Genomic DNA, 57,671 nt, shown 5'->3' with positions numbered 1-57,671 from the left:
TTTACTGGTTGAATAAGACCTTATCTGTCATCATCGAACCACACTTCCATGAATACGTAGAGAGTGTCAACGCCTTCCGCGAAGGCTGTCAGTCATACGCCCGTTCACGGGTCGCAGCGACTGATGCCGCCGTTGGTAGTGACGTCACGGCATTCTTGACCCGGAGTAATGCGGAGACCGCCGGTGAAATTTCCAAGCGGACCCACGCGTTGTTTGATGAACTGGTCAAGCATGGGTTGAACTTATCGAAGACGGCTTGGGAAAAGGGCCAGAACCTCTAAGCTATCGTCAGAATTAGAAAAAGTCGTTTGCGTTTCGGAGGAGGAGACTATGCAGAGATGGTTAAAGTTAACGGTAGCCGCTGTCCTGGGGCTGACCGTGGGAACCAGTGTCACGGTGGCTCAGGCCGCTAGTCGGGTGAAATTACCCGCGTATCCCGTGCAACGAATCTTAACGTTTAAGACCAAGGACACCCCGGTTTACCGGACGTCCAAGGCCGCGGCTCAGGGCCAACACGCCTTAGGTAAGGCCAAGAGTACCACGAAACGGTGGACGGCCACCAAGGTCGTGACGGTCAAGGGGAAACGCTACGTGCGTTTAGCCCTGGTGAGTGCCAAACCGCTGTCCCACGGGACGATTGTGATCGGCGCAAAGTCAGCTTCAACCAAATTAGTCGGGGGTTACGTCGCCCTGAACAAACTGAAGGCGCACGAAAAGATCAGTCAACTCAAGTCTCTTCAGAAGACGGCCTACTGGGCGCCAACCGCGACGCATGACTTCTGGAACATGCCAGCCAATACGCTGGGAACTACGGTTGCTTTGCACTACGGGAGCACCTATGGTTACCAGACGTTGTACGCGATTCAGTCGTTGACCACGACCAGTAAGAAGCAATACCTGTACCTGGAAACAGCGGCGGGTAAGGCAGCTGGCTGGTTACCAACAACGGCGCTCAACAAAGGCACCTATCCCAACTTGCTCAACCGTGAGTTAACTCGCGATCTGACAGGAACGACCACGACCACTACGACCATTGATAAGAAGGGTCACGTGAAGGTGGGCGTTGCCGTCAAGGACGGTGTCGTCCAACGCGTCGTTCTGTTAAAGCAGAACAGCCAGACGATCATCTATGATTTCAAGGCTGGTCGCGTGACCACGCGGACGACTCGAACCGCCACTGGTGCGGTCAAAGAGGTCGCCTCGTTGACGCCAACAGATGACACAAATCTGACCTTTAAGGCCCGCGCTAACTTTGATATTCAAGGGATTGTCTATCAAGTTACGGTTACGCCGGCCGGTAAGGTGAGCTTCGTTGACGTCGGCGGGTGGATGGCATAGAAGAGTGTGAAAAAGGGCGCTTAGTCGTCGAGCATTAACGTCGCTAAGAGAATCATCCCGGTCTTGGATGATTTTCTTAGCGGGGTTAAGCGGAGTCGACTGCCCTTCTTCACACGTTTCGACAATGTAAATTCAAAGCAACTCAGGGAGGCATGCCAATCGGCAAGGCCTCTCTTTTAGTCTACACATTTTCAAAAAAGTGTTGCCCGCCTCATAACCGTCACCTCTCAGATCCGAGTGATTGAACGTAATCATTCGAATAGTAGTATAATAAAATTATAATTAATACAATGAATCGATAGTCCCCATCAAGAGTTAGCTTGAGGATCATCCAGGAGAGGGCGCGTCAGAGATGCGAGTCATGAAGTTAGGATTGATTGTGGCGATGGGATTAGTTATCGGAGGGGGTGGCGTGACCACGGCTCAGGCCGCCAAGCGCGTCAAGTTGGCGCCATATCCTATCGACCGGATTATGACCTTCAAGGCCAAAAATACCAAGGTCTACAGCTATCCTCGGGCCAGTCACCCGTATAGCAAGTATCTGGGGAAGAACAAGAGTATCAAGCGGACTTGGACGCTAACCAAAGTGGTGCGGATTAAGGGCAAGCGCTACGGTAAACTCAGACAAAGTGATCAGATACCGCTACAACATGGATCGGTGGGTCGCGGTGTGGTATGGAGCCATCTGAATAGTGGCTACGTTCTGCTCAGTAAGCTACGTTCGCATAAGAAAATTCAATCATATACGACCATGAAGAAGACAGCTTACTGGTTGCCAAACCAAGATCAAGACTTCTGGGATATGCCAGCGGGAACCGTGGGTAACACGAGTGCTGTCGAATACGGGAGAGACTTGGCCTACCAGACGATCTATGCGTTTCAAACACTGACGACGGTGACCCACCACCGCTACTTGAACTTTAAGACGGCTAAGGGACAGGAGATCGGCTGGTTGCCAGCAGATGCGGTGTACCGGGGTACCTATTCCGACCCGCTGAAGCGTGAGTTAGCCCGTGATTTGCCGGACACGACGACCAAGACCACGGTAGTCAATCGGAAGCGCAATCTCAGAGTTGGCGTGGCCAAACGGGATGGTGCGGTCCAACGCGTGGTTATCGTGGATGAGTGGAGTGAGACCACCACGATTGATTTCAAGGATGGTCTGGCGGTTAAGAAGCTCCATCGACTGGGGGATGGCACCAAGACCCAGGTCAAAGATTTTGCCACGCCGAAAAGCAAGGTAACTTTCAGCCGACTTGTATGGATGGACGGTTATGTTGATGACTATGTGATCACTGTCACGGCAACTGGCAAGGTTTCTTCGACCGTTTCGAGCGTAGCCTATGCATGATCAATTAGCCCTGAAGTTATGTTGGCCTTTAATTTATTCGCCAAGCAAACCGGGTGATAGCACGCGATCAGTCATTCGGTCATAGGGTAAAATAGGCGTCAGAGTTAGGGGAGGATTTGCCTCCTGACACTCATACTCAGCAGTTTATAAAACGGATATGTCGGGCGACTACCATCAATTGTTGCTGTGATCGTATTCGTGGCTGGGTTTGTGGGGCTTCCGGGTTATCGGAGGCCTTTTTGTTTTGGTTAGCGATGATAATTACTCTTGTAAATTATATTCTCATGAAGATTTGGCGGGAGCCCGTGGGTTTCCCCGCGAGGTTTGTTATAATGGATCTCGCATGTGAACTTTGAAAACGAGAGGAATATGAAAATGATTATGATCGGAATGGAAGTTGGGCGGTGGCGGACGTGGTAACCCAACAACATCATCTACGTGGCGTCCTGTTGGCTAGTGTGGCCTGCATGTTATGGGGCGTCTCCGGGGTTGCCGCGAGTACCCTGTTTATCTTAAATGCCCATGTGACCCCGCTGTGGTTGACTCAGGTTCGAATGATTACGGCCGGGTTGATCCTCCTGATCATGGGCCTCATCATTGGAACGCATCCGTTTGAGATTTTTAAGCAACGGTCGACCAGTATGCGCGTCATCAGCTACGGCCTGTTGGGATTGGTGCCGGTTCAATGGTGTTACTTTGAAGCCGTTAAATTCGGGAGTGCACCGATCGCCACGATCATTCAGTTCCTTGGACCCTTTATTATTAGCATTTATTACTTCTTATTCAAACATACCAAGCCATCCCGCGCCGAAGGGATTGGCATGGTGATTGCCTTTGTGGGGACATTTTTGATTGTGACCCATGGGCACTTAAATAGCCTGGCAATCTCACCCGTTGTCCTTTTCTGGGGTGGGTTGTCGGCGATTGGGGTCGCCACGAACACCCTATTGCCACGGCCATTATTACCGAAATTTGGAGCAATTAACGTGACCGGGTGGGGCCTATTTTTGGCCGGTATCTGCCTGAATGTGTTTGGTCCCCTGTGGTTGGTTCCCGTGACGCTGACGTGGCAAGAAGTGGGTCTGATTGCTTTTATCGTGCTGTTTGGGACGATCTTCCCATTCCTGATGTTTGCGCACGCCCTGGGATACATTCTCCCAACGACGGCCAGCTTGCTAGATGCCTTCGAACCCTTGTCGGCCACGGTGTTCTCCGTGATTTTCCTGAATGTCCAACTCACTGGTTTCGATCTGGTGGGGGGCTCCTTGATTATCATCGCCGTCATGATTCTTTCCATCAACGCGCAGAAGATTCTCAATCTTTTCCGTCGTTGGCGGACGGATTAAAACTTAAATTAAAAAAGAGTCGTAGCGCTAGCTGACAAGTCAGCAGGGGCTACGGCTCTTTGATTCTAATCCAAATTAATCATCATAAGGAACTTGTCCATAAGGGGTATAGAAGGTTTTTCCTCCAAGATGCATGACGCCATAATAATCTGATGGCACTATGTAGCTCTCGCCATCGGCTTCCATCTCATACGGTGGGGTTTCATAAGTGTCTTGGAGGTTAGTCAACGCTAGTCGGTATTGATGTTTACCCTTGTAACGAACTTTTGTGGTCTTAAAGCCCTTCAGCTTGTTAGCCAAGTAAAGATAACGGGTGTGGCCCTTGATGCGCGTCCGTTTGATTTTAACGGAGGTTGCCGGCTTAGAACTGTAGACAATCGCATCGTCTTTAGGATTGTTTTGACGGACTTCAACGTATCCATCAGTGGTGATTTGAACCGACTGCTTGGAGAGAAGCGAGCCCCTGTATTGCATGGCGGTCATACCACCAGAATAGAAGTCACCTTCGCTTTTGTTCTTAGGGAAGTAGGCTGGGCGCTTAACACGTTTAAAGTTTTTCTTTTTCGATCGGCTGGAAGTGCTGATGTTGCCGTCTCGTATCCATAATCCTTCGCGGTAACCTGGACTGAGAATTTTTTGATTCAGCAATTCACCATTGAAGGAGAGGCTATTGTAGAAAGGTCCTCCTTTGAGAACTGTTCCGGCAGGTAGGGTTATTGGAAGCTTAATGGTTCCGTTCCCCGTGTAGGCAGTGAAGTGGATATTGAAGGTCATTTTCTTTGTAGTCTTGTAGAAATGATAGTCACCGATCTGCTTAGCAGCTTTGGCAAACTCTTTTTTGGTAGTTGGATTAATCATCTGACGGTAAGGCTTTCGAGCTGGACTTGGCGCAATATAGGGTAAATCCTCATCGCCCTTTGGGTTGAATCCCTTTCTGAAGCCTTGTGTTGTGACATAACCAATCTCTCCGCCATATTCATTTCTAATGTGGAAGTAGTCAACATCTTTGCCGTTATGGTTGATCGTGAGTTTTTGAACAACATAAACAGATCTATCTGGAAAAATGTATTTTAACACCGTCATTTTCTTTGTGTGCGTCTTATCCCAGGCATACCGTGTCTTAGTATAGTTCGTTAAGTAATAAGGTGTTGGTGTGATATCCTCACTTGACGTAATCTTGTAGGCAGATGCCTGAGCGGTGGTCGTGGTGAGTATACCGCCACCAACGAATAGCGCCAGCGCGGCAACTACTTTGATTCCTAGTTTTAACATAAAATAGCCTCCTCTAATCCCCGAATGTATTGGACTCCTAATTAAATTGTAAGCCTTTGCATGACGGTAGACAAGTTGATTCTGTGTGAGACTGATAGCAAATTAAAAGAGACACAACCATGTCGAGTTTCATCGATGGTTGTGTCTCTTGAATTTGATTTTAATTAGGTTGCGGATATTGTTCACCCAACGACTACTGACTAGCATTGACCGTCAGTGTGAGCCGGAGGAGGCCAGGGATGGAGCCAGCCGTGGCGGTGATGTAAGACCGAGCGATTTTCTCGGCCTTACATCACGGGCGACTTTGAAGACTCGCGCTTTTGGTGAGGCTTCAAATCGAGCGAGAAGCCTGGTCCCCGGGCTGAAGCGTCCCCACAGCAGGCGTAATCCCTGGCAGCCGCAGGCGGCCTTCTACATCTTTAAATCAATTAACCCAATGCTAGTCTTGAGCAACGTCCTTAACAGTCTTAATCCGCAATGTCATGGCGTTAATCGCCACGATAATGGTACTCAAGGACATGATAACGGCACCGACCATTGGGTCCAACATGAAACCAACAGGTGCCAAGACCCCGGCGGCCAGTGGAATGGCGATTAAGTTGTAACCGGCACCCCACCAGAGGTTTTCGGTCATCTTACGCCGTGTTGCCCGGGCCAAGTCTAAGAACTGAATGACATCGGCTGGATCGCTGGAAACGAGAATGATGTCGGCGGATTCAATGGCCACATCGGTCCCAGATCCAATGGCAATCCCAATGTCAGCACGGGTCAGGCTAGGGGCATCGTTAACCCCATCCCCAATGAAGAGAACCTTCCCCTTTTGCTGGTATTCCTGAACCAAACGTTCCTTGTCTTCAGGCAACAGGCGGGCTTGAACATCATCAATCCCGATGTTGGAAGCCACCTTGTTGGCCGTTTCCTGGTTATCACCAGTCAACATAACTGGCGTGATCCCTTGGTGCTTGAGAGAGGCAATTAGCTGCTTTGCGGCAGGCTTGATTTGGTCACCCTGAGCAACGAGCCCGAGCACTCGGTCACCAGCGACGAGGTAACTGATCGAGTTCCCTTCGGCGGCAAATTCTGTGAATTGGTCGTGGTCGTAAGCTAACTGATGTTGTTCCAGGTAGTTAACGGCGACGACGCCATAAGTGGTGCCAGCGATAGTCCCAAATTGCCCCATCCCAGTTTCTTGGTGGGTGTCAGAGGCACCAGTGAACGTCACATTCTGCGTCTTAGCAGCGGTTAAAATCCCGGTAGCTAAGGGGTGACTTGATCCGTTTTCCAATCCAGCCATTAAGGCCAAGACGTCGTTGTCGCTGAGGTCATCACTGAGACTAACCAAGTGGTTAACCTTGAATTCACCCATCGTCAGCGTGCCAGTCTTGTCCATCAGGGCATACTTGATTTGGTTAACTTGTTCCATGGCGTTACGGTTCCGGATCAACAGTCCGTTTTGAGCGGCGATCGCGGTACTCCGTGAAACCACCAGAGGAACGGCTAGCCCTAAGGCGTGAGGACATGCGATAACGAAGACGGCGACGGCCACTGGTAAGGCCACGGCGAGGTTCGCCACGGTAAGCCATACGATGAAGGCCAGAATCCCCACGAAGAGGGCGGCGTAGAATAACCAGCCGGCAACCTTGTCGGCAAGGTTTTCTGACTTGGACTTGGAGTGCTTAGCGTCACTGATGAGCTTCATGACCTGGGCCAAGTAACCGGTCTCGCCAGTTCCTGTGACCTTAGCGGTAAAGGTGCCCGTTCCGTTGACAGAACCCCCGATAACGGTATCGCCAGTGGCTTTCTTGACGGCCTTGGATTCCCCGGTAACGAGGGATTCGTTGACGTCGGACTCACCTGAAATAATTGTCGCATCGGCTGGGATTTGTTCCCCAGCACGGACAGCAACCAGTTGACCAACTTGCAGATCACTGAGTTGAACATCGGTGGTCTTGCCATTTTCGTCGATCACGTGGGCTTCCTGTGGGAGGAGTTTACCCAATGCTTCAACGGCGGACCCGGCACTCATGACCGTGTTCATTTCAATCCAGTGACCCAACAGCATGATGACAATCAAGGTTGAGAGTTCCCAGAAGAAGTTGTTGACGGTCGGGGTGACGTGGAAGAGGTTGTTGGCGATCACGGCGTAGATACTGTAAACGTAGGCTACCCCGATCCCCATGGCGATCAACGTCATCATGGCCGGCCGCTTCATTTGAAGTTCGGCCTTAGCCCCACTGAAGAAGGGCATCCCGCCATAGAAGAAGAGGATGGTGCCGAGGATGGCAACGATCCAGTCACTCCCAGGAAAAACGAGTTGGAAGGGAAGCGTCACGCCCATCATCGGAGACATCAGAATGACGGGAATAGTCAGAATAAGTGAGACCCAGAACTTCCGTTTCAAGTTTCCCATGTGCATCATATGACCGTCACCCATGTCCATATCCATGTGGCTCATGTCCATGTTACTCATGTCGTGGTGTTCCATATCCTGGCTGTTCATGTCCATATGGTCCATCTGGCTGTGGTCCATGTCTTTCATATCGTGGTCCATATTCATGTGGGTCATGCCCAAGTGTCGTTCTGATTCGTTCATACTAACAGCTCCCTTCGTAATCGGCTGGCAAACAATCGCAGGAGACTGCGGTAGGTGCCGTCGTTAACTTCTTTTGTAAGTGGCTAATTAAGGTTTGGATGTCATCTTGGCTAAGCTCCGTCTCGTCAATCGCGTGGACGAAAGCCTTGCCGCGGCACATCGCACACATCTGATTGAGCTCGGTCGCAAGCGCCGTATCCATGGCGGCTTGTTCGGCAATCAGGGGATGATAGATGTACTGCCGGCCATCCTTGGTCGTTCCCAAGGCGCCCTTTTTGACCAGGCGGCCAATCAAGGTCTTAATCGTGGCGGGTTTCCAGTCGTGCTGGCGAACCAGTAGGTCAATGATGGTGTGGCTGTCGGCCTGACCCAGTGTCCAGACGATGCGCATCACGCGCCATTCGGCGTCGGTGATGGTGGCGGTTAATTCAGTGGTTGCCATTCTCGCTCTCTCCTTTGTTTACAAATGTAATCCTCAATCGATAAATTGAGTTTACAACTGTAAACGTGGAGTGTCAAGAAAAAGATGTCGAGCAGATTACAAATCGAATAATAAGTCTTTAAAATTTGGGCAAGATTCCCACGAAGCCCCCCATCCCTTGGTACAATTTGTATAATGGATAAAAAGTTTGCGTTACGAAAGGAGCGAATGTGCTGGTGAGTGGGTTGAAACGATGGTTGCGATTGGGTGTGATTAGCGGAATGATTGCGCTGATCTTAGCACCGGGTCTGCCGGTCAAAGCGGCCACAACAAAGGTCAGTAAGGTCCCGGCCAGAGCGGCTTACGTGATGGACGCCACGAGTGGCCAGGTTCTTTACCAACAGAATGCGGACAAACGCTACCCGATTGCTTCGCTATCAAAGTTACTAACGGTGTATCTCACCGTCCAGGCAATTAACGACGGTAAGATTGGTTGGGACGATCAGGTCCCGATGGCTAGTAACCTTATTAAGTTGAGCCACAGCTATGCCTATTCGTCCCTTCGCATGAAGTCGGGGGAACAGTTCACGGTACGTCAATTAGTGGCGGCCGCCATGATTGCCTCATCGAATAGTGCCGCGACTGCCTTGGGGGAATACGTTGCCGGGAGCAACGCCAAGTTTGTCGCGCAGATGAACCAACAGAGTGAAGATTGGGGACTAGAGGCCCACTTCATTAGCTCCTCCGGGTTAGACAACACCGACCTAAAGGACTACAACCTCGTGTTACCAGATACCGGCAAATCGGAAGAGAATCTGGTGTCCGCCAAAGCCATTTCGATCGTGGCCCAGCAACTCCTGAAGGCCGATCCGACGATCACACAGATTGCCAGCAAGACTCAGGATAGCATCAACGGCACCAAGATCTTTAACGAAAATAGCTGTCTGCCAGGGAAGAGCCAGTATAAGAAGGAAAGTCAGATCGATGGTTTGAAGACTGGTTTCACGGAGAATGCCAAGTTGTGCTTCACCGCGACCTATACGGTTGACGGTCAACGGATGGTCGCCACGATTCTCGGTGGGGACACCACGTTCTCCGCGATGAACAAACTCATCAAACAACTGAAGGCAAGCTACCAATTGGAGACGACACCGCTGTCCAGTCAAACGATCTCCCTATCTAATGGCTTAGCCACCAAAGTGACGGCCCAACCAACCGCGTCACAGGCCGGCGTCTGGTACCAGGACAAGACCGCGGCTCTGACAACGAAGGTCGAAACCAAGCTCACCCCGATCCAACTTAGTCGAGGAACGGTGGGGGCCGGTGATCCGGTGGCACAGGCCACGGTGACGGACACCCAGACTGGTGCCAAGCAACTGGTGACTTACAAGGCCCAGGAAGCGGCGACGGTCTTCGCAGAACGCGCCGTCTTCGCTGCCAAACACCAGGCGGATCAGTTAATCCAAGTGCTGGTCACCCCAATGCAGCGTGCAACAGCCAAATAGCAACCGTGCACAACATTTAGTGTAAACGAAAGCCCCGGAGGGTAAAGACTCCGGGGCTTTTTTCGGCTAGTTAGGACAATGTATAAAGAGTGTGCCGGAGGGCGCTTAGTCGTCGAGCATTAACGTCGCTAAGAGAATCATCCCGGGCTTGGATGATTTTCTTAGCGGGGTTAAGCGGAGCCAGCTGCCCTTGGGCACACGTTTCGACCACGTAAATGAAAAGGGACCATGATGGTTGTCATGGCCCCAAAAGTAAAATTGAATAGATTAATTGTAGGTTACGCATGCTAAGCAAAAGTCACCATGCTTCCAACAACGTTGCCAGAAAGCACCAACATAGCCGGAGGAGGCCAGGGATGGAGCCAGCCGTGGCGGTGATGTTAGACCGAGTGATTTTCTCGGCCTTACATCACGGGCGACTTTGAAAACTCGCGTTCTTGGCGAGGCTTCAAATCGAGCGAGAAGCCTGGTTCCCAGGCTGAAGCGTCCCCACAGCAGGCGTAATCCCTGGCAGCCGCAGGCGGCCTTCTTGTTCTTAATAACAAGACTAGTCTACCGACTGCAAAGCATCGAGCATGTTAATCCGTTTGAGTTTCCGGTGCATGAGCCACATGACCAGTAAACTAAAAGCCAGGGTCAGCAACGCCGAATAAACATAACTCAGGGGATGAATTCCCGGCGAGAACATTAGGCTATCGGTCTCGGCCGTGTTGAGAATATAGCTGTGAAGCCAGTCGCCCATGAAGCAGCCGACAATAATGCCGAGGACCGTTAGAATCAAGTTTTCCCGGAAGATATACATCGTGACTTCGTGGTCATAGAAGCCGAGAACTTTAATCGTCGAGAGTTCCCGAATTCGTTCGGAAACGTTGATGTTAGTGAGGTTGTAGAGCACGACTAGCGCCAATGCGCCGGCGGCCACGACGAAGATGATGACCACCAGATCCATGGTGTCGAGCATCTGGAAGTTGGTCTTCTTCTCGGTACTGAGAAGCGTCACGTTGAGCATGCCCTTGGTCTTTAGGAGGTCGCTGGCAAATTGATTCTGGGCCCGTTCACCGTGCTGGGTAAATTGGACCAGGTTGCCATTGTAGACGGCGGGATGGCCAAAGACCTGACGGTAGGCGGTTGGCGATAAGTAGATGAAATGATTGACGTAATTTTCGGCAATGGCGGCGATCTTGACTTGTTTTAAGGCGCGGTTGCCCAGTTTGACTGGTAAAGTGTCGCCAATCTTGACGTGGTACAGCTTAGCTAATTTCTCATCAATGATGGCGCCGTGGTTGTTGAGTTGATAGGCTTGGTGCGTTTGCCGGTTACGCAGGACGACGAATTTTTTCAATTTTGTCGGCTGTTGCGGCACACTGAGCGTCGCCGTTTGGTTGGCAATGCCATCCTTTTCGACCGTCACCTGAGACTGTTTTAACACGAGGTCATGGCGGTAGAGGGACTGTCGATGCAAGGCGCGACGTTGCGCGGCGGTCTGTGATCCGCTACGGACCACAACGGCATCGTAGTGCCAGAGCTGGTCGAACTGTTTGAGACTGATGTCACCGATGGAATCCTTGAGACCGAATCCGGTGATCATCATCGCCATACAGCCGGCGATTCCCAGAACCGTCATCAGCAGGCGTTGCTTGTAACGGAAGAGATTTCGTAGCGTGACCTTGTGGTTAAAACTCAGGCGACGCCAGAACCCATGCCAGTGTTCCAGCCACAGGGTCTTGCCGGCCTTGGGGGCTTTCGGTTGCATCAGTACCGCGGGCAAGCTGTTAAGATCGACGCGCAGGACGATGGCGGCACTCCCCATGGTGCAGGTCAACGCGATGATGAGGGCAATGCCGATGTCGCCCCAGAGGTACTGGACGTTGATGGCCGGGAGATTGTACATACTGCCATAGGCTTGGGCAATGAACCGGGGGAAGAAATTAACCCCGAAGCCCACACCCAGAATGGTTCCCAGAAGACTCGCGAGGCCCCCGTAGAGGAGAAATTCACTCCCGATGGCGGTATTGCTGTAACCCAGGGCCTTCAGTGTCCCCATTTGAACGCGGAGTTCCGCGACCATCCGGGTCATCGTCGTCAGACAAATTAGCGCGGCAATCGCGATAAAGAAGAGGGGAAAGACCGTGGAGAGGGCCACGACGCGTTGCGTGTTTTCGTGATATTCACTGTAACCGGGATTGGCGGCCCGCCCACTGTAGAGGTAGGTTGGCCGGTCGATGGCCGCAATTTGCGCCTTGGCTTGGGTGATCCTGGCTTGAGCCGCCGTCAGGATGGGCGAATTAGCTGGTAACTGTTGTGCCAGCTGATCGACCTTGGCGGCTTGTGGTGCCAGCTTGGCGCGGGCCTGTTGCTGAAGTTGCGTCTGACGTTGAGCTGCCATCGGTTTCAACCAACGCTTGAGCTTGACGGTATTGGCCTTGTCTAGGCGTTTGTAGGTGGCGGAGTAGGGCTTGACGGTTGCCAGATTTTTGAATTGGATGTCGATGCGACTGGCAACGTTCTGCGTCAAGGTTCCTGGTTTTACCAGGGCAAAATAGTCCAGGGTCCCCTTGCCGACGTTGGTGACGCCACGTGTGGCCTTTTCGATATAGCGGGGTGAGGTCACGAAGCCGACGATCTTAAACGTCCGCCGTTTGAACTGGCGGTTGAGCTTGGTGGTCGTGGCGATGCGATAGGTATCCCCGAGCTTGAGGCGAGGTTGAAGGACCCGCGCCTGTTGGTCCAAGACGATTTCGTTGGCCTTGCGCGGCAGGTGACCACTGACCACGGTGAGGCGGTTGACTCGTTGATTGGCGGGGATCTCGGCGACCCGGACAGCGCGGTTGTTGTTGAGCTGGTTAATGTCTAGGTATTTAACTGCCTGATAGGTTAAGTCGTTGCGGTGCCGATGCAGGACGGCGAGGTCATTTTTCGTGAGGCCGGCCGTGGATTGGACACTGTTGGTGGCGAGTTTTTGGCGCGTGTAGTAGTCATCGGCGGCCTGTAACATGTCGGGTCCGGTTGCCCGGATCCCGGTGTAGAAGGCCACACCGAGAAAAATAATCAACATGATCGAGAGAAAGCGGGCCTTGGATCGGCCAATCTCCCGGAGAATGGCTTTGAAATAAGCTTTTGTCATTTTGCCACCTACCATTCAATCTCGTCAACAGGTGTCGGGTGGTCGTTGTGGCGAACCGACTGAACGCGGGCATCGTTGATGTGGATGACCTGATCGCCCATCTCGGCAATGGCACTGTTGTGGGTGACGATGATGACCGTCATATTGGTCTGCCGGGCGCCGTCCTGAATGACCTGGAGCACCTGTTTTCCCGTCTGATAATCCAGAGCTCCCGTGGGTTCGTCACACAACAGGAGCTTGGGATTCTTGGCGATGGCCCGGGCAATGGCGACCCGCTGCTGTTCCCCACCGGAGAGCTGGGCAGGAAAGTTTCCCGCCCGGTCGGCAAGTCCCACCAGCCGTAAGGTTTCTCCGACGTCGTGGGCATCCGCGGTAATTTGGGAAGCCAGTTCGACATTTTCTCTGGCAGTCAGGTTGGGAACGAGATTATAAAATTGAAAGACGAAGCCGACGTCTTGGCGCCGGTAGGTCGTGAGTTGCTTGGCATTCAGTTGGGCAATGTCTTTGCCATCAATGAGAACCTGGCCGCTGGTGGGGCTGTCCATGCCGCCTAAGATGTTGAGCAGTGTCGATTTGCCGGCACCACTGGGTCCGAGAATCGTGACGATTTCGCCTTGTTCGACGGTGAAGGAGATGTCATGATTGGCGATCGTTTCTTGGTCGCCTTGAGTAAATTTACGCGTTTCATTTTTAACTTCTATGTAGGACATGCGTTGCGCCTCCTGGTCTGATGGGACTGGCTTTCCAGTCGTGAATCGCTAGTCCAATTGTAGGCGGAAACGCCGGTTTACGCAACGGGAAACGGTTACATTAGGGTATACTAAAATTAAGATCAAAAGGTCGCCTGCGGCAACCAGACAGAACCCCCATGGGGCAGACCTGAAGCCTGAAGGGCGGTCTTCAGGGCAACCTTGAACCTCGAAAACCACGAGTTTCAAAGCTGGCCGTGCTCTAAGTCGAGACAAAACCTCGACTAAGACCACCGACACGGGGGTTCTGTCCGGTTGCCTCCGGCTGGCGTTAAACCTAGTTCTCGTGGTGTAGGGATCAATCCTAATGTTGGATTGGTGTGTTGCGTTACTGGGCGTGTCAGAATAATTTTCAGTTGCGTGTGATGTGATACTAAAAAGAAAGAGGTCATTCAAATGAAAGTTGTCATTGTTGGTGGTGTGGCTGGCGGGATGTCTGCGGCGACACGGTTACGGCGGTTGGATGAGGACGCCGAGATTGTTGTCTTGGAAAAGGGTCCTTATGTGTCGTTTGCGAACTGTGGGTTGCCTTACTATCTCTCAGGTGAGATTGCCGATCGCAGTGATCTGATCGTTCAGACGGCAGATAAGCTACAGCAACGGTTCAACCTCGATGTGCGGCCGAACCATGAGGTGACGCAGATTTTACCGGAGCGTCACGAGGTAGTTGTTCGTCATGATGGACAGGAGTCCCGGGAAAGTTATGACCGGCTGATCTTGTCACCGGGAGCGGCGCCCGTAGTGCCGCCGATTGTGGGCTTAGATACCGCCGAAAACGTCCACGTTTTACGGAACATTCCCGATCTTGACGGCCTCATGGCGGGGCTGAAGGCCGATCAACCATCGTTAGTCGTTGGTGGCGGCTTTATTGGTCTAGAGGTGGCCGAAGCCCTGACCAAGCGAGGAGTCGCCGTGACCGTGGTGGAACAGGCCGACCATGTGCTCCCAGCATTGGATACCGAGATGGCGGCATTTGCTGAAAATGAACTCCGGCAACATGGCGTGCGGGTCGTGACTGGCCAAGCCGTGGCGGCCTTTCAGGATCGTGGGGAGACGGTGGTCTTGACTGATGTCACTCAGATTTCCACCGGGCTAACCTTATTAGCCGTCGGGGTTCGCCCCGATACCCGTTTGGCCAAGGAAGCTGGTCTGAAACTAGGGCTACGGGGCGGACTCGTCGTGGACCACCACTATCAAACCAGTGACCCCAGCATCTATGCGGTGGGGGATGCGATTGTGGTCAATCAGGTGCTGGATGGCACGCCAACCTTGATTCCGTTGGCTTCGCCGGCTAATCGCCAGGGCCGACAGGTCGCCGATAATTTGGCTGGTCTCGACCGACCGAACCAAGGGAGTCTGGGAACCGCCATCGTGCGGGTCTTTGACCTCACGGCGGCCGCCACTGGGTTTAGCGAGCAACAGGCCAAGGAAAAAGGGTTGAAGGCCAGCGTTATTCACGTGCGGGGTACCAGTCATGCCGGCTATTTCCCCGGTGGGACACCCTTACTCCTGAAACTCATTTTTAATGCCGATTCCGGTGCGATCTATGGCGCCCAGGGTGTTGGTAAAGCGGGAGTCGATAAGCGCCTAGATGTCTTGGCAACCGCCATCAAGGGTGGCCTGACGGTGGCCGATCTCCCCGAGTTGGAATTAACCTACGCGCCACCATTTGGATCGGCCAAGGATCCCGTGAACATGCTGGGCTACGCGGCGCAAAACGTGATGGATGGCCTCAGTCACTCGATTCAGTGGTCTGAACTCCCGGCCGCGCTGCAGGCTGGTAAACGGGTGCTGGATGTGCGTGACCCTTCAGAACTTAAAGAGGGCGTCTTTCCAAATTCCGTGACCATTCCCCTCAACGAGTTGCGAGAGCGGTTGGATGAACTGGATCCCAAGCAGGCCTATGTGGTCAGCTGTTTCAGCGGGCAACGGAGCTACATGGCCGAGCGGATTTTGCGGCAACATGGGTTTGACGTGGTTAATTTAGATGGGGCCTTCAACCTGTATCGGGCAGTACGTTCTCAGGATTTGGTCAAATTTTAGCAAAAAGTGCTTGCCTTCGAGTGGCCCTAAGGGGCTAAGATGTATCCCATAAACTGAAATGGAGGAGACGCAATGCCTACAATTACAGATGAATTTACCTTAAATAATGATTTAAAGATGCCCAAGGTTGGTTTTGGGACCTGGCAAACGCGGCCTGGTAAGGAAACTTACGACGCCGTGACCAATGCTTTAACGGCTGGTTACCGCTTCATCGATACCGCCAAGGCTTACCAGAACGAACAGAGCGTGGGCGAAGCCATCGCTGACAGTGATGTGGTTCGCGAGGACATCTTCGTGCAAACGAAGTTACCGGCTGAATCGAAGAGTTACGACGCCGCAATGGCTGACTTCGAGAGCAGTTTAGCCGCCTTGAACCTGGACTATGTGGATTCTTATATCATCCATGCGCCATGGCCTTGGGCCCAAATGGGCAGTAACCATGACGCCGAAAACCGCGACGTTTGGCGGGCCATGCAGGACATTTACAACAGCGGCCGGGCCAAGGCTATTGGGGTATCTAACTTCAATTCCCATGACCTCGAAAACCTGTTAACGTGGGACGGCCTGACGGTTAAGCCCGCCGTTGACCAGATTCAATACTACGTGGGGCACACCCAAGATACGATTGTGAAGACGGCGAATGCCAACCAGATCCTGGTTCAGGCGTATTCCCCACTGGCAACCGGTGGCTTGGTCGATAGCCCAGAACTCGAACGCGTTGCTGGCAACTACAACGTGTCGATTCCGCAATTGGCCTTGCGCTTCGTCATCCAAAATGGCGTGGCCCCACTACCAAAGGCTCGGGCAATGGCCCACGTCGAAGCCAACGCCAAGCTAGACTTCGAAATCAATGACAAGGACATGGCGTTCTTGAACCGCTTAAGTGATGCCAACGGCTGGCATCCGGTTGGAGATTAAAAGGCAAGAGTGCAAAAATAGCCGTTTAGGTCCTGAGCATTAACGTCGTCTCCATGATGACCCCGATCTTGGGTCATTATGGAGACGGGGTTAAGCGCAGGGACCTGGCTATTTTTGCACGTTTCGGAGGCTGCCACCACCAGGATCAAGCGGCGGAAGCCGATCCGGTTTTGGATCACCAAACAAGTCTAATTATTTGAGAAAAAAGCACCATAAGCAATAACGAAAACAGACAACAGTCAATCTGACCAGAACTATCAGACCGACCACAGCAGAAAAGCCAAACCGACACTCCCCCGTCTCGGTTTGGCTTTTTTGCGTTCAGTTTTGATGACTGCATCAATTATGCTTAAAAGTTATAGATAATGATTTAATTTAAGTATTGGCTATATCCAGCCAGACTTCCTATACTGACAGTTATAACCAAAGGAGGTCATCAACATGACAGAACCCGCAATCTTTCAACGTGCCTTATCCGGGAAGCCCTTGGACTTCACTGGAGCTGACTTTCAACTGGTCAATCAGACCGCTCAAAAGACGCAAGAGTTACTGAAAAAATACAACCATATCGATCAGACCAATGCCGAACGTCGTGCCACGCTCAGTCGCGTCGTGGGGTACCGCATCCCCGACTCCACCGAGGTGAACGCCCCGGTGCACAGCGACTTTGGACCGCATCTCTTTTTCGGTGAAAATGTTTACGTCAATCAAGGCGTGGTGTTCGTGGACTTAGGCGGCATCTATTTAGCGGACGGGGCCTTGATTGGCCCGGGTGCCATGTTGATCACGGTCAATCATGTCGAGGATCCTGCCCATCGGCGCGACGTCTACGCCAAGTCGATTCACATTGAAAAGAACGCTTGGGTTGGCGCCAAGGCCTTGATTCTTCCGGGGGTCACGGTGGGTGAAAATGCCATCGTTGGCGCCGGATCCATTGTGACCAAGGACGTCCCAGCCAACATGGTCGTCGTGGGTTCACCAGCCCGAATCTTGCGTCGCGTGAAAGGAAGTATACCAGATGAAAATTAAATGGTTTTTGATTGGGCTCAGCCTAGTCGGATTGTCTGGCTGTGCGGCGCAATCAACAGCTAAGCCGGCTAGTGCCAGTTCTACGGCTGCGTCAACGAAGACGAGCTACCGGCGTCCAGCAACCACCGCGATTCAAGTCACCATTGCTGGTCATCGGCTGAAGGCCCATTTGAGTCAGAGTCAACCGGCCAAACAGTTGCGTCGTCAGTTACCGGCCACGTTTCGTTTCAATGGCATGGGTGCGGGCGATCCCGAAAAGACGAGTGACTTAAAGCAGGTCCTGCGGGTAAACCACACGCCGAGCGGGGCCAATCCGCGTCCCGGTGATATTGCCTATTGGTCCCCACAACCCCGATTGGTCTTTTACTGGGGGGATGTGGCGTACTATCAAGGGATTCACGTGTTGGGACATTTTGACCAGCGGCGGCGAGCGGAAAAGTTGATTCGCCAGCAGCATCGGCCATTTACGGTCAGGATTACCGCCGAATAGATCGGTTTAATTCTCGGCGGGCGTCAACTCGGATCGAATCTGAGCCAGTAACGCTTGGGCGGCGGTAGACAAACGCTGGCCCTTTAACCAGACCAGACTGGAACCGGATGAGGTCCGTGGATCTAGCGGGACAAAAGTGAGGTCGGATTGGTTCGTGTTGATGATGCCGTCGAGACCTAACGCGCTCCCGACCCCGGCCGAGACCAGGAGTGAGGCATTGTACAGTAGGTTGTAGGTGGCGGCGACGTGCAGGTCGGCCGTGTCCAGTCCAAAGAGGGCGTGGATGCGCTGACTGCCACCCTGTTGGGGCAAGATGAGCGTGGCGTTGGCAATGTCGTCGAGACTTACCGTGGCTTGTTGGGCCAACGGCGAGTGATTCTGGACCAGGAGACCCCAGCGACTCTCGCCGGGCAACCGTAGGAAGTCGTAGTCGGTCTTGTCCGTGGGTTCCATGATGACGCCGAAATCAAAGACGCCGGAGCTGAGTTGTTGGTGGATGTCACTGGCGTCGGTGCTGACGAGGTTAATCTGGACGTGTGGGTGTCGCTGATTCAAGTGACCGATGGCCTGAGCCACGGTCAACATGCTTCGTGCCTCGGCACTCCCCACGTAGACGGCCCCGCGAACGTCCTGTTCCTGATGAATATTGGCCAGGGTCTTGTCGGTCAAGGACAGGATTTGTTTGGCCTGATTGGCGAAGTACTCGCCGTCGGCCGTTAGCTGAATGCTACGATTTCCTCGCTCGAAAAGCACCGTCCCGAGTTCGGCCTCTAACTCTTTGAGTTGCCGCGATACGGTAGGTTGCGAGACATGGAGCCGTTCCGAAGCCTGACTGATATTCTTTTCCTGAACGACCATCAAAAAGTAACGTAAGACGCGTAATTCCATCGTCACCATCTCCTATAACTGATTTGTATAGCACTTAATTTGATCTAAGCATTCGACATATCAAAAGTCAACTCATAAGATAGAACTTGAAGATAACCACAGAAAGGAACGAGGGTAGATGAAAAAATGGACGACAGAACGGCTACGAGCCTTCGCGACAGCCGATGACCTGCGGATCTCGCCATTTTATAGCGATGGCCAGACCTATGGCACGCCAACTTGGATCTGGTCCGTGGTCGTGGGTGAGCACCTCTACGTCCGGGCCTGGAATGGCCAGCGCTCCTCGTGGTATCACTCGGCGATTGACCAGCGGGCGGGACGAATCTACTTGGCTGGTCGGACCTTTCAGGTGGGGTTTCTACCAGTTATCAACGATGCCGAATTGGCCACGCGGATTGATACCGCCTATCGCCAGAAATATCAGGACAGTACCTACGTCCAACCGATGTTACAAGCGGGGCCACAATCGGCCACCGTCGAGATTTTGCCAGCCTAGAAAGTGAGGGGGATTCCCATGAAAATCAATGAAGCCGCTAAGCAGTTACGAACCAGTGCATGGACACTCCGTTATTATGAACAGATCGGGATAATGGCGCCGATTGCCCGGGTCAGTGGGATGCGCGACTACAGTGACGCTGATTTGGCCCAGATCAAGGGCATCCTGGATCTGCGGGACTGTGGGGTCACGATTGAGGAAATTAAGCAGTTCCAAGTAGCCGAATCAAGCGAAGAACAACGCGAGATTTTAACGGATCAGGCCGCAGAGCTGCGCGACCAAATTGACCACTTACAGGAATCCCTGGAACGGCTCGAAACGAAGATTACGGACCTGCCAACCCAGAAATTACAGGCCAGTGCCGCTTGTTAGTATAGGGCCAAGCTAATTTAGAACTGAACAAAAATCGCCACAATCCATTAACCGGGTCGTGACGATTTTTTTAATTTTTATGCGAAAAAATCCGCCTAAATTTCGTTAGTAAGAGTGACCACTAATTTTCGGGTGTCCAATACCAGACACCCAGCATGAGCAGAATCAGGTCGGCGACGAACAATCCCAAGAAGACGGGGATGAACAGGGTGATCAACAGGCCCACGATGCCTAATAGGAGACCACGCGTTTTAACGCCACTGAGCGGGGTCACATTGTAGAGTCGCGGTCGGGTCAAGGCGAGTAGCGCCCCAAGAATCAGGACCGTGACGATGATTAGGCCACGATAGTAGACGGTCTCACCAGACGCCACCGTTTGGGCAATGAAGAAGGATTGCAGGGTCAGACAGGCAATCAGGAAGCGATGGACACCGCGGAATAGCGAGATGGGCCAGTAGCGATGCGCGGTGATTTTCCGTTCCTCCATCAGGGTGTAGTAAATCATCCAGGTGCCAATGATCGTGACCATGGCGATGATGAAATGGGTGTAGTCGGCGAGGTGGGTATGATCCTCTGTCATGTGCTCGATGATGCCGGCCAACGATTCGCCTAAAACGATCATCGTAAAGAGGCCATAGCGTTCCAAGACGGCCGAATTGAGTTCAAAGGGGATCTTTCGCGTTTTAAATTCACGGTCAAAGTTCCTATTTTCAGCCATGACGGCTCCCAGAAAGATGACCAAACTGACGATCACCAGCCCCTGTTGAATGGCTAGACTCGGCACAAGAATACTGCCGATCAGGAGAATCTCACCAATCACATAGGCCCGCAAGAAGGGGCGAGTCGTTGTGGCATGTAGCGGATCGGCAATCATGGTTTTTAGGTAGAGGTACATGTAGATGAGCTGGTTAAAAGAATAGGCCAGGATAAAGCCGGTATAGTGACCGGCGAAGACGTCCGGGGTAAAGGTGGCCGTCACCGCGACCGCGATGATTTGAAGCAAGGAGAAGCTGACGTTTCGCAGGTTGTTTTTCCCGTGAAGGTCGAAGTACAGCACCATGTTGGTCCAGGTGTTGAAGAAGAACAGGAACAAGACCCAGAAGGTCATGAAACCGTACAGGGTAAAGTGTTCCGCTAAGTTCTCCACGAAACTATGGATGATGACGACATAGACCAGATCTGAGAACAGTTCGAGCCAAGAAATTTTACGATTATCGATGGTATTGGTGATGGTCCGCGGCGCACCCCACCAGGATTTAGACTTATTTTGCACTAGGAAGACCCTCCAGAAATGAGTTAGATTGGCATCTCGCGAACCCGCTGCGTCACAAAATCGATGAACGCCTGCGCAATCGGGGATGGTGTGTGATTCTTACGCCAAATCATGGTGTGGCGCGTTTGACTCAGGGGTTGTAGGGGAACGAAGGTGAGTTGATCATTCGGATAGAAACTCAACACGCCATCGATCCCAATGTCATAGTAGCCGTGATTGAGTAGTAGTGGTGTCACGTTATTTTCCAAGTTATGATCACCACAGAAGTTCAGACTGTCGGGATCTAGGCGCAGCCAAGTGGCAATCTGATTTTGAACGATTTGCCGACGGGGGCCAATCAGTCTTAAGCCCTGTAGGTCGGCCCCCGTGATCACCGAATGCGCGGCCAGCGGAGCGGTCTTAGCCATGATCAGTCCCCAAGTTTCGGTTACGGGGATGGCGTGGGCGAAGTATTTGGCCGACTCCACGGGCTCCAATAAGAAGCCAATGTCGAGGGCCCCACGATCCATTTGGCGGCGCAGGGAGTTGCCATCCGCACTATACAGTGAGAAATGAATGTTGGGGTGGACCTGTTGAAAGTCGGCGAGCCAATCTGTCAGATACGTGGACAGGTGACTTTCAACACAGCCAACTCGTAAATTTCCGGCCAGGCCAGCCTGATCATGGACGTCCCGTTTGGTCTGTTCCAAGACGTTCAGAATGGTCTGAGCGCGTTGTTCGAAAAGGACGCCGGCGTCGGTGAGGGTAATCTCGCGTTTGCCCCGAATGAAGAGTTGGGCGCCCACCTCGTCCTCCAGTTCCTTGAGCTGGCGGGACAGGGTGGGTTGGGTTGTATGGAGTTCATTGGCCGCACGGGTGATATTGCCAACCCGCGTCAGCACGGTGAAATAATGAAGTAGCCGGGTATCCATGAGTGCCTCCCTTAAGTATACAAAAACTGAATGATAAAGCATTTCAACTAAGCATTTTACATTATTATCAATCGCCCGTATGATGATGTCAATGAGTTGAACTTGAAAGGGGTTCTTTGTATGAGTGAATGGACAACGCAACAGCTACAAGCCTTTGCGACGGCAGACGATATGCACGTCTCCCCGTTTTATGAAGATGGGAAAACCTATGGCACGCCAACCTGGATCTGGTCGGTCGTGGTCGATGGTCATCTCTATGTGCGGGCCTGGAATGGCCAACAGTCACGGTGGTACCAATCCGCCAAGACCCAAGGGGCCGGTCGGATCCATCTCGCCGACCAGGACTTCGACGTGGCCTATGTGCCCGTAACTACCGATGACCAGCTGACGGCCGCCATCAGTCAGGCTTACGAAACTAAGTATGCCGGGAGTCCTTATCTGCCACCAATGGTTGCGGCGGGACCGATCAGTGCTACCGTACGACTCGATCCGCTCAGTGCGGAATAGACCTGACCGCGCCTTCCGGGCGGTGAAAATAAGCTGGAACGCTGTGGGCGGACGCCCGAAGCCAAAGAGCGGTCTTCGGGCTCGCTTTGAACCGCTGAGGAACGCGTTTCAAAGACGCCAATTCTCTAAGCGGCACAGAACGCCACTAAGAGAATTCCCACGGCTGGGCTTATTTTCACCACCCTCCCGGCTGACAGTGATCGTGACAAAGATGTGAGTCGGCGGTTGCTAGAATTGATCGCTTAAATCGTTATCTAATTAAAGGAGAAAAACTATGACAACACAACCTAAAATTGCACTTGGAACCTGGGCCTGGGGCGACACGCCGGATGGCCAAGTTTTTGGGAATCATTTGACTGCCGCCGACTTGAAGCCGGTCGTGGCCGATGCGATGGCCGCGGGGTTAACCTTATGGGATACCGCCTATGCTTATGGTGCGGGGGCTTCCGAGGATAAACTGGGCGAACTCTTACAGGACTATCCGCGCGCGAGTTACCAATTATCAACGAAATTTACCCCTCAGATGGCCGCCGGTGACAGTGACCATGAGGTGGCCGATATGCTGGAAGGTAGTCTGAAACGCCTACACACGGATTACATTGACATCTATTGGATTCACAACCCGGCCGACGTCGAGAAGTGGACGCCACAACTGATTCCCCTCGTGAAGAGTGGCAAGATCAAGCGCGTTGGGGTCTCGAACCACAACCTCGCCCAGATCAAGCGAGCTAATGAAATCTTGGGCGAAGCGGGCATTCAAGTCTCTGCCGTTCAGAACCATTTCAGTCTATTGTACCGGTCCTCAGAAGAGGCCGGGATCATCGACTATTGCCGGAAACATGACATCACCTTCTTTGCTTACATGGTGCTGGAACAAGGTCTGTTGAGTGGTCGATATAACGTCGACAACCCGCTACCCGCCGACAGTATGCGCGGCAGTATTTACAACAGTGTCTTGCCACAAGTGAGTGCGTTAACCGAGGGCCTTCAGAAAATTGGTGCCGCACAACAGGCTTCCGCTGCCGAAGTAGCCACGGCCTATGCGATTGCCAAGGGGACCACACCAATCATTGGGGTGACCAAGGCCAAGTACATTCCAAGTGAGGCCAAGGCAATGGCACTGACGCTGAGTGCGGCTGATATCAGTCAGCTAGAAGACTTGGCCCAAGCGGCTAACGTTGATACCAAAGGCTCCTGGGAAGCTCCCATGGCCTAAACAGCGTATGATAATGATTGTGGGGCGTCCTTATTTAGGGACTGCCACATACCTGCGAATAATAGGAGGATTTTTAAATGACTAAAGTAATGATTATTGGTGCCAACGGGGCCATGGCCCGGATTTTAACGGAACGCCTGTTGCATGAAACCACGGATACCTTAACGTTATTTTTACGGAACGACGATCGTTTGAACCAGTATGCGGGCAATGACCGGGTCACGCTGGTTGATGGGGATGTTCACGACACGGCAGTGGTTGCTAAGGCGATGGCCGGTGTCGACGTCGTTTACTCCAATTTAGGGGGTCAAGATCTGGCAACCCAAACGCAGAGTGTCGTGGACGCCATGGTTCAAACGAAGGTCCAACGGTTGCTCTACATCAGTTCACTAGGGGCACATCATGAAATTCCCGGTAAGTTCGGGGAATGGAATGAAAAGATGATTGGCGCCTACCTGCCTGGTTTCCGTGAGACGGCCGATATCGTTGAGAAGTCCGGTGTGACCTTTACCGAAATTCGGCCAGCCTGGTTGACCGACAACGACGAAGTTGACTATGAAGTGACAACCTTGGCCGATGGCTTCAAGGGAACCGAAGTCTCACGTCAGAGTGTGGCCGACTTTGCCTTCAAGGTGATTGCCGATCCAAGTCAGTACCAGAATGTCAGTGTCGGCTTGGATAAGGCCGGTACCGATGGCGACAAGCCTAGCTGGTATTAAGGAGGGCGCCCCGATGACGGTTATTGATGTCTTTGCGCACGTCCTGCCACCCAAGTTTTTGGCGCGAATGCAGGCGAGCTTTCCCGAAATCTTAGACCAATTCCCTTATATGAAGAATGATCTCCTGACCGATTTGGCGAAGCATCGGGCGTCGCTACCCGCCGATCACCAACAAGTGATCTCCGCGGTTAATTTGAACCCCGAGGACTTCGTGGCACCCAGGCAAGCGGCTGAACTCTGCCGCGCGGCTAATGACGAGATTGCCGAAATGGTCCGGGCCAACCGGGACATTTTCCCGGCCGGCGTGGCCATGGTGCCGATGAATAACATCCCGGAGGCCCTCGCCATTATTGACGATCAGGTTGCCGGAAGCGATGCCTTAGTGGGCGTTCAGCTCTTCACCCAGGCCCTGGGACAACCGATCACGGCGCCGGACTATGAACCGATCTTCGCGAAATTAGCGGCGATTGGCGCCCCCGTTTGGCTGCATCCCGTGTTCGATACCCACAAGACGGATAACGAGTTAACCTTCAGTTGGGAGTACGAACTGACCCAGGCCATGAATGGTATTGTGGCGGCGAAGTATTTCCGCAAGTACCCGGGTCTAAAGGTTATCGTGCATCATGCCGGGGCGATGGTGCCGATGTTTGGCCAGCGGATTAAATACATTCAGTCCGCTGAAAACTATGAAGATTTTCATCGTTTCTACGTTGACACCGCAATCCTGGGAAATCCTCGGGCCCTTGATCTGGTCGTGGATTTCTTTGGCAGCGATCACGTGTTGTTCGGAACGGATTCGCCATTTGGCATTCCGCCCGTGGGACCTACCGCGGTCGTGGAACAAGCGGTGAATGACATGCAGGTGTCGGAGACGGAGAAGCAACGGATCTTCAGCGGCAACTGGCAGTGGTTAATGGCCACCGACTAATTGTAGTTGTGGTGAGCAGGGCGTGATGCCCGCGCCTCCGGGCGGGTGAAAATGGGCTGGGACGCTGTGGGCGGACGCCCGAAGCCAAAGGGCGGTCTTCGCGCTCGCTTTGAACCGCTGAGAAGCGCGTTTCAAAGGCGCCAATTCCCTAAGCGGCCAAGTTCGCCGCTAAGGGAATTCCCACGGCTGAGCCCATTTTCACCCACCCTACGGCTTAGATTGATGAACTTTTACAAATGGAGTCGGCCTTTTAACCGAGGCCGTTCTCTTTTACATAATTCGTTATGGCTGGTTTTGTTTATTTTTAAATGGTTAGGAGTCAGATAAACTTGATGACAGAACATGAAAAATTATTAGCGGGTTTGGATTACGACTATCGTGATCCAGAACTCCAGGGATTGATTGCGCGCGGCAAGGATCTGCTGCATGTGATCAATACCAGCCAGGATATGGACCAACGTGCGGCGGCCATGCAGGACTTCTTCGGGCATGCCGGTGAACGACTCGTCATCAATGGCCAATTCAGTGCCGTTTATGGCGCGCATATCGCGGTCGGTGACGACGTCTTTATCAATGGCAACTGTACGTTTCAGGACTCCAATCGGATCGTTTTAGGCAACCGGGTTATCATTGCCCCTGACGTGAAGTTTTACTGTGGCGCGCATTCGCTAGATGCTACGCAACGTTTTGGCGTGCGGCCAGATGGCACACGTTACCTGATTACCACGACCAAGCCCATTACTGTGGGCGATGATGTCTGGATCGGGGGCAACGTCACCGTGATCGGCGGGGTCCACATCGGCAATAACGTTGTGGTTGGCGCCGGGGCAGTTGTCACCAAGGATGTTCCGGATAACACGGTCGTTGCCGGGGTTCCGGCACGCGTTATCAAACCGCTGGCGCCCTTGACGACACCTAAAGGAGAGTAGGTCATGACGACACCGTTATTTCGCTTGTTTAAATTAAAGATCACCGCTGACGAACGCGAAGCCTTTGCGAAGGTGGGTGAACAGAACCTGCTGACCTCGATCAAAAATGAACCGGGGACGCTGGCGATGTACACGAGCCACGTGGACCCGGCCGGTCTGGACAATCGGGTTATCGAGATTTACCGCGATGCGGCTAGTTATGATCAGCACGCGCATTCGCCCCAGTTTGCGGCCTTTCGTGAGGTTGCCAAGCGCGCCGTGATGAGTCAAGCAGTAAGCCAGCTGACCCCACGACTTTTATTGGAAAAACCGGACCCATTGCGGGGTGGCGCGACGCAGTTCAGCCAACTGACCGAGCTGACGATTCCGGTTGATCAGGCAGCGGCCTATCAGACGTTGGTGACGGCGAGTCTGCGACCAGCGATGGCCGCCGAGGCGGGTCTGTTGGTGGCATTGGTGGGCCAGTCTGTCGATGATCCAGAACGCTGGGTGCTTTTCGAAGTGTTTCAAGATCTGGCCGCCTTTAAGACCCATTGTCAGACACCCGCCTTTCAGATTTATCAGACCGAATCGCGGTCGTTGATCACGACGGCCGATGCGACGGTTCTCACGGGCGACACCCTGGTCAATCAGGGTGGGCTGACCGTTATTAATGAAATTAATTAAAGGAAGCTAAAGCATATGCAATATACGAAATTAGGTCACACCGGACTCGACGTTTCTCGCTTGTGTTTGGGAACAATGGGCTTCGGTAACGCGTCCACGGGGATGTTTCCCTGGGCGATTGGTGAGAAACCGAGTGAGGCCGTCATCAAAGAAGCCTTGGATCTCGGGATTAACTTTTTTGATACGGCTAATATTTATTCCCATGGAGACAGCGAACGGTTCGTCGGTCACGCCCTGAATAAATTGGCCGACCGGGACAAGATTGTCTTAGCCACGAAGGTGTTCTTCACGCCGACGCAGGGGCCCAACTTAGCTGGCCTCTCGCGTAAGGCCATCCTTTCGCAAATCGATCAGAGCCTGGAACGGCTTCAAACGGACTACGTCGATCTCTATATCATTCATCGCTGGGATTACACCACGCCGATTGAAGAGACCATGGAAGCCCTAAATGATGTCGTTAAGTCTGGGAAGGCGCGCTACATTGGGGCCTCGGCCATGTTTGCTTGGCAATTTGAGAAGGCCCAAGCCGTCGCCGAACAGCATGGCTGGACCAAGTTTGTGTCGATGCAAAATCACCTGAACCTGCTCTATCGTGAGGAGGAACGGGAGATGTTGCCGCTGTGTGCCGATCAAGGCATCGCCGTGACCCCGTACAGTCCCTTGGCTTCGGGTCGGTTGACCCGTGATTGGGCTGGCGAAACGAAGCGCTATGCCACGGACAAGGTGGCCCGCGAAAAGTACAATGACAGCAAAGATTTAGACATGCCCATCATTGCGCGGGTCGGTGAGATTGCCCAAAAGTATGGCGTCGATCGGGTTCAGGTTGCTTTGGCCTGGCTCTTACAGAAGCCAACCGTCACGGCGCCGATCATCGGAGCAACCAAGTCCAGTCACCTCCAAGGCGCCGTGAAGGCTCTGGATCTGACCTTATCCGCCGAAGATATTGCCTATCTGGAAGACCCCTATCTGCCTCATGAATTGGTGGGACCACTGGCATCTGCGGGTGACACGAAATTCACACGTTAATGGATAGGCAAGTTTAACACGAGCTAATGCCGTTTAATCTGTGCAAAATAAAGAAGCGAATCGCCAATTGGTCGATTCGCTTCTTTTCGTTAACTAGTTAATTCGTCAGGTAGTTACTTAAACGTTCGGTTCACATAATCTTCAACGGTCCCGGTCTTGGCACTTTCATTGACGCGACCGGTGATCTTCACTTGGTCGCCAGCAGTCATCAGGACGGCCTTGGGGTAGTCGGCGGTGCCGATGGTCCAGAGGGTGTCTTGGCCCTTCAAGGCGAAGAGCACGTTCTGGGTGTCACCATTAGGGATAACCACGACCCGTTCGACGGTTCCGCTGGCCTTAATGGTCTTGGAAGATGTCGTTGAGCTGGCTGTCGACCCAGAGGAGGCCAGCTGGACGCGGTATTGGTCCAGCGCCTGGGTGGCCGTGGTGGCGTAGGCCTTCACGCTTTGGTCGGCTGCCTTGATGTAGGCGTAGCTCCGGAAGGCCCCGGTGGAGTCTAAGAGGGAGACGACCCAGGTCGGGGTGCCGTCAATGTTGTACATGATGGGCATCGTGGCCGACCATTTCTGAGCGACGTATTCCTTTTCGGCAATCTTCTTGGCCCCGTCGCTATCCATGACCCCGATATTCTTACCGGTGTAGTAGGTCAGTGTCCCGGTCCGGGCGTTAATCATGGAGTAACCCATGGTTGAGTCGGCGCCAGTCTTAGGCGAGGTGAAGTCGTTGAAATACGAGATGTTGCCATGCTTGTCGACGACTGGGGTGACGCCGTCCTCGGTCCCGTTACTGTTCGGGTCCTTGACGCCGGTTTTGTTGAAATGAGCATTGAAGAAGCCATTGCCATACCAGCCAAAGATTTCATTCATTTCGGCAGCGGTCGAGGAGGCGATCGACTCGTTGATAAACTTCGGTGCCCCGGCGGCCGAGTACAGTTTGGTCTCCCCGGTCTTGGCATTTAGGACCGCGACGTGGAGGCTCTTGTAGTTGATTCGACTGGAAACGCCACGCGCCTTGTAGACGGTTTGGATGAAGTAGGGTTCCCCGTTATCTTTGATTTCGAGTTGGGGTTGGCCTTCCTGAACCCAGCCAGGGAAACGGTTGTAGATGACCCGCTGCGCGTCGTCAAAGAGGTAGGCACTCGGGGTGTATTTCATGGGTTGTTTAACGAATTTGGGTTCAGCATTGACGTTGGTGGCGTCAATCATGAAGTAGCCGGGACTCTTCTTCGCCCGTTGCCAGCGCCAGAAGCCATCGAACTCGACGGGAGCAATGTAGACGGTCTTGCCCTTCACGACCTGCGTCTGGAGTGCCCCCAGCTTGTAATAGGACGTGTTGGGCACGGCACTCATGGCCTTGTTCATCTTGTTCCGCACGGTCTTGGGGGCAATGGCGATGGGGGTGGCGTCCTTATCCAGGAGCGGCGCGGTCTTCATTGTCTTGATTTTGAGGGAATTGTAAACAGGTTTGACGCCGAACTTGGTCTGCGCGGCCCCGAAGAGACTGGTCAGGAAGAGAAGTCCTAGGATGCCGGCTGCGACGTTCAGCCCGCGATTGCGGCTCCGGACATGGGGACGGTTCTCACCGGCCTCAATGACGACGTCAGGACTGCTGAAGGCCAAGAACGGTAGGTAGCAGACCCCACTGATGACATTTAAGATAATCAGGCTAAAGAGGGCCTTGCTCGGCAGAACGACGAACACGGCGACTAAGGCGATCAGGTAGTAGACGACGTAGACCCCGGCCAATAGGCGGAGGTGCTGACGACGTTGCACGATGCCCATGATGGCCATGATAAAGGCCGACAGGGTGCAGAAGAAGGCGACTAACAACATGCGGATGAATTCCTTTCTGAATGTGATCTGAGGAAAAGCAATTATTTCTAGTGTAGCGTACTTCCTTTTAAAGTGATAGGTGAGTCACGATTAAGTGGCTGTACGCGGCTGGACCAGAAGCGCTGAGATATCGATTTTGGATAATAAGCAGGCTAGAACTTTAGTGGGTCAGGTTAGTCGGTTAAGTCCACCAAAACAAGGTTAAGTGAATGCTGGATCAAAGCCTGGTTTCTAGGCTGAAGCGTCCCCACAGCAGGCTTAATCCCTGGCAGCCGCAGGCGGCCTTTTTATCGCAATATTCAAATCCCAACCAAAAAGGGGCAAGACATAAAGGTCTCGCCCCTTAATCATGAAAAACAACTATTTAATAATCACTTTGGTCTTAGCCGGAATATGACTGTTGATCCAGTGCGCATCGGGAATTGGCATCCGAATGCACCCATGGCTAGCCGGGTGGCCCAGCTTCTTGGCTTCACTCTTGATGTAGTGGCCCTGACTGTTGATGACCACAGAGTGGAACATGTAGATGCCCCAGCCCTTGAAGGAAGTCCAGTAGTTGGCACCGACGAAGTGCTTCCCACGATTTTGAATGTGGAAGGTCCCTTTAGGCGTTGGCGTCGACTTCTTCCCCGTTGAGCAGATCATGGTGTAGAGCACCTTGTGATGCTTGCTCATGACGTAAACCCGTTGCTTCTTGAGGGAAACTTGTAGGTAAACGTGCTTATGTACTTTTAGATTAGGGTAAGGCTTGTTTTCGGATGGCCGTTCCCAGCGTGGCTTCTTGGCTTTCTTGATCTTTTTGGTGGTTTTGGCGTAGGCCGTGGCTTGATTCCCCGGTAAGTTCGTGCCAATGACTCCACCGAAGAGGGCGAAAATGGCTAGTCCCGTGATGAGGCCAATTCTAAACTTCTTCATGACGACTCCTCCTTGAAATGCTCCCGATATGTCTTTAATTTTAAGTGTCGACTGAAACACTGTCAACACACATTTAGCGGTACTAGCGGGGGTGGGATCGAAAAAGGCCGCACCAAAACCAGCGTTAGACTAGCGTTTTTGTGCGACCTACATAAATAACTTAATTTAAATATTAACCCTTAAACATAAAAATTCCCCGAATAATCTCGGCACCGATTAAAACCAGCATGAATGACCAGGTTGCTAACGTGACAACGCTCCCCATGGTAAAGACCTCCTTGTGTCGGAATGCTTACCTTTATTGTACGCCGAGTCCCGACAGGACACAATAGGAAACGCTTTCACGATGGCTAGATTGTTACTGATTATTAACCGCGATCAGACTGCCAAAAGTGGCGGTCGACATCCCGGGAATGACGCGTAATCGGGACAGATTGTAGCGACCTTGACTCATCTGGGCCAGACCTTCCTGGGTAGTCAGGGCGATGCTATAGCCGGCTTGTTTGGCTAAGCGGTGGGTTGTCTTGTCGGCCCGACCGGCGGGATAACAGAGAACCTCAGTCTTCTGATTCAGCTTGGCATCCAGCCACTGCTTAGACTTGAACAGTTCCGTCTTCTGCTGGGCGGCGGTGATTTCGTTTAAATCCAGGTGCTGAACAGTATGGCTGGCGAAATCAACGCGTCCGGTGGTTTTCATCTGTTTCATTTCCGAGAGCGTCAAGTGGTTGGACTTGTGGGTGAACCCGGTGATGGCGTTGATGGTGGCGTGCACCTTGGTCTGTTCCAAGGCAGGCAGACCATGCGTCAGGTTATCCTTGTAGGCGTCGTCGAGGGTGACCCAGACGACCTTCTTCTGGGGCACGGTGTTGGTGGTCAGCGCCCGAACCGCTTCGTCAGCGGTCAGGGTGCGGTAGTGGTGACGTTGAAGGTAGGCCATCTCCTGTTGAAATTGTCGCGCGGGTACCCGCAGGGAGTTGCCACTAGAAATGCTGTGGTACATCAGGATTGGTAATTTTAACGGCTTGTTTAATCTGATCCATGGCTTGGCCTTAGGTTGCTTGACCACGGTGCTTTTGGTGTCGGATTCCTTGCGGCGACTTTCGCTAACTGGCGCCGCCGATTTTTTAACGGGTTGTCGTTGTTGCCAGACAACCACTCCGATCAGCACGACGAGTAGTGCAACCAGGCCCCCCAAGATTCCCCATTGTTTCTTCATGTCTAATTCCCCCAATTAGTTATTTCACCTACATAGTATAGGGGGTTCAACGTGAAGTGGCAATGCTTAGTCTGCCCGTTGCGCTAAACGGCGGTAGTAATCGATGGCGTCAGGGGCTAGATGTAGGGCCGCAATGACCTCACGATCGGACTTTTGGGGATGACGGCGGAGATAGTTAACTAAGTAGCCTTGATACAGGCCGGCTGGGCCGAGGGCGAAGCCGGTGAGGGCCTCGTCGGGCTTTAAATATTTATGGAGTCCCGGAAGTGTGAGGTGTGGGTCGGTTGAGGCCCGTTGCTTGAGAAACCAGTCGGACGACCGGAAGCGGGCCTGGAGGGGCGTGATAAATTCACGGAGCTCAGTTAAAAAGGTCTGGGCCGCGGGTGACCAGGATCGCGTATCAAGATCGGCGGTAAAGCCGGGCCGTAGAAAGGCTTGAACCGGATAACCGTGAGCGATCAGCAAGAGTGTCAGGCGAGTGTAGACGTGAAGTCGTTGGTCTGCCAATAAGTCATCGAGGTCGTCGACCCAGCGAAAGTTCAGGGGACGCGCGGCCTGCTTGGGCTTGCTCTTGAGGTCCAGGGTTGGCAAGTAGGGCGTCCAGCGGTGGGAGAAGAGAAACTTGAAGTAGACGTTGAGGTGGGACAGGATCTTGTTATAGGTTTGATTTTGAATCTGGCGTTGGTCAACCAGCATGGCCAGATATTGTTGGACATCGGCGGTCTGAAGCTGATTGACGTGGTGCTCCCGTTGATAGGTAGGATTAAAGTTTTCGAGGTATTTAAAGAAATCGGTCAACGTGGCGTTATATTCGTCGAACGTGGCCTGCGCCATGGATCGCTCGTGAAGCACGCGGTTGAAGGCGTCTTGATAGGGATAAGTCTGGGACATGGCAAAGCCTCCTTGATAATGATTACTTTAACCAAGAAAGACGGTGCTGGCAAGTCATCATCTCTTAATGCTAATGAAAAAGACCCGAACGACTAGCGTCCGGATCCAATTTGTAAGTGTGATTAAGTTAGGCAGTAACTGGAACCTTGGCCCGCAAAGCGGCTTTGTCTGCGTCGCTGAGGAAGGCGCCATCAATGGCGTTGTGGGTTAATTGGGCCAACTGGGGCCAATCCAAATCGCTGTGGTCATGGAGTGCTAGGATTTCGTCGGTCAAATTAACGTCGGCAATCGTTCGGTGATTGGTGTTCACGGTGACCTTCAGGCCAGCATCGAGAAAATCCTGAAGTGGCAAGTTAGGATAATCGGGCAGGTCGACCGAGCGGTGGCTACTGGTCAGACAGGTTTCTAGCGTGGTCCCGGTCCGTTTGGCCCGGGCCATGGCGGCTGGGAAGCCGTTGAGTCGCTGGCCGTGACCGATGCGCTCAACCTTCAGGCTCATCGCGACGACCACGTTATCCACGGGGGCCGTTTCTCCGGCGTGCAGGGCGATTGGTAGGCCAGTCGCATGAGCGGCGCGGATGGCATCGGCAAGCGCAATCGTGGGGTATTCAGCCTCATCGCCGACAAGGTCTAGACCCACGACACCCTGATCGGCAAATTTGGCGGCCGTTTCAAAGACCGTGGTGAGTTCGGCTAACGATCCTTCACGGCGGCCACAGACGATGGCGTTGACGGGTACGCCGTATGTTTTCGTTCCGGCATGGAGCCCCCGAAGCAGTGCGGCAATGGCCGCTGCCAAGGTCAGGTTGCCTTGGGTGTAAAGCGTTGGTGTGAACCGGGTTTCCATGTAAATGAGCCCGTCGGCTGCGGCGGAGCGCACGATGTCAGCCCCGGCGATTTCGAGTTGTTCGGCGGTCTGCATCAGGTCAATGACTGGTTGAAAGCGCTTTAAATAATCTGTAGTCTCGGGATTCGTCGCGGTGGCAATGAGCAGGTCGTGTAACGCGCGATCGCCCACGGGGAGCGGCGTTGCCGTCACCGCGGCCATTTCACGCAGGGCACCGAGGGAGAGTGAACCTTCAAGGTGACAGTGCAGGTCGATCTTGGGGTACTGACGGACGGTAACGGGGGTAAATGGCTGTTGGGTCATGGAAATTCCTCCTATATTGTTGGTTGACGTTGATGGGTTACAGCCACCTTCGGTGGACAGAGCGAACACCCTATGGTTACAATCACCTGTAAAAGATAACAATATGCGTGAACGTAACCCGGTAGGCCGGAGGTAAACAGACAGAACCCCGTGTCGGTGGTCTTAGTCGAGGTTCTGTCTCGACTTAGAGCACGGCCAACTTTGAAACTCGGGTTCTTCGAGGTTCAAAGTTGCCCTGAAGACCGCTTTTCAGGTTTCAGGTTTGCCTCACCGGGTGGCGTCTGTTTACCGCAGGCCAACAACGTCGGTTGATATGAGTTTAGTATACCATGAGTCGGGCGGCCGTAAGGGTGGGAGATATTAGCCGAAAATGATTTCACGGTTAGCGTTTGTGAATGGTCATTGAACTAACCAACATCGCCTAAGATCCCATGAATTGCCGGGGGATTTTTGACCAAGGATGTGTCGGTCGAGTGTCAAATTTTACAATTTTGAAATTTCGAGTAAAAGCGTTGTTTCCTAATGGAAAACATTATAGAATGAAGCTACTTAGATGGGGTTAACGATCACCCGGCGGAACAATATTTAAGCCGATTGGCTTAGTCGTTGACTCTATTATTTACACCTTAAATATAAACTGCTTAAAATTAATAATTAACTGATTAATTTGGGGGATCTCTGCAAGGCTTTAGAGAGAAAAGGAGTAATTTTATGGATCAATTGAATTCGCGATTAACGCGTTCTGATTTTCGGGCGCATCGCGTGGGGAAGAAGCGCTACATAACGGGGTTCGATGGTATTCGAACCTTAGCTGTTTTGGGAGTTATTATTTATCACTTGGCACCATCGACGCTTCAAGGTGGCTACCTGGGAGTTCCGATCTTTTTCGTAGTTTCGGGTTATTTGATTACCTATCTGCTGATTCAGGAGTGGGATCAGACCCATACCATCGATATCTGGGGCTTCTACGGCCGACGGTTGAAACGACTGTATCCGGCACTGGTCACAATGTTACTGGCGACTACGGCGTATATTACGCTGTTCCAACGGGAGCTACTGGTCAACATCAGAAAGACGGTGCTGACCAATTTAATTTATGGGTACAACTGGTTTGAAATTAGTCACGGGCAATCGTACTTTGACCGGTTCAGTGGAGAATCACCGTTTACCCATTTGTGGTCGTTGTCGATCGAAGGTCAGTTTTACCTGGTTTGGCCACTCGTGGTCTTGGCCCTGCTGATTCTGGTTAAAAAGCAAGGCCGGATCTTATTGATTTTGCTAGGGGCGGCAATTGCGTCGGCCTTAGCGATGGCTCTATTATTTGATCCGCAGAACACCAACCGGGTTTACTATGGGACGGATACGCGGATGTTTGCCATCCTAATTGGTGCGGCCATGGCCTTCGTTTGGCCGGCCCATCGACTTAGTGCGGATGTCACGCGAGCCCATCGGTTGATCATGGACGGCCTCGGGGGCGCCTCACTGTTGGCCCTGATTTACCTGTTCTTTAACATGAACGGCCAGGCGGCCAGCACTTATCGTGGCGGGATGTTCTGGTTCACCGTACTCTCCGGAATTCTGGTCGGGACGGTTGCGCATCCTGGTAGTGATATGAATCGAATTTTATCGAACCCTGTCTTTAGTTACGTGGGACAACGGAGTTATGGAATTTACCTGTATCAATTTCCGGTCATGATTTTCTACGAATCTCGCATCAATATTGGCAATCATCCGCTGTTCAATGCTTTGGTTGAGGTTGCCTTGATTATGGTGGCGACGGAACTCAGTTACCGTTGGATTGAACGGCCATTACGGCACTACCACTATGGACAGATTACCAGCGACGTGGTCACCTTCTTCAAGCAACCTGACGCGCACCGACTCGCTAGCAGTCTCGGTGTCATCGGTGCCTTACTCTTTGGACTGACGGCAGTCGGCTTTGTTCAACAGCCAGCGGCAGCCAAGCCAACGGCGTTACAACAGACCATCACACAACGACAAGCGGCAGCCAAGAAGAAGAATGCCGAAGCCGCTAAGAAACAAAAGGCCTTAGCCAAGGAAGCTTCAAAACGCAAGCATGAAAAGGCTGTGGCGTTCTCGAAGCTCTCTAAGGAAGACCAAGACACGTCGAAGACGTACTACCTGACGCCCGAAGAGGTCGTTACCAGTAAGCAGACGCCGTTGACGGCGATCGGGGATTCCGTCCTCTTGGATGACTCGGGGGACCTGCAGAAGGTCTTCCCTGGCGCCATCGTGGATGGTAAGGTTGGCCGGCAAGCGGCGGACGTGAAGGACATTGTAAATAGCCTCGCTCAACAGGGGCAACTGGCGAAGAATGTTCTGATCAACATTGGAACGAACGGTTACGTCACGCCGGAACAGGCCAAGGATATCGTCGAGGCCATTGGACCCAATCACGAGATCTTCTGGGTCACGGCTCACGTCCCAACGCGGGAATGGCAGAACTCGGTTAACCGACGAATTCAAAAGACGGCGGACGCCTACAAGAACGTCCACGTTATTGACTGGTACAGCACGGCTAAGGGCGAAGACAAGTGGTTCGTCAGTGACCATGTTCATCCGAATAATCGGGGGAACCGACACTACACGTCACTCATCGCCAAGGCTGTGACTAAGGTTAGCCAACAAAAATAAGTGTGAGATTGGGTTGGGTCGCCTGCGGTAACCAGACAGAACCCCCATGAGGCAGACCTGAAGCCTGAAAAGCGGTCTTCAGGGCAACCTTGAACCTCGAAAATCACGAGTTTCAAAGTTGACCGTGCTCTAAGCCGAGAGAAAACCTCGGCTAAGACCACCGACACGGGGGTTCTGTCTGGTTTCCTCCGGCTGAGATTGTGTGTTGTTAGTTATCGTATTCGAGAGTGAACGGGGATTGTTGATGGCTGGCTGATGTTAGTCAATTACTGATGCCAGTAAATTGGCAATGTGTTTTCGCAATTGGTCAATGCAACTCTTCGCTTTGGCAATGCTGGATCTTTGCCGGAGGGTGGTTGCTCAGAGGGCTCAGTCGTGTCGTTTCACTTAGCTGGGTGGTTTTCCTAGCCTAGTGAAAGCCCGAGTTTGAAGACCTGCGCGGTTTGGGCGCTGGGCTTCAAATCGTGGCCACAACGTTCCAGCCCTCTGAGCAACCGCCCGGAGGCCTGATCTCCAGTAGCTCTAAACCTTAAAACCCATTAAATCATTAGAACGACAAGTGATCGTGACCGCTATTAATTTGGCGGTCACGATTTTTTCGATTTGACATGAATAAGGCTCTAAGAGTAAGTTCCGTTAATTTACCGCTAATCCCTTATTTAACAGGGTTTTGAGTGCTTTTTGAGTGTCGCTATTTCCGTCTCCCTTGGGGGCGTGATATGATACCCGTGAATTCAGAGATGAGTTCAAAATTATTGGGGGGTAATTGTTATGATGAAAAAAGTTGCAATGATCGCAGCTGCAGCAGCCATGGTATTACCATTAGGGGTCGGGGCTATTGCTCCCGTAAGTAGTTCCGTGACTGCATTTGCCGCTGCCAAACCAGCAGTGAAGAAAGTCAGCTATACGTTATTGAGTAGCAAGGCCTTGAAGAAGGCGGCTTACAACGTCAAGACTGGGAAACCAGCGCTTTATAGTGCTGCTTTTGCCGCTGACAAGTCTAAAGTGACGATGGCTAAGAAGGGCACGGTGAAGGTTGGCGTTAACTTTACCGCCAGCAAGAAGATTGTGATTAAGAATGCCAAGGGCAAGAAGGTCAGCTATGTTTACATCAAGACGGCTAACGGCAAGGTTAAGGGTTGGGTTGCCCTTTCCAAGTTAGTCGCTGGTAAGTTCATGGCGGCCGATGGGATTCACAAAGCAAATACGTATACCTTGGTTAGCGCTAAGAAGATTAAGAAGAGCGCTTACCACTTCAAGAGCACTCGTCCAGCCTTCTACACGGGCAAATTCGCTGCCGATAAGTCAAAGGTTACGTTGACATTGAAGGGCAAGTTACCAGAAAGCAAGACCTTCTACGCAATTGAACAGATCACGATTAAGAATGCGAAGAAGAATGTCAAATACCTCTACGTTACTAGCGGAAAGACGAAGGGCTGGGTCTTAGCTTCTAAGTTGACCGCCGGCAAGTTCATGGCAGCTGACTAACCATTACCTCCACACAATAGCCTAAAAGCCGAGACGGTTGTCTCGGCTTTTTTTGTAGGGGCGGTTGAGTTTATATGGCCGAAACGTGTCAAAAAAGGCAGTCAACTCCGATTAACCCCGATAATCAAACAATCCAAGCCCGGGATTGCCCGATTATCGACGTTAATGCTCATTGACTAATCGCCTTTTTTGACACTCTTTTTGATCCTAAAAGGTAAACCGTTTCGACCGTTTTCACAGCGGTAATTCAAGCGGTATTTGGCCCCTATAAATGGAACATGACGTGTCGCAATCCCCGGTGTATTAAGGATTCGTAACGATCTGAAGTTTTTTATAAAACCGTCATGTAAACGCTTTACAATGCATGACAAAGCAAGCATAATGAAGTCGTAAAGGCACAAAGAATCTACGGAGGTGTTTTTGATGGTTAAAACAAAAGCAGTAATGATCGGTGCGGGTTTATCTAATATGGCCGCGGCGGTTTACCTGATTCAAGAAGGCCATTGGCGCGGTGATAATATCACCTTTTATGGGGCAGATATGCACGGTGCCAACGATGGTGGGACGACCGAAGAATTCAGTGATGAATACTGGAACAAGGAGCACCCACTCGACAACCAGACGGGTTACGTTGCCCGGGGTGGCCGGATGCTGAACTACCGGACCTACGTTGATTTGATGGACCTACTGGACCGAATTCCTTCCGCAACTGAGGAAGGCATGACTGCCGCAGAAGATACGCGCGACTTCGATTCACATCACCAGACCTACGATAAGGCGCGGTTGTTGCAAGGTGGCAAGGGCATTATCGACGGTGGTAAGTTGGGTCTGAACAACAAGGACCGGACACTGTTATCGAAATTAGTCCTGATGCCTGATGACGAAGAAACCAAGTTGGACAACGTGACGATCGCCGAATACTTCAAGGACGACCCACACATGTTCCAAACCAACTTCTGGTACATGTGGGAAACCACGTTCGCCTTTCGGATCGAGAGTTCCGTTCAAGAACTCCGGCGTTACATGCACCAAATGATTTATGAATTCACGCAAATTGAACACTTGGTTGGGGTCAACCGGACCCGTTACAACCAATTTGAAAGTATGATCTTGCCTTTGATTAACTACCTCAAGGGTGAAGGGGTTAAATTTATTTCCAACCGGATTGTCACGGATTGGGACTTCGCCGACAGCGCTATGCAAGACGAGATCACGGTTACTGGGATCCACGTCAAGAACGTTGAGGATGACACCGAAGAAGTCGTCGACATTGATGACGAGACGGCGGTTATCTTTACTAACGGGTCCATCACCGACTCCGCGACGATGGGAGATTACAACACCCCAGCACGCGAAAACATGGAATACGGGATCAGTGCCGCTTTGTGGAAGAAAGCCACGGAACGCTTCTACAACTTGGGGACTCCTGATAAATTCTTCGCCGACCGTAAGAATTCCGAATGGGTCAGCTTCACGTTGACCACGAAGAACCACTTGCTGTTGAACGAAATTACCCGGATTACCACCCAAGTTCCTGGAAATGCCTTGAACTCCTTCCTGTCCACGACGCCAATCACGCCATTAGGTCAGAAGGATATTAACATGTCGATCGTGGTTCACCACCAGCCACACTTTACCAGCCAGAAGCCAAATGAATCGGTTATCTGGGGTTACTTCCTGTACCCACGTCGGACGGGTGAATTCGTCCACAAGCAGTACATCAAGATGACAGGTAAGGAAATGGCTCAGGAATTGATTGGCCAATTGTCCAAGGTGGATCCAGGTCCTAACAACATTAAGGAAAAGGAACCAGCCATTCTCGACAGCATCATCAACAATATTCCAGTTTACATGCCATACGCTTCAGCCCTCTTCAACAACCGGGCTAAGGCCGACCGTCCTGAGGTCATTCCAGCGCACTCAACCAACTTAGCCTTTACCGGTGAATTCGTTGAACAGCCTTATCAAATGATCTTTACGGAACAGAGTGCTACCCGTTCCGGTGAAATCGCGGCGTTCCACTTTGCCGGGGTTCCAATGGATAAATTGGTCGATACGCCTCGTTACGACAAGGATCCGAAGACCTTGTTGAAGGCTACTAGACGTATGTTTAGCTAAATCTTGTCACGTTAATGGCCTCCAGTGAGGGGTCGCCGCGACATTCCGGGGATGACCTGTCCTGCGAGGCAGGTTTGCTCGGTTACTCTCTTCGAAATTGAATCCCAAGACATGATTTCTATGGTCTTGGGATTTTTTGATCTGCTAAAACAGCCGCCTGCGGCTGCCAGGGATTCCGCCTGCTGTGGGGACGCTTCAGCCCCTTGGGCTTCTCGCTCGATTTGAAGCCACGAAAACCACGTGTCTTCAAATTCGCCCGTAGCGTAAGGCCGAGAAAGTCACTCGGTCTAACGCTACCACCACGGCCGGCTCCATCCCTGGCCTCCTTCGGCTTGGTGGTGACGTTCAAGCCAGATAGATGTTGGCATGCACCAGTAGGATTAGTTTTCGCAGAAGCCACGTTTTTTGCCTTTCAGGTGGGTCTGGCGGTCATGTCCAAGGTCATACATTGTGAAGGCTCCAGTATCCACAATTGTGCACACGAAAAGCCGCCAGTATCTTGCTAGAATGCAAAAACTGATGGCTTATTAGTTGGTTGTAAATTGAAGATTATTAGGTCATTCGTGAATGGAATTTGACCAGCAGACAAGTAATGGTCCTGGTCTCGAACAGTTGTGGCAATTAAGCACCACAATAGCCGGAGGAGGACAGGGGTGGAGCCAGCCGTGTCGATGGTGTTAGGCCGGGCGCTAGGGCCTTCCCGGTCTTACAGCATGGGACGACTTTGGAGACCCGCGTCCTTGGCGGGGCTTCAAAGCGAGCCGGAAGCCTGTCCCTCAGGCTGGAGGCGTTCCCCACAGCAGGCGTAACCCCTGTCAGCCGCAGGCGGACTTTTTCGACACAGTCAAACAGCATTAGCTAGCCAGACTGTTCACATTAGCGCGGTGCTCCGAACTGCCTTCCCAGAAGGGCACCTTGACCACGCCCATGATTTTCTTGGCGTCGACATAACCCCAGGCCCGGCCATCCTCGGAGACACTCCGATGGTCACCAAGGACGAAGTAGTGGCCCTTAGGAACGGTGTTGCCTTGGTAGGTCCAGTTGTGTTGTTTAGCCAGGCCACCTAGCGTCCAATTTCCGGTACCGATGCCCCGTTCGGACTTGCTGATGAAGCTCTGTTTAATCTTACGATTATTGATGTAAATGTAGCCATTCTTGCTGGCCACCTGATCGCCAGGCATGCCGATGACGCGTTTGACATAGTTGGTATTCTTGGCCGCGGTGGGGTCTTCCCCGTAGGCGTCAAAAACAATGACACTGAGTCGTTTGACCGTTGTCGGTTTGGTCACGATCATGGCCTCACCGTTCACTAAGTTCGGTTCCATTGAGTCACCTGAAACCTTGACGACTTCCAGCAGGTAGGTGCGCACGACGAAGACGACAGCCAGGGCAACCACGATGGGTAACACCCAACTTAGGATATTGCGAAAGGTTTTCATTGAAAAAGTCTCCCCTGAATAAATTTGCTGTGCTTAGTGTACCATGCTGGTTTCACGGGGAACATGGCTTAAGTGAAAGTTAAGGCAATCGTGACAAAAAAATTCCACTTTTTTTGACACATACTACTTTGACACACACAGTAGTATGTGATACATTATATGCAAGCAAAAGGAAGGAAGTGGCGGCATGGCTGAGAATATTTCCAAAGATCTCATTCGGGGCCATACGGATACGATTATTTTGAACATTCTCCAACAGGGGGATAGTTACGGGTACCAGGTGGCCAAACGGGTGAAGGCCCTGAGTCACGGGCACTATGAGCTCAACGAAGCCACGCTGTACACGGTCTTTCGTCGACTCGAAAAGAATGGTGCCCTGACGGACTACTGGGGTGATGAGACTCAGGGCTCGCGGCGCAAGTATTATCACGTCACGCCGGCGGGACGCGACATGCTGGCGGAGAAGACAGCGGCCTGGCAGTTTGCCAAACCGATTATTGACGATTTAATTACCGGTAAACTTACCGAGGAGGCTTAATTATGGACGATATTACAATGGAAATTCGGACGCGTTTGGACCAGTTATTTAGCAACTACACGCCATCGCGAGCTTTGACGGAACTCAAGGAAGAATTAGTGGGCGACCTGACCGAAGCCGTCTCAGAACGCGTCAACGACGGTATGCAGCCGGACAAGGCAATTGATGAAGCCGTTAACCAGATTGGCGATCTCGACAGCCTCCTCAAAGAAGTGGCCGAAGACAGTGAGCGTCAGAGCACGACCGGGCACAATCGGCAAAGTGAATCCAAGACGAAGCACAGTTCTCAGTCCAGCGTTCACGTTGGTAAGCTCCACATCACCGACGATCAAGTGACTTGGGGCGACCACGTCCTTGTGGATAACGACAAGGATAAGGTGGATCTCGGGAGTTTGGTTCAGGTGGAAGGCGACCACGTTTCCGTCGCTAACGGTCTGATTGACGTCAACGGGGATCACGTCACGGTCAACGGCCAGGAGCCGGAACGGACGATTGTGACCTCGCTGAAGCTGGTCAACACCCAGACCTTTGCGGTGACCGACCTGGCTAACGTGGCGATTGACTATCGCGATGCCGCCGTTAAACTCGGCGCGGCCAGCGGTGAGAATATCGTGGTGAATGAGTATATGAGCCGCGACAACGATCGCTTTCACCTGCGGGCAACGCGTGTCGGGGATATGCTGACCATTCAACAGGGCGAACGTCCCCGTCTCTGGCCCGTGCATATTCGGGTAGAAATTCTATTGCCTGCCGTTTTGACGGGACGCGTCACGGTGGAGGCAGGTAATGGGAGCCTCGAAATGAGTGACTTCCAGAGTGCCATTTTCCTGGCGGCCCACGCCACTAACGGTCGGGTGCGGATCTTCCATACCGGTGTTGAACGACTCGATCTCACCGCGACCAATGGGGCCATCAAGATTGACGATCTGAAGAGCACAATCTACGAAATTAAGGCCGACAATGGCGCGGTAATGCTGGGTCGACTGACCGGAAAAGGGTCGGTTGACACTATAAATGGCGCCATCCGGGTGACTGATCAGACCGGTGATATTCATTTGAATTCACGGAATGGTGGCATCCGGGTCGATGGCGTTGACGGTCAGTTGACGTGTATCGCCCGCAATGGTGGGGTCCGTGTCAAAGGGCTCAGCGGGGATGGCGACATTCGGGCCAAGAATGGTCGCGTCAACGCTGAAGTGACCGGCAATATCAAGGTCCAGAGCCACGGCAACGTGAGCTTAGAAGTTCCAGCAGACCAGAGTTACCAATTCGACCTGCGCAATGAAGATGGCACGGTACGAGCACCTCGTGACGCCCACTTCACGTTAGATGACCGGCACCATAAGATTGGAACTGTCGGGGAGAATCCCGCGGCGACAGTTACTGTGGATAGTAAACAAGGGACAGTAGAGATTATTTAAATAGATATAAAGAATCGGGTCAGGACAATTGTCCTGACCCGATTTGCGTGTGGAAGAATGACGAGGTGATCCCCCTCGAATGAATCAAACTATGCAAGTTTTATGGTCATTATCAGTTTTGACCAATAGTTATTAAAAAATGGACGTTAACTGGGGCGTTCCACCAACTAAATTGGTCCATTTTGAGAACCAACTGGTCGGCTTTTGTTGATTTGTCAACATGAAACAAAGTAAGGTGGCATGCAGAAGACAGCGTTTTCTTCGAATTGTAAAGAAAAAACAAACAATTTACAAAAAAGGGGTTTATTTTTTAGGCAGAAGAGGCGATACTAGAGGAAGTTACTGTGCGGAAGAATCATAAAGATACCACCAAGATTGTAATTGGTGTAGTTTGACTTGGCTGATCTGGGTCAGGGGAATTTCACGAGAACGGCCGGCCGCTAAACCGAGATAAACGGTGCTGGCAGTCACGAAGTCAACGGTTCCCGTTTTGGTAACGCCACGGTAAGTGACTGTGGTGAGCTGATTTTTTTGGTAAGCGGTTTGGAGTAGGAGCCGAATTTTTTGTGGTGTATAGTCTAACATTCATGTCACATCCTTGGTCAGGAGATTGATCCTATTATAGAACATATGTTCTATTTTGCCAATCATAACTATAATATTACTGGATTAGTTACTTTATCTATAAAATATAAGTATGGTTATCCACTTTGAATCTTTTGACCGGTGACGACGGGCGTTTTATCGGCTAAAATTAAGTCCCGTAGGCTGTATCCAATTTAGGACGGTAAATGGCAGCGCCCCGCGCTGAACTAGAAGGAGTAATGGATTTATAATGACAGAGACGACAAACGAAAACGTTACGGAAGCAGAATTAAAGAAACAATTTGATGACTTGTACATGCACATCTTCAAGTACATCGGGGATTTTGTTTCGATTCCCACCCAAAAGTATAATTTGACTTTTGAAGCCTTCATGGTGATGGAAAACGTTGCGCGGAGTAAGAACGGGCAGACGTTGGTGGAACTGGCCAAGCTTGAAGGCGTTTCGAAGAGTGCCATTGCTCGTCAAGTTAACGTGTTGTTGAAGGAAAACTACGTGATGCAGAAGGTCGATCCTAATGACCGCCGGGTCAAGTACATTACTTTGACGGCTGCGGGTAGTCGGGTTCAACGGAACTTGGCTCAGGCGACGGACGAACGGTTCCACCGCTGGTTAGGCTTCTTTGGCAAGGATGAAGCGGAACACTTTATCAAGGTGCTCCACCGGGCCAACGAACGGGCCGTTGCGGCAGGCTTCGTTGGTTTCGACAGCTTACATGATAAGCGCCGGAACTCCAACCGTGGCCGCACGCGTCACACCACGACTCAGGATTAATTAGGATAAATCATAAAGATGAGGACTGTGCTAATTAGGCATAGTCCTTCTTTGTGATCTCTTGGTTGTATTTTGCTGAGGTTAGATTAGGATTGGCCGCCTGCGGCTGCCAGGGATTCCGCCTGCTGTGGGGACGCTTCAGCCCCTTGGGCTTCTCGCTCGATTTGAAGCCCCGCCAGGGGCGCGGGTCTTCAAAGTCGCCCGTAGCGTAAGGCCGAGAAAGTCACTCGGTCTAACGCTACCTCCACGGCCGGCTCCATCCCTGGCCTCCTCCGGCTATGTCTGATCGTATCCACGACGATTTGTTCTAATTCCTAATAATGTCAAAAATATCGGCAAGTACAACCTGATTATCCGGGTCATACTTGCCGATCTTTTTGATTTTCTGATTCTTTGAGATAGCTATTGCCAATTTTGCTGTTTTCGAATGGGTGTTGCCGCAGTGCACCGTCTTAGCCGTGAGGTCGGCAGATATAGGCTCAGGCGCGTCGTTCTCCTTAGTCAGGGAGTGGTCTTCTCACTGGCTTAGGAGAAAACCAAGCTTGGAGACTCGTGAACTTCGAGGCTTCAAGTTGTGTTCGCACCGTTCCAGCCTATATCTGCCGGCCGGTAGGCGACTGAACCACCACGTCGCCGAATCTTGGAATTAATCTGGTATTTAATAATTTATTTTGCCAAAACATGCGAAAAATTTGCCCCGAATTTCGTTAGTACTAGTATGAGGGTTAATCTTGAATATCTGGTTGAATCTTCGCCTGCAGTTCGCGTTCGTTGTACAGCAGGAGCATCGCGAACATCACGACGTAGAGGATCAGCGGTAGCCAAGCATAATTCAAGAGGATCATGTGTTGCGTGGCGCCATTCTGGGCGTGGTTGGCCGCGTAGCCAGACAGGTGAAAGAGACCGGCAGTGATTAAACCGCCCAGGCCCAAACCGACGTTGACGCCGAAGTCATCGGTCGAGGCCAGGATACCCTCGGCTTGAATGCCCATCGCCATCCCATAACGAATCGTGTCGGCGATCATGATAGAGACGAGGCCAATGATGAGACCATTTCCCACGGAGTTGATGAGGGTGCCAGTGAAGATGACCGGCAACAGATTGCCGACAGCGCCCAGACTGAGGATTAGCTGGCCAATTGCGGCGACTAGAATGCCCGTTAGCATCGTGCGCTTCTTGCCCCAACGATTGGAGAAACGGACGATTAACAGCACGCCGATTAAAGCCGCAAAGGTGAAGGCGTTGGCGTACGGAACCAGTTGTTCATTATTTTGAATGTATTTGAAATAGTAAATGGTGGTCTGATTCTTAATTGCAGTGGTCAACCAATACAACAGAATGACTACGGAGATGACCAGCCACGGTTTGTTCTGCTTCAACATGCCGCCCACGGCCCGCCAAGACTGGTGAGCGTGCTCGGGATTGGTGAAACGTTCGCGGACATGAATGAAGGTGTTCCAGATGAGGACCAGCGAAATGGCGCCGAACAACACGATGGTTAAGAGAAAACCGCGTTGTTGGTTGCCATGGCCGAATAGTGCCACCAGTGGCAGGGTGAAGACCGCCACGATGATTTGAACGGAACTCCCGCAGAACTGGCGAATGACGCCTAACACAGTTTGTTCCTGATCGTTTTCCGTCATGGTGGGGAGAATCGACGTGATCGGCAGATTGACCGCCGTGTAGAGAAAGCCCAGTCCCAGATAGGTGACGTAGGCCCAGACGAGTTTACCGTTATCGCCAAATGGCGGTGTCACGAAGGTGAGGATGGCAAAGATGACATAGGGAAGCGCGTACCACAGAAAGAACGGGCGGCTCTTGCCCCACTTCGAATGGGTGCGGTCAATCATGAGGCCGATGATGAGACTCTCGACGACGTCGGCCAGCCGCGCCACCACGAAGAGAATCGCGGCCGCACTAGCGGTCAGTCCGTAAACGTCGGTGTAAAAGAACAGCAGGTAGGTGGTCATCATCTGAAAGACCAAGTTATCTGCCGCGTCACTTAGACCGTAGCTCAGGCGCTCGGGCCACTTGGTTTGCCAAGGTTTGTTCATTGCATCGCCTCCAAGCGGTTGAATCAAAGTTGTTTTAAATGGAACGTCGCAGGTGGTCAGGAGCGCCGTCCTGTGGGGCACGGTCGAAGCCAAAGTACGGTCTTCGGCCTCGCCTCGAAGCCCCATGAACCGGGTCTTCAAGACGTCCCAGGCTGTAAGGCCGGGAAACCACCGACCTAACAGCCTCGACACGGGACTCTGCCCCTGACCACCTGTGACTTAGATTAGTGGTGTGATTAAACCGGCTGAATGTGAGATGCTTGGTATGGCAATGCGGATGGCGTTACCGGTCAATTAATGTTAGTTCTCAATTACTGCAAGTGTCAGCGGACGTTTTGCACTAACGTTGCCAGGATTCAAGTTTATCAGTCACCACACCGTGTGGCGCCAGCTTGTGGCTGACAGGGCTCAGGTGTGTCGTTTGCCTTAGCGGCGTGGTTTTCGTCGGTTAGGTAAAGGCCGAGCTGGGAGACTTTCGGTTTTTGAAAGGCTTCAAGTCGTGTCCACCCCGTTCCAGCCCTGTCAGCCGCGAGCTGGCGGGGCCTTCGCCACGCGTTAGCGCTGGTCTTGATTCCTTACTACTTACTTTCGACGTTTGCTTTCCTGAACCAACCGGCGATAGACTTCCGCGCCGACCAGGTCATTGGTAACCATCCAGGCAATGTGGCCGAGGGCTTCGGAGACGTGTTCCTCGGTGGGTTGGTCCTTAGCGGCGGGGACAGTCCCCATGGCAGGCATCAAGCCAATGTGAAAGGCAATCCAGATGGTGAGGCCGAACCAGGTGCCGGCGTCCTTCTTCACAATCGGCAACTTCTCGCCAACGATTTGGTAGAGCACAGCAAAGGTGGTTGAGAAGCCAAAGTGGATGATGTAGCTCACCCAAGGTAATTTGTGACCGGAATAAGTATAAGTGGCGTGTGTGATCTTAGCGGGAATCCCGAATTGTTCCAAAAGCGTCTGTGGGGGATTCGTGGCGTCGCGTTCTTCGGTCCGTGGGGGCAGGATGTTTTCCCAACCGAGTTTAACCAAACCAGAGACGATGCCGGCGGCACCACCGGCGATGATGGCGGCGGGGAGATTCAAGGGGTGCTTTTTCAATAAGGACATAGGATGTTCCTCCTTCTAAAAATCTTACACGTTAAAGTATAAGCGTACACAACCGAAAACCGGCGTGATTGGCTTGCGAGTTTTCGAGCAGGTGGAAAATTTTAGAATGTGTTAGGCTGAAAAGGTGCCCCAGTATGGGGAGAGTTAGTATAGAAGAAAAATGACGTGAGAGGGGTTTGGTTTAGCGATGCCATTTGAACAGGGATACATTGAAATTAAAGATGCCACGCAAAACAATCTGAAGCATGTGAGTTTAAAGGTGCCCAAATATCAGACGACCGTTTTTGTCGGGCTGTCTGGGTCGGGCAAGTCGTCACTGGTATTCGACACGATCGCCGCAGCCTCTCGCCGAGAACTCAACGAGACCTTTCCGAGTTTCACGCAACAATACTTACCAAAATTTGGCCAGCCCCACGTTCAGGATATCGAACACCTACCCGTGGCCATTGTGATTGCACAACAACGGTTGGGGAAGAATGCGCGCTCGACACTGGCAACTTACACGGGGATCTATTCGTTAATGCGTTTGTTATTTTCGCGAATTGGGAAGCCATTTATCGGCTACTCCGACAGCTTCTCCTTCAACCTACCACAGGGAATGTGTCCGTCCTGCCAAGGGTTGGGTTACGTGGACGACATTGACGAGAGCAAGCTGATTGACCCTGAGAAGTCACTGAACGAAGGGGCGATTACCTTTGTCAGCTTCGGTCCCGATACCTGGCGTTGGCGACGATACGCCACCAGTGGCCTCTTTGACGACGACAAACCCATCAAGGATTACACCGCTGAAGAATATGATCTCTTGATGCACGTGCCCCAACAGAAGCTGGCACATCCCGGTGAAGGGTTTCCCCGGACGGCCCTGTATGAAGGGGTCGTGCCGCGGATTCGCCGGTCGGTTATCGGCAAGAAGGAGGCCGAACACCACCGCGAGGCCATTGCCGAAATCGTAACCCGCAAGCCATGTCCCGTTTGTCACGGCACTCGGTTGAAGCCAGAGGTGCTGACGGTGCACATCAACGGCGTCAACATCGCCGACGTCAGTGCGATGGATCTCAACCATGTCTTGCGTTTCCTGCAGGGCATCACCGAACCATTGGCCACCGACGTTGTGCGCGAACTTAGCACCAAGATTCAGTCGCTGGTTGACATCGGCCTGGGTTATCTGACCTTAGATCGGGGTACCAGCTCCCTGTCTGGTGGGGAAGCCCAACGGATTAAGATTGCCAAATACCTAACCAGTGCGTTGGTCGATATGGTCTACATCTTAGATGAACCCAGCGTGGGCTTGCATCCGCATGACATTCAGCTGATTCGCCAGGCCCTCACCAAGTTGAAGGATAAGGGCAATACCATTCTGGTGGTCGAGCACAATCCGGCCATGATCAGCTTTGCCGATTACGTGGTCGAAATGGGACCGCTGGCCGGTCAGGGTGGTGGTCAAATTACCTTTACGGGGACCTATCAAGATTTGCTAGCTTCCGACACGTTGACGGGTGATTGGTTGCGTCAAGCCCATCATTGGGGCCCGGAACGCCAGCCAACCGGTCAGTTAGAATTACGTCACGTGACCCAGAATAATTTGCAAGACGTCAACGTGGACGTCCCGCTTGGCGTCATGACCGTCATTTCGGGGGTCGCCGGTTCTGGGAAGTCGTCACTGGTCACGGCCTTAAAGGCCAAGTTGACGGGTGACTACATCGATCTGGCGCAGGCACCGGTCGGCATCAATATCCGATCGACCTCCGCCACCTATCTCGGGATTTTGGACGGGATTCGGAAACTCTTTAGCGATGCCAATGGTCGCGTCGGCACCAGCCTCTTCAGCTATAACGGCAAGGGGGCCTGCCCGCGGTGTAAGGGGAAAGGGGTCACGATCACCAACATGGCGTTCATGGACCCGGTCGTGCAGACTTGCGAACTCTGTCACGGCAAACGCTACAGTGAGAAAGCCCTCCAGTATCGCTATCAGGATAAGACGATTGCCGAGGTGCTCCAGATGTCTGTCACGGCGGCCGCTGCATTCTTCGCGGCTACGCCCAAGATTGCGGCCCAATTGGCCAACATGGATAAGGTTGGCCTGGGTTATTTGACCCTGGCGCAACCCTTGACTACGCTGTCCGGTGGGGAATTACAACGGTTGAAGCTAGCTGTCGAACTCGGTAAGCAGGGGACGGTTTACCTCTTAGACGAACCCACGGCCGGGTTGCATTTAAAGGATACCGCACGACTAATGACATTATTCAACGCCTTAGTGGCGGCCGGAAATTCCTTGATTATCATCGAACACAACCTGGCCGTGATTAGTCAGGCCGACTGGTTGATTGACGTCGGACCGGATGCCGGTCGTTACGGTGGGCACATCCAGTACAGCGGCACCCCGCGGGGCTCGGTCGCCGTGGCCGACTCACGAACTGGGGTAGCGTTGCGGGAATGGATCAACGAGAACTAAAAACGTACGTTCCCCATTTTCGATAACTATGGTATGCTAGGAGAACTGAATTTTTGAAACGAAGGGAAGATCCGCATGACCACCACACTCCTCACACCTGCCGAAAATCGCTTTCTCCAGCTCAGTCAGCCCGCACTCCAGCTACCGGACCTGACGCGCGTCATGCCGCTATTGCGGGAACATCCAACGGTCAAAACGACCAGTGACTTTCTGACGCGGTCGGCCCGAGATCTGTTGACGGATCAGCGAGTGGAGTGGCTCCTGCAAGGGAGTAGCGTCTGGAAGCTATTGGCTCGTTTACCCTATGCGATTAATGCCAGCGAGCACCGGACGGACTGGACTCACTGTGCGTTGTGCCACAAGCCGGTGCGCTACGAATACCACGTCGTGTTGCGCACGGATGGCCAGGAGATCGTGGTGGGCTCGGAGTGCGTCAAGAAGTTCATGAGTGATGAGATGCAGTACCTGATGGCAATCACCACTGAGGATAACTTCCACGCCGTTGCCCAGTATGATGATCTGACGGCACACTATCCGCAAGTCCCAGAGATTCTGTGGGACCAAACGGCTCTGTCGAACCTGCCACAGGCCCAACACGGTCGTCATCGGTGGGTGCGCCGGGGAACGCAGACGACAGTCGATGGTTACCTGAAACATCGCCAGCGTCGGTTACCGCAAGCAGAATTGACCCCTTACTTAACCGAATATACGCAACTGACCGAATTGGATCAGGAAGCGACGCAGGCGTTGGCTCAGCAACAAGTGCAGCAGGATGAAGTCGCCAAGCAACGGGCCGAACGTGAGGCGGCGGCCGCCGCTTGGAAGTCTGCCGAGACGCAGGAAAGTGCCGCGGTGCAAGAACTGCGAGCATCACAACCCTACCGTGATTACGTGGCGACGGTGGCCGAATTAATTGTTCAGCATTTACCGTTAGCCGAGTTCAAGTCACAGTTAGCTGGGATCGACCAACCACGATCGTTGAAGAAGTTAGTCAACTCCTACCAATTAGGGGTCATGGCCACGGAGTTCGACCGCAGTGGCAAGATTGCGGCGGCGCGTTTACAGATTGTACCGCGTTATCTGGTGGCCGATTTGAATCGTCGCGTGCGTTTTCGGGCAAAGCAACGCCAACGGGATTGGGTTGACGATCTGTTTAATGTGGCGATTGGCTTTGAGTTAGCACCGGCAGAACGTCACGAACGGTTGCAACTTTTGCGTGATCCTTGGGAAGGGCAGCAAGTCCCGGCGCAGGTATTCACCGATTGTGAGACACTTCGTGCTGAGCTAGAGGCTGGTAAGTCATTGCCCACGAGTTGGCCAACCGAATTGACGGAGGCTTTCACGGAACGACTGGCGCCCCAACCGCAACAAGGCTGGGTGCCGGCCAGAAAGAATCACGTGACACCCAGTCAGTTGCGACACCTAACGGCGGGGAAGTCAGACTTTGCGGCCGTACAGACGGCGTATCGCCGGTTGTACGCCTTGCCCGCGGCAGATGATGCCATCACGCTGTCGGCGTTACATCAGTATTATTTGCGCCAGCGGGACCGTGAAGAACGGCGACAGGATGCAACGCAAGCTTTACTGCGTGACTTGATGAAATAAGTACAATTAAAATTACGGTTAAAATGAGGGCGGTATGGAATTAAATGTTCCATGTCGCCCTTTTTGTCACCAATATAAAGAAAAACAAAAAATATTATCAAGTTTTAAATTAAATATATTTGGCAATTAATCGCTCGTTTTAGTGGGAAAAGCGACTGCCAAATTCGTTCCAAATTAATGATATTAATACTGTAAATCATGATATTTTTAGAAAAATCGATATCATTTATTTAAAATTTCACTAACAAAGAGTAAACGAAAGCCTACAGGGGTCAACGATTGAGGCCATATTGCGGTAAAATTTGCTCACACACTTTATCTGTATGGTTATAAAATACAGTTTATAGGGTGTAAAAATTGGTCTCTTAGAATAGCCATAAATACCGCCATGCCGGGGATGCGTGTCTTTTAAAAAATGTCCAATATTTCTTTACATTTTAGACAAATAATTGTTTACAAGTTGACTTATCGGAGCTATAATGACCTTGTTACATATTTAGAGAAGCGTAACAACCGTCTAGGGAGGTTGTCGTTTCTGGGGTGACCAGAACAATTATGGGAATCACTAATGATTCTTGACTAGTTTCTGGCCGCACAGGCTATTCGGTGTCACAGTGTTTTGGGAATCCACAGCAGATTAAAAGGAGTGCATTAGATTATGAAGAAGACAGTAAGCAGTATTTTATTAGCAAGTGCATTATTATTAGGAAGCATTGCACCAGTTGTTGCCAATGCGGATGCAGCAAGTTCTACAGGTACAACTAAGGGTTCCGTAACCTTTACAAAGCCAGAACCTGTTACGACGCCAGTTGACCCTGCTAATCCAGGTACGCCTTCGACGACTCCTGGTGACAATGGTGGGACTACACCAAGTGGCGACTTAACTTTCTTATACGTTACTAAGACTCTTGACTTCGGAACTCATGAAACTTCAACTTCTAACAAGCAATCATTTACTGCTGCGACTAATTCAGATGGTAAGTCTGGTAGCATCAGTACAACGACGTTTGCTGGTACAACTGCAAATCCTAACTTCGTTACCGAAGTTTCTGACACGCGTGCTACGAACGCCGGTTGGAAGGTTCAATTAAGTGCTGACAACTTCACAGATGGTACGAACAACTTAACTGGTGCCGTTTTGAACTTTAACGCTAAGAGTGGTTTAGCTGTTACCAACTCTGTTAGTGCAGATGGTATCACCCAAGAAAATGCTGCCCCAGTCTTGGGTAGTGGCTCTGCTGTAGATGTTTACAACGCTGCTAAGGGTTCTGGTGCTGGTTCTACTGCCTTCCAGTTGGATCCAAGTAACATTTCCTTAAGCAACATTCCAGCAAACGTTACTGTAACTGGTGATTCAACGACCTACTCTGGTAATTTAAACTGGACATTAGCTTCGACTCCTGAAGCATAATAAAAATTACGAGGAAAGGTGTCCATTGATTAAAAGATGAGCACCTTTTTTCATTACATATAGTGGTACTATGAGGTTAGTAATAGTACGACAAAAAGATTGGTAGGCAGGGGTGTAAGTAACAATGCAGGTTTTTAAGAGAGTTCAGTTGGGATTATTGTTGCTGTTGGGATTGATTTTTGGTGGACTGAAGCCCGCGCAAGCGCAAGCTGATGGGACTCAGAACAATGTTGGATATAATATCACACCGGTTATTCCAAAAAATCAGATTAACAAGGAAAATTCCTTTTTCGATTTAAAAATGAAATCCGGGCAAACCGAGACATTAAAGGTTCGGATCAACAATATCTCTAATGATGATGTGACCGTTAAGACGGCAATTCATACAGCATGGACGAATCCAACCGGAACTATTGATTACGTCAACAATGCCAAATACTTTGACGCCTCATTGCGTTATAAGATGAGCGATATTAGTCGGATTCAGGGTAAGAAGACATTGACGATTCCTGCTGGTCAATCTAAGGTCGTTACGGCCGATGTTAAGGTACCTAAGACTTCCATGCAGGGCGTTATCTTGGGTGGCTGGTACTTTAAACGTTTAGATACTAAGGTTACCGGTAAGGTTAAGGGTGCCACTAATATCAAGAGTGAATATTCCTACGTTTTAGGGATGAAGTATAGTTTAGGTCACGCACCGGCTGCGGTTATGACCCTAGGTAAGGTTGGGGCCACGTTAAGTAACGGGCACCAAGCAGTTACTGCCAACCTACGAAATACGTCGGCAGTGATCATTCCTAACCTTAAGATGAATACCACGATTACCAATCGTGATAGTAATCAAACCGTCATGCACATGAAAGAAACCAATAAGCAAATGGCCCCTAATTCAGTGTTTAAGTACCCAATGTTGTTTGGGGAAAAGCCACTGAAGGCCGGCAATTATCACTTGCACATGGTAGTAAAAAATACGGAACGTGATTGGATTTTTGATCGTGACTTCACCATTACCAAGGCGCAAGCTGACAAGTTGAATCATGACTCAGTCGACAATCAAGGCTTAAATATTTGGTTACTGATTGCACTTGGCGCTTTGGCGATGTTGATTCTGGTTCTATTAATTCTCTTGATTATCTACTTGATTCGGAGACGACGTCGGGATGATGAAGATGAGGATAAAGCAAAGTAGTAAAAAAGGAGGGCGTTGGTTGTGAAAAAGCTAATTTTGAGAGTTGTCCTGGTGCTTACTCTAGTACTGGGACTGGGCGCAAGCACACCAGCGCTCGCCTTGGACGTGTATCATACTGGGCGAACGGAGGCCGGGATTACGTTTACGCCTAATCCCAATGCCAAGCCGACTGTCCATAATGGAAGCTCGGGAGCACTGGTTGATCCTAAGATTCCAAGTGCTAAAAAGCCAACTGTTACCAAGACAAAGACTAAACCCAGCACGGGTGTCTTGGTTAGATCGGCTGCCGCGGATGTGATTGCGGGTAAGTTGCCACAAACGAATGAAGTTCAAGCATTGTTAGTATCTATGGTCGGTTTTCTCTTGTTAATTGTTTTGATGTTATTAGCGCTGATTTATCGTCAAGCCCGTTTACTCAGAGAGAGGGGGTAAGTTGCGATGAAGCTAAAGAAACTTTTACTCCAGCTTGGTTTGCTCCTGACTGTGACTTTCCTGGGGTTGACTGGAATTCGAATGGCAGAAGCTGCTGCTACCATTCCTGCCGGTTCATCTGTGGTTTCCATGGATGGGAACGTTTATATTCCGAATAAGACGACTTGGACGACGGTTCCTAATATTGAGGATGGTTATACCTCGCTGGGGTATTATCCATCGATTCTTGATATTCGAGCCAACAATCTTTCGGCAACTGGACGTGTAACTACCAAGACCACTAAAATTTGGGTCCTCTATGGTAGTTACATGACCGAAAAAAACGGTGGGACTTTCGGAAATGTGTACGCTGATATCATGACTGACGGCGGTGGGACCGTGACGACGAATTCGCCAGTTAACATGATGTCTTCTGCAAGCAAAAAGTTTACGCCACCGAATACTTACCAGGAAATGACAGTCGATCTGTCAGATCTGGCGCATGATTTACCACTTTATGTTGGATTGAGATATACGATGCAGAATTCTTATGATGATCCTCGCCCGTACTTTGGTGGACAAATCACGGCGGATAAATTGGCTGCGACAACCTTAAAAGATGTCCTGATCACACCAACTTCGGGGACAGATACCAACGGGGTTTCCAACCTGTCGTCTAGTGATACGAGTATTAGTGGAACGGCAGAACCAAGTTCGACCGTTTCGGTTACCTTGAACGGTAAAGTTTATTCCACTACTGCCAGTTCTGGTTCTGATGGGGCTTATACGATTCCATTAGGAGCTAGTTTGAAGAGTTTAGGCGCTACGGACAGTGTGAAAGTTACTGAAAGTAATGATGAAGGGGATTCGAAATCTAGTACAGCTAATGTCACCAGTACCGTCCCTCTAACCATCACCTCGGCCACCCCCATCCCTAACCATCTCACCAGATGATTGGGATGCCCACATTGCCGGCAAGTCTTCGTCAGATATTGCGACCTGGATTGCCTCACAAACGGGCATGACGGCCACCAAGCCGGATGGCACCACGCCATCGACCTTGGCCTTTGACACCACTGACGGTGACAGCCTTAAGGCAACCGTTGCTGGTGGCACGCAAGACGTCACGATGAATGCCTCCGATAGCGACGGTAACGCCTCAACCACGCCAGCCACAATTTCTGTGACCCGTGGTGCTGGGAAGTTACAGTTCGGCGATATGACCGATATGGTCTTTGGGAATGGCGCAACCTTGCCTGTTCCTGGCCAACAGACGCTGTACGCTCCTGGTGACTATCAGATTAACATCTCGGATACGCGTGAAATGGGCTCGGCCTGGTATGTTACGGCTAGTGCCACACCGATGACTTCCACAGATGGCAGTAATCGGGCCCTCAGTGGGCATATCGTCTACGAGGATGGTAACGGGACCAAGAGCCAGCTAGACAGCGGGAACGAGGTCTCTGTGGCCTCTGGTCAACGTGACAGCAACTCGACGGACATCGCCAAGAGCTGGAACCAAGATGGTAAGTCCTACAATGGCAGTTCCGTGCCGGCGGGGGTTTACCTGGACGCCAATCCGAATATCTATGCTGCGGGTGGGGCCACGGGTTATGCCGGGGTCATCACGTGGTCTCTGACGGACGCGCCTGCCAACTAAATGTTGTAGGGTTATCTGTTAAATAAATAAATCTATTCGAGCACAATCCTGCTATAGTCCCCTTGAGGTTGACAGATGAAAAAGTATAATTCATCTGTCAACCTTGAGGGGATTTTATTATGCCTAGAACTAGATTCACGGCCGCAGAAAAGCTAAATATTATTCAGGGCCTGTCAAAAACTGATTTACCGAAGTTAGCATATCTTGGCTTATTCAACATTAGTGGTCAGACTTTTACCAGTTGGCAAAAATTTTACAAGCAGGATGGGATCAATGGCTTAGAAGAACGAAATAACTGGACTCGGTATAGTCCAGAACTTAAGCTACAAGCCGTAACAGCTTACTTGAATAAGGAAGGAAGCTTGCGTGACATTCAGGATCGCTTTGGTCTTAGAAGTTATACGCAACTTCAAGACTGGATCAAAAAATTTCAGTATAATGGGACCAATAAAGCTCTGACGGCTACGCCGTCAAGAAAGCAGGTCCGCATTATGAGTCGTAAGACTACTTTTGAAGAACGAATTACAATCGTTGAATACGTCACTGTCGATAAACATTCCTACTCTCAGGCAGCTGAACACTTTGAAGTATCGTACCAGCAGGTACGATCATGGGTTTTAAAGTCCAAGGA

49 protein-coding genes (1 of these 49 running past the window's edge) are annotated in these 57,671 nt (G+C 51.7%); 32 read left to right on the top strand and 17 right to left on the bottom strand.

Annotation, left to right across the window (positions count from 1 at the left end):
* The 4 genes from OCU14_RS00830 to OCU14_RS00815 all read left to right on the top strand — a co-directional run.
* Positions 1–281, top strand: partial view of a C69 family dipeptidase gene (locus tag OCU14_RS00830; protein WP_261809357.1) — the final stretch only. Its footprint begins 1,141 nt before the window's first position; the window shows 281 of its 1,422 coding nt (coding positions 1,142–1,422); the start codon falls outside the window, past its left edge; the stop codon is at positions 279–281.
* A gap of 49 nt (positions 282–330) precedes the next feature.
* Positions 331–1,338 (top strand): hypothetical protein, encoded by a 1,008-nt coding sequence (locus OCU14_RS00825; RefSeq protein WP_261809356.1) that lies wholly within the window; start codon positions 331–333, stop codon positions 1,336–1,338.
* Positions 1,339–1,690: 352 nt separating this feature from the next.
* Complete coding sequence (locus tag OCU14_RS00820; RefSeq protein ID WP_261809355.1) at positions 1,691–2,689, top strand: GW dipeptide domain-containing protein; 999 nt, start codon at positions 1,691–1,693, stop codon at positions 2,687–2,689.
* Between the two features lie 404 nt (positions 2,690–3,093).
* A complete protein-coding gene (locus OCU14_RS00815; RefSeq protein ID WP_373875057.1) occupies positions 3,094–4,035 on the top strand; it encodes a DMT family transporter in 942 nt (313 codons plus the stop codon).
* 75 nt (positions 4,036–4,110) lie between these two features.
* Here OCU14_RS00815 and OCU14_RS00810 read toward each other — a convergent pair whose 3' ends face one another.
* From OCU14_RS00810 to OCU14_RS00800, 3 genes are all read right to left on the bottom strand, one after another.
* On the bottom strand, positions 4,111–5,307 hold the full coding sequence (locus OCU14_RS00810; protein WP_261809354.1) for a hypothetical protein: 1,197 nt from the start codon (positions 5,305–5,307) through the stop codon (positions 4,111–4,113).
* Positions 5,308–5,746: 439 nt separating this feature from the next.
* On the bottom strand, positions 5,747–7,858 hold the full coding sequence (locus OCU14_RS00805; RefSeq protein WP_373875058.1) for a heavy metal translocating P-type ATPase: 2,112 nt from the start codon (positions 7,856–7,858) through the stop codon (positions 5,747–5,749).
* 43 nt (positions 7,859–7,901) lie between these two features.
* Positions 7,902–8,342, bottom strand: coding sequence for a CopY/TcrY family copper transport repressor (locus tag OCU14_RS00800; RefSeq protein ID WP_261809353.1), 441 nt, complete (start codon positions 8,340–8,342; stop codon positions 7,902–7,904).
* A gap of 215 nt (positions 8,343–8,557) precedes the next feature.
* On the opposite strand from OCU14_RS00800, the gene OCU14_RS00795 reads away from it, so the two are divergent.
* Complete coding sequence (locus OCU14_RS00795; RefSeq protein WP_261809352.1) at positions 8,558–9,826, top strand: D-alanyl-D-alanine carboxypeptidase family protein; 1,269 nt, start codon at positions 8,558–8,560, stop codon at positions 9,824–9,826.
* Positions 9,827–10,373: 547 nt separating this feature from the next.
* On the opposite strand, the gene OCU14_RS00790 is transcribed toward OCU14_RS00795, so the two are convergent.
* Both OCU14_RS00790 and OCU14_RS00785 read right to left on the bottom strand, forming a co-directional pair.
* Complete coding sequence (locus OCU14_RS00790; RefSeq protein ID WP_444979789.1) at positions 10,374–12,965, bottom strand: ABC transporter permease; 2,592 nt, start codon at positions 12,963–12,965, stop codon at positions 10,374–10,376.
* A complete protein-coding gene (locus tag OCU14_RS00785) occupies positions 12,959–13,660 on the bottom strand; it encodes an ABC transporter ATP-binding protein (protein WP_261809350.1) in 702 nt (233 codons plus the stop codon). Before OCU14_RS00785 ends, OCU14_RS00790 begins: the two co-directional genes overlap by 7 nt.
* A 435-nt stretch (positions 13,661–14,095) precedes the next feature.
* Here OCU14_RS00785 and OCU14_RS00780 point away from each other — a divergent pair, with 435 nt between their 5' ends.
* From OCU14_RS00780 to OCU14_RS00765, 4 genes are all read left to right on the top strand, one after another.
* Positions 14,096–15,742, top strand: coding sequence for an FAD-dependent oxidoreductase (locus tag OCU14_RS00780; RefSeq protein ID WP_261809349.1), 1,647 nt, complete (start codon positions 14,096–14,098; stop codon positions 15,740–15,742).
* 72 nt (positions 15,743–15,814) lie between these two features.
* Complete coding sequence (locus OCU14_RS00775) at positions 15,815–16,660, top strand: aldo/keto reductase family protein (RefSeq protein ID WP_261809348.1); 846 nt, start codon at positions 15,815–15,817, stop codon at positions 16,658–16,660.
* 441 nt (positions 16,661–17,101) lie between these two features.
* Complete coding sequence (locus OCU14_RS00770; RefSeq protein WP_261809347.1) at positions 17,102–17,689, top strand: DapH/DapD/GlmU-related protein; 588 nt, start codon at positions 17,102–17,104, stop codon at positions 17,687–17,689.
* Positions 17,679–18,179: a cyclophilin-like fold protein gene (locus OCU14_RS00765; protein ID WP_261809346.1), complete on the top strand. Its 501-nt coding sequence runs from the start codon at positions 17,679–17,681 to the stop codon at positions 18,177–18,179. Before OCU14_RS00770 ends, OCU14_RS00765 begins: the two co-directional genes overlap by 11 nt.
* Before the next feature lie 6 nt (positions 18,180–18,185).
* Here the strand turns inward: OCU14_RS00765 and OCU14_RS00760 are convergent, their stop codons facing one another.
* Positions 18,186–19,067 carry a LysR family transcriptional regulator gene (locus tag OCU14_RS00760; protein WP_261809345.1) on the bottom strand — a complete coding sequence of 294 codons (882 nt, stop codon included), beginning with the start codon at positions 19,065–19,067 and terminating at the stop codon, positions 18,186–18,188.
* 118 nt (positions 19,068–19,185) lie between these two features.
* Here OCU14_RS00760 and OCU14_RS00755 point away from each other — a divergent pair, with 118 nt between their 5' ends.
* Both OCU14_RS00755 and OCU14_RS00750 read left to right on the top strand, forming a co-directional pair.
* On the top strand, positions 19,186–19,563 hold the full coding sequence (locus OCU14_RS00755; RefSeq protein ID WP_261809344.1) for a DUF2255 family protein: 378 nt from the start codon (positions 19,186–19,188) through the stop codon (positions 19,561–19,563).
* 18 nt (positions 19,564–19,581) lie between these two features.
* A complete protein-coding gene (locus tag OCU14_RS00750; RefSeq protein WP_261809343.1) occupies positions 19,582–19,935 on the top strand; it encodes a MerR family transcriptional regulator in 354 nt (117 codons plus the stop codon).
* Between the two features lie 121 nt (positions 19,936–20,056).
* On the opposite strand, the gene OCU14_RS00745 is transcribed toward OCU14_RS00750, so the two are convergent.
* Both OCU14_RS00745 and OCU14_RS00740 read right to left on the bottom strand, forming a co-directional pair.
* A complete protein-coding gene (locus OCU14_RS00745; protein WP_261809342.1) occupies positions 20,057–21,208 on the bottom strand; it encodes a low temperature requirement protein A in 1,152 nt (383 codons plus the stop codon).
* A 23-nt stretch (positions 21,209–21,231) separates the two neighbouring features.
* Entirely contained in the window at positions 21,232–22,119 is an 888-nt protein-coding gene (locus OCU14_RS00740; RefSeq protein WP_261809341.1) for a LysR family transcriptional regulator, read from the bottom strand.
* A gap of 120 nt (positions 22,120–22,239) precedes the next feature.
* Here OCU14_RS00740 and OCU14_RS00735 point away from each other — a divergent pair, with 120 nt between their 5' ends.
* From OCU14_RS00735 to OCU14_RS00705, 7 genes are all read left to right on the top strand, one after another.
* Positions 22,240–22,626, top strand: a complete 387-nt coding sequence (locus tag OCU14_RS00735) for a DUF2255 family protein (protein WP_261809340.1) — start codon at positions 22,240–22,242, stop codon at positions 22,624–22,626.
* Between the two features lie 274 nt (positions 22,627–22,900).
* Positions 22,901–23,842, top strand: coding sequence for an aldo/keto reductase (locus tag OCU14_RS00730; protein WP_261809339.1), 942 nt, complete (start codon positions 22,901–22,903; stop codon positions 23,840–23,842).
* Between the two features lie 77 nt (positions 23,843–23,919).
* Positions 23,920–24,561, top strand: a complete 642-nt coding sequence (locus tag OCU14_RS00725) for an NAD(P)H-binding protein (RefSeq protein WP_261809338.1) — start codon at positions 23,920–23,922, stop codon at positions 24,559–24,561.
* 13 nt (positions 24,562–24,574) lie between these two features.
* Positions 24,575–25,489, top strand: coding sequence for an amidohydrolase family protein (locus OCU14_RS00720; protein ID WP_261809337.1), 915 nt, complete (start codon positions 24,575–24,577; stop codon positions 25,487–25,489).
* Positions 25,490–25,821: 332 nt separating this feature from the next.
* On the top strand, positions 25,822–26,418 hold the full coding sequence (locus OCU14_RS00715; RefSeq protein ID WP_261809336.1) for a DapH/DapD/GlmU-related protein: 597 nt from the start codon (positions 25,822–25,824) through the stop codon (positions 26,416–26,418).
* Positions 26,419–26,421: 3 nt separating this feature from the next.
* Positions 26,422–27,084 (top strand): putative quinol monooxygenase, encoded by a 663-nt coding sequence (locus tag OCU14_RS00710; RefSeq protein WP_261809335.1) that lies wholly within the window; start codon positions 26,422–26,424, stop codon positions 27,082–27,084.
* 15 nt (positions 27,085–27,099) lie between these two features.
* Complete coding sequence (locus tag OCU14_RS00705) at positions 27,100–28,110, top strand: aldo/keto reductase (protein WP_261809334.1); 1,011 nt, start codon at positions 27,100–27,102, stop codon at positions 28,108–28,110.
* A gap of 113 nt (positions 28,111–28,223) precedes the next feature.
* Here the strand turns inward: OCU14_RS00705 and OCU14_RS00700 are convergent, their stop codons facing one another.
* The 5 genes from OCU14_RS00700 to add all read right to left on the bottom strand — a co-directional run bounded on the left by OCU14_RS00700 (position 28,224) and on the right by add (position 34,114).
* Positions 28,224–29,942 carry a hypothetical protein gene (locus OCU14_RS00700; protein ID WP_261809333.1) on the bottom strand — a complete coding sequence of 573 codons (1,719 nt, stop codon included), beginning with the start codon at positions 29,940–29,942 and terminating at the stop codon, positions 28,224–28,226.
* 360 nt (positions 29,943–30,302) lie between these two features.
* Positions 30,303–30,857, bottom strand: a complete 555-nt coding sequence (locus tag OCU14_RS00695) for a L,D-transpeptidase (protein WP_261809332.1) — start codon at positions 30,855–30,857, stop codon at positions 30,303–30,305.
* Positions 30,858–31,215: 358 nt separating this feature from the next.
* Complete coding sequence (locus OCU14_RS00690; RefSeq protein WP_261809331.1) at positions 31,216–32,073, bottom strand: polysaccharide deacetylase family protein; 858 nt, start codon at positions 32,071–32,073, stop codon at positions 31,216–31,218.
* Positions 32,074–32,139: 66 nt separating this feature from the next.
* On the bottom strand, positions 32,140–32,964 hold the full coding sequence (locus tag OCU14_RS00685) for a site-specific integrase (RefSeq protein WP_261809330.1): 825 nt from the start codon (positions 32,962–32,964) through the stop codon (positions 32,140–32,142).
* Positions 32,965–33,091: 127 nt separating this feature from the next.
* Entirely contained in the window at positions 33,092–34,114 is a 1,023-nt protein-coding gene (gene add / locus OCU14_RS00680; protein WP_261809329.1) for an adenosine deaminase, read from the bottom strand.
* 711 nt (positions 34,115–34,825) lie between these two features.
* Here add and OCU14_RS00675 point away from each other — a divergent pair.
* From OCU14_RS00675 to OCU14_RS00665, 3 genes are all read left to right on the top strand, one after another.
* Positions 34,826–36,769 (top strand): acyltransferase family protein, encoded by a 1,944-nt coding sequence (locus OCU14_RS00675; protein WP_261809328.1) that lies wholly within the window; start codon positions 34,826–34,828, stop codon positions 36,767–36,769.
* A 771-nt stretch (positions 36,770–37,540) separates the two neighbouring features.
* Entirely contained in the window at positions 37,541–38,257 is a 717-nt protein-coding gene (locus tag OCU14_RS00670) for a hypothetical protein (RefSeq protein ID WP_261809327.1), read from the top strand.
* 423 nt (positions 38,258–38,680) lie between these two features.
* Positions 38,681–40,375: an oleate hydratase gene (locus OCU14_RS00665; RefSeq protein WP_261809326.1), complete on the top strand. Its 1,695-nt coding sequence runs from the start codon at positions 38,681–38,683 to the stop codon at positions 40,373–40,375.
* Between the two features lie 854 nt (positions 40,376–41,229).
* Here the strand turns inward: OCU14_RS00665 and lepB are convergent.
* The gene (gene lepB, locus OCU14_RS00660; protein WP_261809325.1) at positions 41,230–41,814 is read right to left on the bottom strand and encodes a signal peptidase I; all 585 of its coding nucleotides are present in this window, start codon (positions 41,812–41,814) and stop codon (positions 41,230–41,232) included.
* Positions 41,815–42,001: 187 nt separating this feature from the next.
* Between lepB and OCU14_RS00655 the strand changes: the two genes are divergently transcribed.
* Positions 42,002–42,352 (top strand): PadR family transcriptional regulator, encoded by a 351-nt coding sequence (locus tag OCU14_RS00655; protein WP_261809324.1) that lies wholly within the window; start codon positions 42,002–42,004, stop codon positions 42,350–42,352.
* Between the two features lie 2 nt (positions 42,353–42,354).
* Complete coding sequence (locus OCU14_RS00650; protein WP_261809323.1) at positions 42,355–43,773, top strand: DUF4097 family beta strand repeat-containing protein; 1,419 nt, start codon at positions 42,355–42,357, stop codon at positions 43,771–43,773.
* 339 nt (positions 43,774–44,112) lie between these two features.
* Here the strand turns inward: OCU14_RS00650 and OCU14_RS00645 are convergent, their stop codons facing one another.
* Positions 44,113–44,358, bottom strand: coding sequence for a hypothetical protein (locus tag OCU14_RS00645; protein WP_261809322.1), 246 nt, complete (start codon positions 44,356–44,358; stop codon positions 44,113–44,115).
* A 250-nt stretch (positions 44,359–44,608) separates the two neighbouring features.
* Here OCU14_RS00645 and OCU14_RS00640 point away from each other — a divergent pair, with 250 nt between their 5' ends.
* Positions 44,609–45,151: a MarR family winged helix-turn-helix transcriptional regulator gene (locus OCU14_RS00640; protein ID WP_261809321.1), complete on the top strand. Its 543-nt coding sequence runs from the start codon at positions 44,609–44,611 to the stop codon at positions 45,149–45,151.
* Between the two features lie 725 nt (positions 45,152–45,876).
* Here the strand turns inward: OCU14_RS00640 and OCU14_RS00635 are convergent.
* Both OCU14_RS00635 and OCU14_RS00630 read right to left on the bottom strand, forming a co-directional pair.
* Complete coding sequence (locus tag OCU14_RS00635) at positions 45,877–47,205, bottom strand: MFS transporter (RefSeq protein ID WP_261809320.1); 1,329 nt, start codon at positions 47,203–47,205, stop codon at positions 45,877–45,879.
* Positions 47,206–47,787: 582 nt separating this feature from the next.
* Positions 47,788–48,312, bottom strand: a complete 525-nt coding sequence (locus tag OCU14_RS00630; protein WP_261809319.1) for a DUF1440 domain-containing protein — start codon at positions 48,310–48,312, stop codon at positions 47,788–47,790.
* A gap of 187 nt (positions 48,313–48,499) precedes the next feature.
* Here OCU14_RS00630 and OCU14_RS00625 point away from each other — a divergent pair, with 187 nt between their 5' ends.
* The 8 genes from OCU14_RS00625 to OCU14_RS00590 form a co-directional block, all read left to right on the top strand.
* Positions 48,500–50,764: an ATP-binding cassette domain-containing protein gene (locus OCU14_RS00625; RefSeq protein WP_261809318.1), complete on the top strand. Its 2,265-nt coding sequence runs from the start codon at positions 48,500–48,502 to the stop codon at positions 50,762–50,764.
* A gap of 75 nt (positions 50,765–50,839) precedes the next feature.
* A complete protein-coding gene (locus tag OCU14_RS00620; protein WP_261809317.1) occupies positions 50,840–52,369 on the top strand; it encodes a hypothetical protein in 1,530 nt (509 codons plus the stop codon).
* A gap of 658 nt (positions 52,370–53,027) precedes the next feature.
* Positions 53,028–53,780: a WxL domain-containing protein gene (locus OCU14_RS00615; protein WP_261809316.1), complete on the top strand. Its 753-nt coding sequence runs from the start codon at positions 53,028–53,030 to the stop codon at positions 53,778–53,780.
* A 124-nt stretch (positions 53,781–53,904) separates the two neighbouring features.
* A complete protein-coding gene (locus tag OCU14_RS00610) occupies positions 53,905–54,969 on the top strand; it encodes a WxLIP family cell surface protein (protein ID WP_261809315.1) in 1,065 nt (354 codons plus the stop codon).
* A 21-nt stretch (positions 54,970–54,990) separates the two neighbouring features.
* On the top strand, positions 54,991–55,401 hold the full coding sequence (locus OCU14_RS00605) for an LPXTG cell wall anchor domain-containing protein (protein WP_261809314.1): 411 nt from the start codon (positions 54,991–54,993) through the stop codon (positions 55,399–55,401).
* Positions 55,402–55,407: 6 nt separating this feature from the next.
* Complete coding sequence (locus OCU14_RS00600) at positions 55,408–56,334, top strand: Ig-like domain-containing protein (RefSeq protein ID WP_261809313.1); 927 nt, start codon at positions 55,408–55,410, stop codon at positions 56,332–56,334.
* A 67-nt stretch (positions 56,335–56,401) separates the two neighbouring features.
* On the top strand, positions 56,402–57,040 hold the full coding sequence (locus OCU14_RS00595; protein WP_261809312.1) for a hypothetical protein: 639 nt from the start codon (positions 56,402–56,404) through the stop codon (positions 57,038–57,040).
* A 119-nt stretch (positions 57,041–57,159) separates the two neighbouring features.
* On the top strand, positions 57,160–57,671 hold a 512-nt coding region (locus tag OCU14_RS00590), incomplete at its 3' end, for a helix-turn-helix domain-containing protein (protein ID WP_261809311.1).

The sequence above is a fragment of the Levilactobacillus humaensis genome (genome assembly GCF_024345185.1).
GTDB classification, from domain to species: Bacteria; Bacillota; Bacilli; order Lactobacillales; family Lactobacillaceae; genus Levilactobacillus; species Levilactobacillus humaensis.
The sequence above is the reverse complement of the archived record's forward strand: the minus strand, read 5'-3'. Positions and strand labels throughout refer to the sequence as shown.

Excerpts from the sequence above, each read along its gene's own strand:
- OCU14_RS00790 (WP_444979789.1), bottom strand. The coding sequence starts at position 12,965 with ATGGTAGGTGGCAAAATGACAAAAGCTTATTTCAAAGCCATTCTCCGG.
- OCU14_RS00665 (WP_261809326.1), top strand. The coding sequence starts at position 38,681 with ATGGTTAAAACAAAAGCAGTAATGATCGGTGCGGGTTTATCTAATATG.
- OCU14_RS00685 (WP_261809330.1), bottom strand. The coding sequence starts at position 32,964 with ATGTCCCAGACTTATCCCTATCAAGACGCCTTCAACCGCGTGCTTCAC.
- OCU14_RS00770 (WP_261809347.1), top strand. The coding sequence starts at position 17,102 with ATGACAGAACCCGCAATCTTTCAACGTGCCTTATCCGGGAAGCCCTTG.
- OCU14_RS00805 (WP_373875058.1), bottom strand. The coding sequence starts at position 7,858 with ATGGACCACGATATGAAAGACATGGACCACAGCCAGATGGACCATATG.
- OCU14_RS00630 (WP_261809319.1), bottom strand. The coding sequence starts at position 48,312 with ATGTCCTTATTGAAAAAGCACCCCTTGAATCTCCCCGCCGCCATCATC.
- OCU14_RS00825 (WP_261809356.1), top strand. The coding sequence starts at position 331 with ATGCAGAGATGGTTAAAGTTAACGGTAGCCGCTGTCCTGGGGCTGACC.
- OCU14_RS00715 (WP_261809336.1), top strand. The coding sequence starts at position 25,822 with ATGACAGAACATGAAAAATTATTAGCGGGTTTGGATTACGACTATCGT.
- OCU14_RS00750 (WP_261809343.1), top strand. The coding sequence starts at position 19,582 with ATGAAAATCAATGAAGCCGCTAAGCAGTTACGAACCAGTGCATGGACA.
- OCU14_RS00760 (WP_261809345.1), bottom strand. The coding sequence starts at position 19,067 with ATGGAATTACGCGTCTTACGTTACTTTTTGATGGTCGTTCAGGAAAAG.
- OCU14_RS00615 (WP_261809316.1), top strand. The coding sequence starts at position 53,028 with ATGAAGAAGACAGTAAGCAGTATTTTATTAGCAAGTGCATTATTATTA.
- OCU14_RS00650 (WP_261809323.1), top strand. The coding sequence starts at position 42,355 with ATGGACGATATTACAATGGAAATTCGGACGCGTTTGGACCAGTTATTT.
- OCU14_RS00695 (WP_261809332.1), bottom strand. The coding sequence starts at position 30,857 with ATGAAGAAGTTTAGAATTGGCCTCATCACGGGACTAGCCATTTTCGCC.
- OCU14_RS00800 (WP_261809353.1), bottom strand. The coding sequence starts at position 8,342 with ATGGCAACCACTGAATTAACCGCCACCATCACCGACGCCGAATGGCGC.
- OCU14_RS00635 (WP_261809320.1), bottom strand. The coding sequence starts at position 47,205 with ATGAACAAACCTTGGCAAACCAAGTGGCCCGAGCGCCTGAGCTACGGT.
- OCU14_RS00735 (WP_261809340.1), top strand. The coding sequence starts at position 22,240 with ATGAGTGAATGGACAACGCAACAGCTACAAGCCTTTGCGACGGCAGAC.
- OCU14_RS00675 (WP_261809328.1), top strand. The coding sequence starts at position 34,826 with ATGGATCAATTGAATTCGCGATTAACGCGTTCTGATTTTCGGGCGCAT.
- OCU14_RS00670 (WP_261809327.1), top strand. The coding sequence starts at position 37,541 with ATGATGAAAAAAGTTGCAATGATCGCAGCTGCAGCAGCCATGGTATTA.
- OCU14_RS00710 (WP_261809335.1), top strand. The coding sequence starts at position 26,422 with ATGACGACACCGTTATTTCGCTTGTTTAAATTAAAGATCACCGCTGAC.
- OCU14_RS00655 (WP_261809324.1), top strand. The coding sequence starts at position 42,002 with ATGGCTGAGAATATTTCCAAAGATCTCATTCGGGGCCATACGGATACG.
- OCU14_RS00645 (WP_261809322.1), bottom strand. The coding sequence starts at position 44,358 with ATGTTAGACTATACACCACAAAAAATTCGGCTCCTACTCCAAACCGCT.
- lepB (WP_261809325.1), bottom strand. The coding sequence starts at position 41,814 with ATGAAAACCTTTCGCAATATCCTAAGTTGGGTGTTACCCATCGTGGTT.
- OCU14_RS00765 (WP_261809346.1), top strand. The coding sequence starts at position 17,679 with ATGAAAATTAAATGGTTTTTGATTGGGCTCAGCCTAGTCGGATTGTCT.
- add (WP_261809329.1), bottom strand. The coding sequence starts at position 34,114 with ATGACCCAACAGCCATTTACCCCCGTTACCGTCCGTCAGTACCCCAAG.
- OCU14_RS00705 (WP_261809334.1), top strand. The coding sequence starts at position 27,100 with ATGCAATATACGAAATTAGGTCACACCGGACTCGACGTTTCTCGCTTG.
- OCU14_RS00730 (WP_261809339.1), top strand. The coding sequence starts at position 22,901 with ATGACAACACAACCTAAAATTGCACTTGGAACCTGGGCCTGGGGCGAC.
- OCU14_RS00810 (WP_261809354.1), bottom strand. The coding sequence starts at position 5,307 with ATGTTAAAACTAGGAATCAAAGTAGTTGCCGCGCTGGCGCTATTCGTT.
- OCU14_RS00785 (WP_261809350.1), bottom strand. The coding sequence starts at position 13,660 with ATGTCCTACATAGAAGTTAAAAATGAAACGCGTAAATTTACTCAAGGC.
- OCU14_RS00625 (WP_261809318.1), top strand. The coding sequence starts at position 48,500 with ATGCCATTTGAACAGGGATACATTGAAATTAAAGATGCCACGCAAAAC.
- OCU14_RS00640 (WP_261809321.1), top strand. The coding sequence starts at position 44,609 with ATGACAGAGACGACAAACGAAAACGTTACGGAAGCAGAATTAAAGAAA.
- OCU14_RS00690 (WP_261809331.1), bottom strand. The coding sequence starts at position 32,073 with ATGAAGAAACAATGGGGAATCTTGGGGGGCCTGGTTGCACTACTCGTC.
- OCU14_RS00600 (WP_261809313.1), top strand. The coding sequence starts at position 55,408 with ATGAAGCTAAAGAAACTTTTACTCCAGCTTGGTTTGCTCCTGACTGTG.
- OCU14_RS00780 (WP_261809349.1), top strand. The coding sequence starts at position 14,096 with ATGAAAGTTGTCATTGTTGGTGGTGTGGCTGGCGGGATGTCTGCGGCG.
- OCU14_RS00740 (WP_261809341.1), bottom strand. The coding sequence starts at position 22,119 with ATGGATACCCGGCTACTTCATTATTTCACCGTGCTGACGCGGGTTGGC.
- OCU14_RS00620 (WP_261809317.1), top strand. The coding sequence starts at position 50,840 with ATGACCACCACACTCCTCACACCTGCCGAAAATCGCTTTCTCCAGCTC.
- OCU14_RS00700 (WP_261809333.1), bottom strand. The coding sequence starts at position 29,942 with ATGTTGTTAGTCGCCTTCTTCTGCACCCTGTCGGCCTTTATCATGGCC.
- OCU14_RS00725 (WP_261809338.1), top strand. The coding sequence starts at position 23,920 with ATGACTAAAGTAATGATTATTGGTGCCAACGGGGCCATGGCCCGGATT.
- OCU14_RS00720 (WP_261809337.1), top strand. The coding sequence starts at position 24,575 with ATGACGGTTATTGATGTCTTTGCGCACGTCCTGCCACCCAAGTTTTTG.
- OCU14_RS00610 (WP_261809315.1), top strand. The coding sequence starts at position 53,905 with ATGCAGGTTTTTAAGAGAGTTCAGTTGGGATTATTGTTGCTGTTGGGA.
- OCU14_RS00775 (WP_261809348.1), top strand. The coding sequence starts at position 15,815 with ATGCCTACAATTACAGATGAATTTACCTTAAATAATGATTTAAAGATG.
- OCU14_RS00820 (WP_261809355.1), top strand. The coding sequence starts at position 1,691 with ATGCGAGTCATGAAGTTAGGATTGATTGTGGCGATGGGATTAGTTATC.
- OCU14_RS00595 (WP_261809312.1), top strand. The coding sequence starts at position 56,402 with ATGACGGCCACCAAGCCGGATGGCACCACGCCATCGACCTTGGCCTTT.
- OCU14_RS00755 (WP_261809344.1), top strand. The coding sequence starts at position 19,186 with ATGAAAAAATGGACGACAGAACGGCTACGAGCCTTCGCGACAGCCGAT.